Consider the following 57,671-nt stretch of genomic DNA (forward strand, 5'->3'; position numbering starts at 1 on the left):
CCCCGTGTATGCCGCCCACGTGCTGGCCCAATTTGCTGGCTGCCAGGGCTTCGCAGTCGGCGAGGTTCGGCGACCAGAGTGGAAACCGCTCGACGGATTCGAGGCTAAGGGCCTAGCCGCCGGGCGAACTCCGATCTATCTCGAGGCCCGCAGTCGGCCAGACCTCGGCGCGGTCAGTGGCGACGCGGGCGCATAACAACCAGCGCCAACCAGCCCAGGCCACCGAGAGCGACCGCCACGAACGTCTTCTTGAGCAGGTCCCAGTCGGCGTTGGCGCCGAAGAGGCCGCTGGTGATCGAGGCGACCTTCTCGGCGACACCCGGGGCCTCACCCGGCGGCGTCGTCGACGTCGCCACCGCACCGGCGCCGTCACTGGAGTCATCCGAGCTTTGACCCGGCCATTCGGGCGTCTCGGTCGCCGTCCAGTTGGGCAGCGCCGAACTGGAGCTGGTGTTCGGCGCGGTCGTGCTCGTCGGCCGAGACGTCGTGGTCGAGTTCGGCCGCGTCGTCGTGGTGTTCGGCCGCGTCGTCGTGGTGGGTGGCGGTGTGGTCGTGGTGGGTGGCGGAGTGGTCGTGGTGGGTGGATCGCTGGTGGTGGGTGGTTCCGACGTCGTCGGCGGTGACGAATAGGTCGGCGGTTCCGAGGTGGAGGGCGGTTCCGAGGTGGAGGGCGGCTCCGACGTCGATGGCGGCTCGGAGGTTGACGGCGGCTCGGAGGTGGACGGCGGCTCGGAGGTGGACGGCGGCTCCGACGTCGAGGGCGGTTCAGAGGTGGACGGCGGTTCAGAGGTGGACGGCGGCTCAGAGGTGGACGGCGGCTCCGAGGTGGACGGCGGCTCCGAGGTGGACGGCGGCTCCGACGTCGTATCCGTGCCCGGGGGGGAGGTGTAGGTCGTCGAGGAGTCCGTGCTGGACTCGGCGAAAGCGGCGGTCGCGGCGACACCAGATGTCGCTGCGGCACCCGCCGCGATGCTGGGCACGATCGCCCCGGCCGTCACGGCGCCCATGACGAGAAGCGGCAGGCCAGCACCGACAACGCGCCTGGAGCGAATTCCACGTTTCATGCGGGTGTCCTCGGATGGATGAGACGATCGGCGGAAAACACGGCAACCCGCCGGGCCAGCTGGTCCCCCGCCAGGAGTGTCACTCTACCAGGGGCGAGCCGAGGCCGACGGCGGGCTTGCGCGCCAACCTGTCGGGGTAGCCGGATTCGAACCGGCGGCCTTCCGCTCCCAAAGCGGACGCGCTACCAAGCTGCGCCATACCCCGTATGCCTGCCGTTCACGCCCCGGCGGCGATTTCGGAGCGGTCACGGCGGGCAGTAGGCTACCGCTTGCTCCACGCCGCTTTGGCACGGGAGTTTGCGGGTGTAGCTCAATGGTAGAGCCCCAGTCTTCCAAACTGGCTACGCGAGTTCGATTCTCGTCACCCGCTCTGTGTGTGCCCGTCCTGTCCCTATCCCGATTGTGGAGTGCCTGTTGTGAAGAGTGCCGTCGAGACCCTCGCCCCGACCCGAGTCAAGGTGACCGTCGAGGTTCCCTACGCGGAGCTCAAGCCGAGCGTAGACTCGGCGATCAAGGCCATCGGGTCACAGATCTCCGTCCCCGGCTTCCGCCACGGCAAGGTGCCGGCACGCATCATCGAGCAGCGGGTCGGCCGAGGCGCGGTGCTCCAGGAGGCGATCAACGAGGCCCTGCCCGGGTTCTTCGGCCAGGCCGTTGATGACAACAACTTGCGGCCGATCGGCCAGCCCGAGGTGGAGATCACCCAGGTGCCGATGGAGGACGACCAGGAGTTGGCCTTCACGGCCGAGGTCGACGTGCGGCCCGAGATCACGCTGCCGGACCTCGATGCGATCGCGGTCAGCGTGGACGACATCGAGGTCACCGAGGAGGACGTCCAGGAGCAGCTCGATACGCTTCGGGCCCGGTTCGGGACCCTCGTGACCGTCGAGCGCGAAGCGGCGATGGGGGACTTCGTCACGATTGACCTGTCTGCCACGATCGGCGAGGAGGAGATCGACTCGGTCACCGGTATCTCGTATGAGATCGGCTCGGGGAACATGCTCCCCGGGATGGACGACGCCCTGATCGGGCTCGCCGCCGGCTCGTCGACGACCTTCACTGCCCCGCTGGCCGGCGGTGACCACCAGGGTGAGGACGCCGAGTGCACGGTGACCGTGCAGGCGGTCAAGGAGCGCGAGCTGCCGGAACTCGACGACGACTTCGCCGCGCTCGCCTCGGAGTTTGACACGCTGGCGGAGCTGCGCGCCAACGTGACCCACGGGGTCGAGCAAGGCAAGCGCTTCGCGCAGGGCGTTCAGGCCCGCGACCGCATCCTTGATCACCTGCTCGAGTCGCTCGACGTGCCGCTGCCGGAAGGCATCATCGACGCCGAGGTCAACAGCCACCTCGAGGGCGAAGACCGGCTCGAGGACGACGAGCACCGCGCCGAGGTAGACGCCAACACCCGGCGCTCGCTCAAAACGCAGTTCATCCTCGATGCCCTGGTCGAGCAGGAAGAGGTCGACGTCAGCCAGGAGGAGTTCGTCGAATACCTGATGATGCAGGCTCAGCAGTTCCGGATGGATCCGGGCGAACTGGCGAAGGCGTTGGACTCCAACGGGCAGGTCCCTGCCATGGTGGTGGAGGTGGCCCGCCGCAAGGCGCTGGCCGCGGTCTTGGATCGGGCGACGATCACCGATGCCTCCGGCAATGCCGTCGACCTCAATCTCCTCGTCGAGGAGGAGGGCGACGGCGACGAGGAGGCCGCGAGCGCCGAGGATTCCACCGCGCAAGAGCCAATCGAGCAGGCCGCCGTGGCGGAGGACTCCGGCGAGGAGGCCCCAGTGGCAGAGGACTCCGCCGCCGAGGTGCGTGCCGAGCCGACCGCCTGACGCCCAGGGGGGTACTGGCCGACATTTCCGCGGGCGCTAGCGCACCCGCGTGGCGGGTGAGCGGCATACAGTCGCGGGGTGACTTCGATCTCGGATCAGGACAAGGACATTATCCGTCGCGCCACCTTTGGTGCCATCGCGCTCGTGTCGAAGGCCGACCCGGGCTTCTTCGCGACCTTCAAGGAATCCATGGCGGGCTCCAAGGCGCTGGCCGCGGCGCCGCAGAACATCCGGGAGTTGCTCAAGGGCGGGCTGGTGGCCCCGCCGAGCGGCGGGGAAGGCGGCATCGAGCAGGCGATCCTTGCCGACATCAGGGCCGCCAAGTCGGCGCTAGCGAGCGACCCGGCGGCGTTGCAGGGCTGGATCGGCGTCGTCGAATCGGCGATGCAGCAGGTCGCCGAGGCGTCCAAGGGCGTCGCCCCCGCCGAGCAACAGATGATCGATATGATCCGGGCCGCGCTCGCCTAGCCCGGCGCGGCGGCGGCCCCGACCGCTCCGGCGCCCAGTCCGCAGGACAGCTAAGCCACAAGAGGCGTCCTTCGCCGACAATCCCGGGGTGGATCGCGCTCGACTGCACACCGCTCGCAATGGTGTGTATGCCGTATTCACGCTCACCGGAGTCGCCTTCGCGTCCTGGGCCAGCCGCATACCCGACATCAAGGCCGAGCTTGACCTGAGCGCCGGGGAACTCGGGCTGACGCTCCTGGTCGGCTCGCTCGGCTCGATGCTCGGGATGCCGGTCGCCGGTCGGCTGGCCCACCGCTTCGGCGCCGCGCGCACGTGCGCGGTCACGCTGCTCGTCATCGCGTGCGGCCTGGTCATAGCCGGTTTGGGCACCGACGTGGCGGGGGCCGCTGGGGTGGTTGGATTCGGCCTGTTCGTGCTCACCTTCGGTCTGGGCGTGTGCGATGTCGCGATGAACCTCGAGGGCGCCAGCGTTGAGCGACTCCTCGGCCACTCGATCATGCCCCGGTTCCACGCGGCATTCAGCGGGGGAACCGTGGCGGCCGCGCTGGTCGGGGCCGGCATGGCTGCGGTGAACGTGCCGGTTTGGGCGCACCTGCTCGGCACCGCGGCACTCATCGTGGCCAGCGCGTGGCCGGCGACGCGGGCCTACCTCCCGCGCACGATCCAGGACGCCGAGCCGTCCGGCGAGCCGCGGGTGAGCGCGCCCGGCCGATCCGCGTGGACCGAGCCGCGGACGCTGCTCATCGGCTTGGTGACCTTGGTTGCCGCCTTCACCGAGGGCACGGCCAACGACTGGATGAGCGTCGCCTTCGTCGAGGGGCACGAGCTGCCGCGCTGGGCCGGCGTGCTGGGCTTCGCCGCCTTCCTCGCCGCGATGACCATCGGCCGGATCTTCGGCACCCGGCTACTCGATACTTACGGTCGCGTTCCGGTGCTGCGCGTGCTCTTTGTCCTCGCCGGAGTCGGCAGTCTGCTCGTGGTCTTTGGCAACCCGGCTGCCGCCTATGCCGGGACCGCGCTGTGGGGGCTGGGCGCCTCGCTGGGCTTTCCCACCGGGATGAGCGCCGCAGCCGACGAATCAGGCCGGGCGCATGCGAGGGTCTCGGTCGTCGCGACGATCGGCTATCTCGCCTTCCTCGTCGGGCCGCCGGTGCTCGGCTTCCTCGGCGACCACGTCGGGGTGTTGCGGGCAATGCTCGCCGTGGGCGCGATGCTTGTTCCGGCATTGCTCGCGCTGCCGGCCATGCGAGAGCCGCGCCTTGCGCTCACGGCGAACAACGACGAAACCGGGGACTACCCTCATGAGGCCGGGCGTTAGGGTCACCATGACCACCCCGCACAAGAGCAGTGTCAGGACGGAGAACGGCGTGACCACCAGCCCCACCGCGGCTTCCCAAACTGGGCAGTTCGGGCTCGACGACCACATCTATCAGCGGCTGCTCAAGGAACGCATCATCTTCCTCGGCTCCGATGTGCGCGACGACAACGCCAACGCCATCTGCGCTCAGATGCTGCTCCTGGCCGCCGAGGATCCCAAGTCCGATATTTGGCTCTACATCAACAGTCCCGGTGGCTCGGTGACCGCCGGCATGGCGATCTTCGACACGATGAACTGGATCCCCAACGACGTTGCGACCGTCGCCATGGGCATGGCCGCCTCGATGGGCCAGTTCCTCTTGTCTGCCGGCACCAAGGGCAAGCGTTATGCCACGCCCCACGCCCGCGTGATGATGCACCAGCCCTCCGGCGGCATCGGCGGCACCGCCTCCGACATCAAGATCCAGGCCGAGCAGATGCTGTTCATCAAGAAGCAGATGGCCGAACTCATCGCCCAGCACACCGGCCAGAGCCTGGAGCAGATCGAGAAGGACTCCGACCGCGACCGGTGGTTCACCGCCGAGGAGGCCAAGGAATACGGCTTCGTCGACCACGTCTTCACCCGGGCCGAGGACGCCGGCGCCGACGACAACCCGGTCACCGACTGAACGCGGCATACGGAGAATCGAGAACAGACATGAACAACGTTGGTATGACCGCGGGTGGCTTTCACGTGCCCGGCCCCAGCTCGCGATACATCCTCCCGCAATTCGAGGAGCGCACCTCCTATGGGATGAAGCGCCTCGACCCCTACACCAAGCTCTTCGAGGACCGCATCATCTTCCTCGGGGTGCAGGTCGACGACGCTTCCGCCGACGACATCATCGCCCAGCTGATCGTGCTCGAGTCCCAGGACCCCGACCGCGACATCCTGATGTACATCAACAGCCCCGGTGGCTCGTTCACGGCGATGACGGCGATCTACGACACGATGCAATACATCCGCCCGGATGTGCAGACCTTCGTGATCGGCCAGGCCGCCTCCGCTGCCGCGGTGCTGCTCTCGGCCGGTGCGCCCGGCAAGCGGTTTGCCCTGCCGAACGCGCGGGTGCTCATCCACCAGCCGGCGCTCATGGGCGGCGACTACGGCCAGGCCTCCGACCTGGAGATCCAGGCTAACGAGGTGCTGCGGATGCGCGAATGGCTCGAGGAGACCTGGGCCAAGCACTCCGGCCGCACCGTCGACCAGGTCCGCAGCGACATCGAGCGCGACAAGATCCTGTCCGCCTCGGAGGCCAAGGAATACGGTCTGATCGACGAGGTTCTCGCCTCCCGCAAGGCCTCGTTCGAAGACTGAGCCTGCTGTCGACGGTTGAGATCAGGCCTCGCCCGAGGGCGGCCCGCCGTCCACAACCGAAGCCGGGTGCCAGCTGACCGGCTCACCGGGCGCCAGGGTCACGCGCAGGGCCGCGGTGCGCTCGTAGGCGATAGCGATATCCACCTCGTAGGTGCCCGGGTCGACCCGGCGTTCGAGGGCGTGCTCGCCATCGGCGTCGATGACGTCCCGCTCGGTGAACAGCGCCGGGCAGTCGGCCCTGGCGTCGCTGGCCGATAACGGCCGCAGCGCAGCGTCGGGACGAGCGCGGGCAACGAGATTGTCGATTTTGTCCTTGGCGCAGAATGGATTCGAGGGATTCTCGCAGTATTCACCGATCCGCCGAATTCGCCAGTCGTCACCGAGCCGGACGAGTTCATATTCGCGGAACTTCGGCCCGACGCTGGCCTTGACCGTGGTCTGGACGAGGACGCCGTCCTCCTCCTCGAGGACCGCGGTCAGGCTCTCCCGGCCCGGGTCGTAGTCCGGCTCCCCGCCTGGAAAGCGCGGACCCGGCCCTCGGGTGTCGATTCGGTCATGCCCCGAGAGTAATGTCAATGGCCAGATCCCTAGGCCAGCGGCGTCGGCACGCGATCGCCCACGGCCCGGGCGAGGAAGGTCATCCACATCCGGTAGGGCCGCCACGCGTCCGCCCGCGCAGTGAACGCGTCATCGCTCATCGGTTCTGTTGCGCCGCAAAGGCGTTCCAGCGCGCTGCGGCTACGTGGCTCGATCAGGGCAAGGACATTGGGGAGGCCGAGGGAGCGATAGGCGATGAGGGCGCTGTAGAACGGCCCGATCCCCGGCAGCCGCTGCACCTCCTCGCGGATCTCCTCCGTCTCCATCGCCAACAGCCGGGCCGGGTTGAGGAGTCCGTCCAGCGCGGCCGCGGCGATCGCGTGCAGCCGCGGAATCGACGCGTCCGGGAGGCTTTGCAGTTCCGTCACTGTCGCCAGCTTGCTCGGTGTTGGGAATGCCCAGACCTGCTTGCCCGCGAGGTCGTATGCGGTGCCCACCCGCTCCGAGAGTCGTTGCCGCAGAACGCGTCCCTGGGCTGCGGAGCGTCGGGCGCTGAGAATCGACCAGGCTGCTGCCTCGTAGGGGGAGTAGAACTGCGGCGGGCGCAGGCCGGCGGCGGCGGCATGCAGTGCTCCCGCCACGGGGTCGCGCTCGGCCAGCTCGGCGAATCCGACGCCGTCGACGTGCACGGACAGGACGCGCGCGGTCTGGGCCGCCACGGCCTCGTGGTCGGCCGCGCTGGTGATCGTCAGCCGGAGGATCTCGCCCTCCTGGCGGACCTCGACTCCGGCTGTGTGCTCGTGAGTGCCGTCGACGGTGAACGCCAGGCGCATGACATCGTCCCAGTCCTTTTCGGCCCGGTGGCCGAAACCGACCAGTGCCGTGCGGCGCAGCGAAAACGGTCCCTGGGTCGACAGGATGAGCGTGGATGTGGTCTCGGCGGAGGTGGGGCAACGTGGCGTGCCGGTGGTGATCGTGGTCATGCAACCAGTCTCCGGTCTAAAGTGATCATGCACTGATCACTTTCGCTGAGAGAATGTGCCATGCGCGCTGACCGTCTCGTTGCTGCCCTCCTGGTCCTGCAGGCGCGCGGACGGGTGACCGCTGCCGAACTTGCCGACGAGCTCGAGGTGTCGGTGGCCACCGCCCGTCGCGACCTGGAGGCGCTGTCGATGGCCGGCATACCGGTCTATCCGCAGTCTGGACGTGGGGGCGGGTGGCAGCTCGTCGGTGGCGCTCGCACCGACTTGAGTGGGTTGAATGCGGATGAGGCGCAGGCTCTTTTCCTCCTTCTCGGCCCGACCCGAGGCGCGCATCCCCAGGTTCGGTCGGCGCTGCGGAAGCTGCTGCGGGCGCTGCCGGAGAGCTTCCGCAATCAGGCCGAGGCAGCCGCCGACGCGGTGGTCGTCGACCCGGCGGGGTGGGGCGATCGGAGCCGGCCGGCCACGGCATACCTCGCTGCGTTGCAGAAGGCCGTGGTCGGTCGGCACCGGGTCGAGCTGACCTATGCCGGGCGCGGCGGCATGCCCTCGACGCGGCGGATCGACCCCTGGGGACTGGTCGTCAAGAACGATGCGTGGTATCTCGTCGCCGGGACCGATGCCGGGCGCCGCACCTTCCGGCTGGACCGGATCGGTGGCGCGGTTTTGCTCGACGAGCCGGCCGAGCGCCCCGCGGACCTCGATTTGGAGCAGGTCTGGGCCGAGGTCGTCGGGGAGGTCGAAGAGCGCCGCGGCGATCTGGTCGCCGAACTCCAGGTCCGGGCGGGGGGCGTCGGTATGCTGCGCCGCACGTTCGGTCGGCACGCCGAGATCGGCGACCCGGTCGACACGGAGTGGGTCGGCGCGCGCGTCGCCGGAGCCAATGCCGATGTGCTCGCTCGGCGGTTAGCGTCCTTTGGCGGCGCGGTGCGGGTGATCGCGCCGCCCACGGTTCGGGCGCGGTTGGCCGAGATCGGGGCCGAGATCCTTGCCGTGCACACCGTCGAGGCCAGCGACCGAGCGGATCGGTGACGTCCCATTCTGCGGACTCTCGGGTTGCGAGTGCCGAGGCGACTGGCAAGACTGCGGCGTGAACCCGCGCCGGCAGGGGCCGCGGGCCGGCAGCAGAGGGGCTCGCCGTGAGCACAGACGCTCGTCGTTTCGTGGTTGGTGGGGCCGCCGTCGTCTATGGCCTGGGAGTGGCCTTCGGCGGCAGCCTAGGTGGTGAAGAGAGCGGCTTCTGGAAGGCCTGGCTGATGGTCGGCGCATTCGTCATTCTCGCGCTCTGGCTGGTGCTCATGGTCATTCCGTGGGTAGCTGCTCGCGCTGCGCGCTGACTCCTCGGCGATGGTGTCCGGTCAGCTCCCGCATCCGCTGACCGGGCAGCTGTTCGCCTCGCCGGTTCCGCCGGGCACGGGCTGGCCGGGGGATCTCGCGACCGCGTCGACCCCGGTCGCCCGGACGCCCGCCGAGGTCGGCGCGCGCGTGGAGTCGGCCGCCGGTCTGGACGCTCTCGATGCACTGGTTTCGGTATGCCGCGCCTGTCCTCGCTTGGTCGCCTGGCGGGAGCAGGTCGCCCGGACCGGCAAACGGGCGGCCTTCGCCGGTGAACCCTATTGGGGCCGGCCGGCACCGAGCTTCGGTGATCCCGACCCGGCCGTCGTCATCGTCGGCCTGGCTCCGGCCGCGCACGGCGCCAACCGGACCGGGCGGGTCTTCACCGGGGATCGCAGTGGCGATTGGCTGTATGCCGCGCTGCACCGCGTCGGCCTCGCCTCCCAGGCCGATAGCCGCGGCGCGGGTGACGGGCTGGTGCTGCGCGGGGTGCGGATCACCGCGGCGGTGCATTGCGCCCCGCCGGCCAACAAGCCGACCCCGGCCGAGCGGCATACCTGCGCTCCGTGGCTGGATCGAGAACTGCAGCTGGTCACCGACGTGCGCGTGCTGCTCGCGCTCGGCTCGATCGGCTGGGAGGCCGCGCTCGCGGCGGCGAGGCGGCTCGGCTGGGGCGTGCCACGGCCCAAGCCCCGTTTCGGGCACGGCGCCGAGGCTATCCTCGAGCGCCCGAGCGGTCACGTGGTTTTGCTCGGGTGCTATCACGTCAGCCAACAAAACACCTTTACCGGCAAGCTCACCGCGGCCATGCTCGATGACGTGCTCCGCCGCGCGGCGAGCCTCGGTTAGTCGTCGTGCGGCTCAGTCGGGTTCGAGGAGGGCCCGGATGTCGTCGGCGGTGATCTGTCCGGACATCGATCCGCCCTCGTCGACGACTCGCTGGAAGAGGTCGCGCTTGCGCTGCTGCAGGGCGACGACCTTCTCCTCGATCGTGTCCGCCGAGATCAGCCGATAGACCATGACCATCTTGTCCTGGCCGATGCGGTGGGCCCGGTCGATGGCCTGAGCCTCCGCGGCGGGGTTCCACCACGGATCGAGGACATAGACATAGTCCGCCTCGGTCAAGGTCAGCCCGACGCCACCGGCCTTGAGGCTGATCAGGAAGGCGGTGGCGTCGCCTTCCTTGAAGGCCGAGATGACGCTGGCCCGGTTGCGGGTGGCGCCGTCGAGGTATTCGGTGGTGATGCCGGCCTCGGTCAGGTGATCCTGGACGATCTTGAGGAAGGACGTGAACTGGCTGAAGACCAACGCCCGGTGCCCCTCGGCCCGCAGCTCGCCGAGGTGCTCGATCAACGTCTCCACCTTGGCCGGCACCTGATTTCCGGGCCGGTCGGGATCGACCAGTCGCGGGTCGAGGGCAAGCTGTCGCAACCGGGTCAGTGAGGCCAGGATCGCCACCCGGTTGGCGACCGGGTCGTCGAGCAGACCGAGCACGCGCTGGCGCTCACGCTGCAGGTGCTGGTCATAGAGGCGGCGGTGCGGCGCGGACAACTCGACCGCAAGGCTCTGCTCCTGCTTCTCTGGCAGATCGGTGGCGACCATCGCCTTCGTCCGGCGCAGCATCAGCGGCTTGATCCGGCGACGCAGCCGCTCCAAGGTCTCGGGGGACTCGCCGGACTCGATCGGGCGGCGATAGAACTCGGTGAACTTGTCGGCCCGCGGATAGAGGCCCGGCGCGACGAGTGCCAGCAACGACCACAGGTCCATCAGGGAGTTCTCGAGCGGGGTGCCGGTCATCGCCAGGCGGAAGGGGGCCCGGATGCGGCGCAGGACGTGGTGGGTTTTGGCGTTGTGGTTCTTGACGAACTGGGCTTCGTCGACGATCAGCCCACGCCAGTCGACCAGCTCGAAATCGTCGCCGTCGATGCGGGCGACGGCAAAGGAGGTGACGACGAGGTGGGCGCCGGCGACGACCTCGTCCAGGGGTATGCCGCGGCGGCGGCCGGTCTCGCCAAGGACGACGACGCGCAGTTCGGGGGCGAACCGGGCGGCCTCGCTGGCCCACACACCGAGCATGCTGGTCGGGGCCACGACGAGCACGGGATCGGTGAGTTCGCCTGCGGCCCGGGCCTGTTCGAGCAGGGCGAGGGTTTGCACGGTCTTGCCGAGACCCATGTCGTCGGCGAGGATCCCGCCGAGGTCGGCACTCCACAGCGAGCTGAGCCAGTGGAATCCTTCGCGCTGATACGGGCGCAGCGTGGCGTGTAGTCCCTCGGGATCGGGCGGTGGTGCGGCATCGGCGAGCCGGCGCAGATGCTCAACGCTGCGGGTCCAGGCGGCGCTGTCGATCGTGGCGACGCCGAGGTCGGCGAGCTCGTCCCAAAGGCTGAGGTGATAGCGGGACAACCGCATCGGTCCACCCGGCTCGGCGAGCTCGCGGGCTTCGGCGATCAGCTGACGCAGGCTGTCCAGGGCGGGATCGTCGAGGCGGAACCACACCCCAGAGTCGAGGATCATCGCATCGTCGCCCGCCGCGAGCGCGCGAAAGAGCGGCTCGAAGGGCACCTCCTCGCCGCCGACGCTGATCGTGATCGCCAGGTCGAACCAGTCGGTGTGGCCCTCGCGGGAGTCGGTCAGGCCGACGTCGACCAGTGGCGTGTCAAGGGCCTGCTCGTAGGTGATCAGCTCGTCGTCGAAGGTGATGTGGATGTCGGCCTCGAGTTCGAGATCGGGAAGCACTTCATCGACGAAGCGGACCGCGCTCATCCCGGACAGGACGACCCGCGCCGCTAGGCTCCAGAAGGGCGCGTATCCGGTGCCCTGTCGGGTGCGGGCGCCGGGCAGACCGTCGAGGACGTCGAGGCTGGCGAGCAGGGACTGCTCGGCGGCGCGGCTGCGGGGGAGGGGACCGGACTCTTGGGTCAGCAACGCGCCGGAGGGGGCGGCATACGCAAAATCGAGGTGCGCCTCGATCAGGGTGGGCGCGGGTTGGGTCAGCCGGATCCGCAACACCGGCCTCGGCTGCTCGGGGATGCTGACGCTGCCGTCGCGCGAGGTCACCCGGGCGACGTCGCGCAGGCGCGGCAGATAGAGGTTGACGAAGCGGTCGGCATCGGCGGCGGGCACCCGCAGCTGACGCTCGTTGGTGAGCAGCTCGGTCAGGCGGGGATCGAGTTCCTTATCGAGCGGAACGAGCAGCAGCCCGCCGCCGGTGTTGACGGCGAAGCCGTGGGGCGGATCGCCGAGGACGCTCATACCGTGAACGGGGCCGAGGTCGGTGTCGGCGTCAAGGCCGCAGACGAGCAGGATGTCCTGGTTCTCGTAGGTGACATCGAGGACCACCTGGACCGGGTCGTCGGACAGGCGCACCTCGCCGTGGAGGTTGGGTCCCGGCAGGAGCTCGACGCCGGCGTCGACGGCCTGGCGCAAGAGCGGCCACACGCGGGAGCCGAGGGCTCCGAGATAGACGTCGGTCGCGGTATAGAAGTAGCCGTCGCGCCCGCCGGTGATGCGGTGCAGGTCGTGAATGGCGCGCATCGCCGCCAGCTGGCGTTTGTGGAGCGGGACGCGCGGGGTGGCCATTTCGCTCCACGTGAAGTTGCGCGCCCACCCGTTCTTGGTGCGTCGAGTCGGGCGCACGGCGATGCGCGGGGGCCCCATCAGCGTGCGGTAGTTGGCCGCAACCGGCAGCGGATCGATGACCAGCCCGAGCCCGGGGGCGTTGTCGACCGGCTCGGGGGCATCGGCGATCAGCGGCGCCAGCGTGCGCTCCCAATCGGCGATGCCGGATCGGGCGCCGACCATGGCGCGGAAGTCGGCGCGGGCGCGCAGCAGCACGGCGACGGTGTGCTTGCAGTCGACCTGCATGGGGCAGCTGCAGCGGGACGTCCACTTCGGCGGCGCGCTGCCGCGCGGGTTGGTGAGCGTGATGAGCGTCTGATAGGGGCGGGCGGCATTGCCCTCCACCTCGGCGAGCAACATCCGTCCCTGATCGGCCGTCGTCAAGGAGCGCACCATCCCCGCCTCGGCGTATGCCCGCCCACGCGCCCACGTCGGCCCGCCGACGTGCTGCTGGATGTGCTCATCGCTCAGCTCACCCAGCCAGCTGGCCGAGGTGAGCGGGCTGTTCATCCGCCCAACGTATCCCGCCGCGCCGACAACCCGGAAACCGTGCTGTTGATCCTCGCCGCGGCGGCCTGCGCCCGATGGTTTCGGTGGCTCAAAATGGGGGTTGGTCGTTATCGAGGTCGTCATCGAGGGCCGCTTCGGGTTTGGGCTCATCGGCGCCGGGTGCCGCGGTGAACTCCAGCGGGCGGCCCGTCGTTTGGCCGTCCGCGTGGTCGTTCGCGGGGCTGCCCGCCGGGCCGTTCGCGGGGTCCATCGGGAGCTGGCTCGGTCCGGTCCGTGGGTGGCTTCGGTCGTCGTTTGTCGGGTCGCGTCGGTCATCGTTTGTCGGGTCGCGTCGGTCGTCGCTCGTCGGGTCGCGTCGGTGGTCGCGGCCTCGCTCACGGTGTTGGTGTCGGCATTGTTCGGCCCGTTTGAAGTCGTCGGGGCTGGCGACGGGAAGGACGAGTCGAGTAAGCCGGTCGATGGGAGCGCTGGTGCGGGTGGTGCCGGTGGGGTCGGTCCAAGACATGGTGGCGTCGAAGTGGAGGGTCGTGTGCCAGCCGGGGAGTTGTTTGATCCGGTGGTGGCGTCGGCACAGGCAGGCGAGATTGCCAGCGGCGGTGGGGCCGTTGGGCCAGGGGAGGGTGTGGTCGAGATCGCCGTAGCGGGCGCTGATCGAGCAGCCCGGGAAGCGGCAGCGGCCGTCTCGGGCGATGATGTGGTCGGTCAGCGCCCGGCCGGGCCGGTAGCCGGCGCGCGCGAGGCTGTCGTTGAGGTCGAGTAAGGCTCCGGTGTCAGGGTGGCAGGCCTGATGAACGGGTTCGCCGCCGGCGGCGCGGACGCGGGCGAGGAGGTCATCGAGCCAGGCCCGACTGGCCAGCCAGGGGGTGGTGATGCCGCTGCTGGTGACCTCGATCAGGTCTTCTGGCGACGCCAAGGGTGAGGACTGGGCCGTGCTGGCGCTCTGGCTGACCGGTGCGGTCCGCTTCGTTGATGTGGTCGGCGCGGTGCCAAGTGGCGAGTGGGCAGAACTCTCGGCCGCCGGGGGTGCTGGGGCTGCGGGGGTATCAGGCTCGCGACCGGCTGGTCTCGATTGCTGGGGCTTGGGCGGCGCCGCGTCGCTCGCGGGATCGCCTCCGCCGCCGGCACCGGTGTCGCCGTCGCTTTCGTTGCCTGCGTGGCCGCTGTCGCCGTCTCCGTTGCTGTCGCCGTCGCCGTTGCTGTCGCCGTCTCCCTCCCCGTGGCTGTCGTCGCCGTCTCCGTTGCTGTCGCCGTCGCCGTTGCTGTCGCCGTCTCCCTCCCCGTGGCTGTCGTCGCCGTCTCCGTAGCTGTCGCCGTCGCCGTGGCTGTCGTCGCCGTTGCTGTCGCCGTCGCCGTCTCCGTTGCTGCCGCCGTCTCCGCCGTCTCCGGCCGAGTCGGTGTCGGTGGTGAGGGCGTCGTGGGGGACAGTGATCGTCATGGTGGCGGTGATGGTGGCATTGCCGGTGATCAGGTCGAGGAGGGCTTTGCCGCGGGCATGGGTGATCGTGGGGCAATCGTCGTCCTCGGCCAGGTATTGGCGAGCCAGGGCGTCAATCGCGGCCCAGGCGGTGACGGCGTCTTCGCACGGGAAGCGGCCGTGCCATTCCTCGATTCCGGGCTCGACGCTCCCCCACCGTTCCAGCCCGGTGCGGGCGCGGGCCCGCTCGGCCCGTTGGCGCAGGCCCTCGGGGTGGATCAAGGCGAGCAGGTGGCGGGTGCGTCGCCGCAGTTGCGGACCGGTCTCGGTGTCCAGGTAGCCCTCCAGGGCGGCGATCACGGTCGCGGCGATCTCGGCCGGGGTCTCGGATAGCTCGAAAATGATCACCCGCGCCTTGTAGTCATCGATCCGCCCGTCGGCCATCGCGGCGTGCAGGGCGCCGTATCCGCCGCGGCCACCTGACCGGTCCTCGTCCTCGGTGTCGGCGGCGTCGGTCTCGGTGCACAGGTCGAGGGCCTGGTCGAGTCGAGTGGAGGCGTGGCGGGAACCGATGCGGAGCCGCTGCATCAAGAAGGAGGATGCGGCCAGGTCCTCAAACCCGAGGCGATGTGCGACCTCGATCACGCTGCCATCGCGGCTTGCGACCAGCTCGATCGCGGCCATCCGGGTGATCGCCGCGTTCTGTGCGGCGGTCACGATATTGAGGATCTCCTGACACCCCGCGACCAGCTCGGCCCACTCGGCCTGCGACAACAGCCCCGCAGGACGCTGCGCAGCCAGGACCAGGTCATCGGCGCGAGCCCGCGTGGCGGCAGCGGCCACTGTCGCCGATGGTGTCGCGCCCCCATGCATCTGCTTCTTCTCCTGGGTCAAACAACAACTCTGACCCTCCCCCCAATAGACACAATAACAGAACAGGAATCGGACCACAAGTCATGCAGTCAAATTTCTTAATCCTTTGCGGTCGCCTACTCGAAGAGTCGTGAGGTAGGCGTTAGTACTACAGCCGCATTTATTTGTGGTTGACCGGCGTGTCGTGGATGTCAGACTGATGACTGGGGCCATGGTGCTTATGTGATCAGTGAGGTTTGTGTGGCGGAAGTGGAGTTGTGGGCGGAGGGGCTGGCGGCCGTGCATGCCCGGATCGCGTCGCGGTTCGCGCGGTCTGAGCCGCGGGAGCGGGCGCTGGAGTACGTGCGCGGGTTGCTCTCGCCGGTGGAGCGCAAGAACGGGTGGACGCTGTCGGAGCGGGCCGGAGCGGCGAACCCGGATGGGATGCAACGCCTTCTCGCGGCGGCGGATTGGGACGTGGACCTGGTTCGTGACGACGTGCGTGGGTACGTGGTCGAGCACTTGGGCGACCCGGCCGGGGTGCTGGTCGTGGACGAGACGGGGTTCCTCAAGAAGGGCACGAAGTCGGCCGGGGTGGCCCGGCAGTACTCCGGCACCGCGGGGCGGATCGAGAACAGTCAGATCGGGGTGTTCCTGGCATACGCGACGCCCGTCGCCCGCACGTTCCTGGACCGGGAGCTGTATCTGCCAAAGGCGTGGACCGAGGACCGGGACCGCTGCCGAGAGGCCGGGATCGGCGACGAGGTGGCCTTCGCGACCAAACCGGAGCTAGCGATCGCGATGATCGGTCGGGCATTGGATGCGGGGGTGCCGGCCGGATGGGTCACCGGCGACGAGGTATACGGCCAGCACGGCGGGCTGCGCGCCACCTTGGAGAGTCGTGGCATGCCGTACGTGCTCGCGGTGCCGGTCAACCAGCGCGTCATCGCCCGTGTCGAGACGGACACCGGCGACCGGGTCGCCAAGCTGCGTGCGGACGAACTCGCGAGATCGCTTCCAGCGCAGGCGTTCAAGAAAATCTCCGCAGGCAACGGCGCCAAGGGTCCCCGGCTCTATCACTGGGCCCGCGCCCAGATCCGTCCGCTGGAATCTGCCGATGGCTACTGGCTGCTGGTGCGCCGTTCGATCAGCGACCCCACCGACCTGGCTTACTACCTGTGCTGCGGGCCCGAGGACACGCCGCTGCGCGAGCTTGTCCGTGTCGCCGGGGCCCGCTGGGCCATCGAGGAGACCTTCCAGAGCGCCAAGGGACAGGTCGGCCTGGACCAGTACCAGGTCCGCCGATACGAATCCTGGTACCGGCACATCACCCTGGCCATGCTCGCCCACGCCTTCCTGACCATCACCACCGCGGCCACGGCAACCCCCAAAAAGGGGGCCATCGAGCCAACCCCACGGACCTGATCCCGCTCACCGTCCCCGAGGTCAAACACCTTCTGGCGCAACTGATCTGGAAACACAACCCAGACCCGGCCGAAGTTCTTCACTGGTCATCCTGGCGTCGCCGGCACCAAGCCCGAGCCCGCCGATGTCATTACGCCAGCCGTGGCGCATTCCCATAAATGCGGCTGTAGGCGTGGAGGCGGGCAATCATCGGCTCGGCCGGGTCGAGAGGAGCGTGTCGGTCGTTTTGTGGCGCCAGAACCGTGCCGACCGGGTCCTCTCGACTTGGCGGGCCTGGTCAGCGACGCGGCTGCCGTTGGCCCAGGCACAGCGTCGGGGCCGCGTACGGCGAGCCGAGCACGCCCGCGGACATTAATGGCGAACAGAGGCCCCCCTTTCCCAACGCGACGGTGGTCGCTCGTCGGCGGCCGGGTCACCGAACGTGGAGCCCGTGAGTGACGCGCTGGCTGAACGGCAAGTCGCGCCCTTTGCAGCCAGTCGCGCACGGGTAACTGCGCTACTCGCGGCGGACCAGGACGGCGCCGGCCTGCGCCACCCCTGAGTCGAAGGCGGCCCCGCTGTTGCGCGACTCGCCGACCGCGTCCCTGCGATCCGCCAGCTCGGACGAGTTGCCGATCCCAATCGACCGGTCGAAAAGCATTGTCCCCCCAGCCACTAGCAACTAACCCAACGGGTCGGCGGCCCGTTCTCGGGCCGCTGCGGCGGGCCGGGTTCCGGGAGCATGCACCAGCCGGTGCCGCAGCCCGGAGGCGCGCTGGATCGGCCGCTCAATGCCGGCGGCCACGGCCTCCGGGGTCCCGATGATCGTCAGCTCGCGCTGCGCCCGCGTCACCGCCGTATAGATCAGCTCGCGGGTGAGTAGCGGCGAGTCCAGCTCGGGCAGAACGACGGTCACCGATTCGGCCTGGCTGCCCTGACTCTTGTGAATCGTCGCAGCGTGCATGGTCTCGACTTCGCTCAACCGGGACGCGGCGACCTCTCGCACGCTCGCTCCGGCGTCGAAAACCGCAACCAACCGCGCGCCGCGCCTCATCACGACCCCGGTATAGCCGTTGTAGAGGTCCATCGCGTAGTCGTTGGCGGTGACGAGCAGGGGGCGGCCGGCATACATCGGGGTCCAGAAGTTCTCGCCAGTCTCTTCGCTCACCCACTGCTCGACCTGGCGATTCCATCGCGAGACCCCGGACGGCCCGGTGCGGTGCGCGCACAACAGCCGGTGCCGAGCCAGGGTTGCCAACGCTCGACGTGCCCGATCGTCATCGTCGCCTGCGGCCCGAGCCAGCTCGCGAAGCACCAGCGCGCACTCCACGATCAGCGGCTTGCGCTCGTCGACGTCGGCGAAGAGGCGGATCTCGTCGCCGCCGCCGTGGAGCAAGCTCACTGCCCCGGCGGCGTCGCCGTTGCGAATAGCGTGCGCGAGTTCGCCGATGGCTCCACCGAAGCGATAGGTGCGCCCCAGACGGGCAACCGCTCCCAGCTCGTATGCCGCTCCCAACGGTTCGCCTGCCGCCCCCTCGGGTTCGGCTGTCGCCCCCAACCTGCCGCCGGTTGCCGTGGGCTCGCCTAAGCCGTGTCCGCCCATCCCGGCCACCAGATCGGCGAGGACCGCGCCAGCTTCAACCGAGGCGAGTTGGTCGGGGTCGCCGGCGATGATCAATCGCGAGGTCGGCCGCAATGCCTCCAGCAGGCGGGACATCAAGGTGAGGGAAACCATGGACGCTTCGTCGAGCACGACGACGTCATGGGGGAGGCGGTTGTCGCGGTCGTGCTTGAACCGGCTGCGAGACTCCGGAATCCAGCCGAGCAACCGGTGCAGCGTGGTCGCGGACAACGATGGGATCCGCGCCCGGTCGGCGGCGGGCAGCTGAGCTGCCGCGCCGTGGAAGGCCTCGGTCAGCCGGGCCGCCGCCTTGGCTGTCGGCGCTGCCAGAGCGATGCGCAAGGGACGCCGCGCACGCCCGTCCCCTGGGCGCTCTGGGCCGCACGCTGGGTCGCCGGCCGCCTGCTCGGCAAGCAGCGCCACGATCTTGGCGATTGTCGTCGTTTTGCCCGTGCCCGGCCCGCCCGTGACGATCACCGTACGATGCCGAACCGCGCTCTCGCCGGCCGCGCGCTGGTCGCCGTCGCCAGCATCGGGGAAGAGTCGGCTCAACCCGGTCGTGAGCACGGACTCCTCCACCGACACCGCGCCCAGCCCGGCCCGCTCATGCAGGACGTCCGCGACGAGCACCTCCTGCTCCCAGTAGCGCTCGAGATAGATCAGGCCGAACTCCAGCCGCAGCACCCGTTGTGCCACGAGCGGACTGTTCGCGACCAGCGAGCGCCAGGCCGTGGCATCGGGTTCCGCGGCGAATGGCCACAGGAATTCCGGATCGAGCGCGCTGGCCTCCTCGAGGTCGCAGGCCACCGACCCGGTCCGGACGGCACGCACGGCCAGCGCCAAAGCCAAGCGCACCCGGTCGTCGGCCTCGCCGACGAGTTCACCGAGGCGAACGGCGACGTGCACATCGGCGGCGTCGAGCAGGCCGGAGGCATTGGCCACCCCGAGCAGGCCCTCGGCCCGCTCAGCGAGCCGTCGGTCGTGCGGCGGTGGCGCCACGAGTTCGTTCATCGAACCGGCCGTTCGCGGGAACGCTCTGGTTGGCGGCAGGGGCCGGTGGCCTTCGATAGCGTTCCCAGGTGCTCTTCGAGACCACCACCGAGCGGCTGCTGCTGCGCCGGCCCACGGCCGCCGACCGGGACTTCTATCTGCGCCTGCACGGCGATGAGCGGTTGTATCGACATGCCCCCTATGCCCGCGTCGACGCCGACACTGGTGCGGCCCAGTTCGCGAAGCTCCTGGAGTGTTGGGAGGACAACGGCTTCGGCTACTGGATCGCCTGTGACACATCCACGGGTATGCCGCTCGGCTGGGCCGGCGTCCGCCCCGCCACCTCCGGGGCGCTCAACCTCTACTACCGGTTCGCCGCCGAGGCTCACGGACAAGGCCTGGCGCGCGAGGCCGCCCGTGCCGCGGTGACGACGGCCACCGAATGGCTTCCCGGTCGGCGCATTGAGGCCGTGGCCAAAGTCCATAACGACGCCTCGATCCGCACCGCCCGCAGCGCCGGGCTGCTGCCCGTCGGCACGCGTCAACTGGAGATCGACCCCCCTGGCAGCGGCGCCTCGATGATTCTCGTTGCGCCGCAAGTCGTTCGCGTGGATGTCATCACCGAATCGGACAGGGAGGCGCTCATCGCCCTGTGGATGCGGGTCAACGACTCCGGCGGATCGGTGGGCTTCTTGCCGGGCGCGCCCCGGGCGCGGGTCGAGGGGGCCCTGGTCGAGCACGGGGCCCAGATGGCGGCGGGACGCGCTTTCGGCGTCGCCCTGCGAGATCCCGACGGGACCCTCGCGGGTTGGGCATGGTGGGTCAAGACGACTAATCCGCTTCTGGCGCATGTCCGTTGGCTCTACCGATTGATGGTTTCCCCGGAACGACAGGGACGCAACCTCGGCTCTATCCTGATGGCCGGCCTGATCGGCTGCGCCCGCGCCGATCGCGGCGAATTGCTTCGCCTGGACTATCGCAGCGGCGGCGGGCTGGGCGATTTCTATGCGCGGTTCGGGTTCACCGAGGTGGGTCGTGTGGGCGGGGGCATCCGGGTGGCGCCGGGAGACGAGCGCGACGAGGTGTCGATGGCGCGCCGGACCGATGGCGCGCCCCTGACCCTCGAGGGCCGCACCTGACCTCATTCCGGCGATCATCCTCTGCCGTCCAAGAGGTCGGAGAGAGCGAGGACCAGGGCCGCTGGCGGGCGCCACGAGAAGACTCCGGCGGGATGCCCGTCGACCGCTGGGGTGTCGGGGCCGCACATTCCGCGCAGATAGAGATAGAGCACGCCTCCCAGGTGGCTCTCCGGGTCGTATGCCGGCACCCGCCAGCGCAGGAATCGATGCAGGACAACGGCATACAGCAATGCTTGGAGGGGGTATGACGAGTGCTGCATTGCCGCCGAGAGTGCCTCGGGCGCGTAGTGCGCGGCCGTCAACGGAGCATCCGCCGGCCCGAGCCAGTTGGTCTTGTAGTCGGCGACGAGATAGCGATCACCGACGCGGAACACGAGGTCGAGGGACCCGGTCAAATAGCCGCGCAGCGGCTGCTCGCCGAGCTCGGGGCGGGCGAGGTCCTCGGCATACGGGAGCAGCGGATCGTCCGGCCCGAGGTGAGCGCGCAGCAGCGGCGCGAGGCTGGCCAACCGGACCTGCGGAGCCCCCCGAGTGGAGATGAGGTCGCCGCCCCCCAGCGGGAGCTCGAACTCCAACTCGCACAACCGATCACGCGCCGGAATGTCGGCGAGGGTGACGCCTGGCGCAAGCGGCCCGAGGGGCGTGCGGGACACGTGGACCAGGGCCTCGGCGAGCGCTTCCCGGTCCACATCGACGGGCCAACGCAGCACCTGCTCGCCGATGCGGGCGGTGAACTCCGCGGTGGCGTCGGCGGGCTGCGGGTCGGCGGTCTCAAGCACCGCGTGGACCAGCGAGCCGAAGGTCGCCCCGACGGGCATGCCGGCCATCGGTGAGGCCAGACCACGCGCCGCTTCGAGACGCGGATCAGACTCTGCGCGAACGGACTCGGGAAGCACCTGTGCGCCGGGTGCCTCATCGTCACGAGCCGGGAACTCGGGCTCGGGTTGCCCCGGCCCAGTCAGGGCGAGCCCGGACTCCGCCGCCCTGGTCAACGCGGTGTATGAGGTGCGCCGCCAATCCGCGTCGATCGGCCGGAGCAGGGAGCGCACCGACAACTCCCCGTCGACGGCTGCCCGCAGCGTGCCGGCCGGTGCCTCCCCGCCGAACCACTCGGGCGACGGCCCACCGGCGCTCAGCCACAGACCCAACTGACTGACGACGGGAGCGTCGGTGGAGGGGACCGGAACCTCCGGCTCGGGCTGGCCCACGCCACCGGGATCGCGGCCGAACAGCGCCCGATGCAGGGGGGAGGAGCGGGTTGTCGTCATCGGGGTCCACCAGGTGACCAACTGGCTTTGCGCGCGGGTCAGCGCGACATACAGCAGCCGCAGGCTCTCGCCGTCGTCCTCGGCCCGACACCGTTGCAGGACATCGTCATCAGGGTCGCCGCCCACGTCGAGGCAGCGTCGGCCGTCAGCGTCGTGATAGCGCGGGAAGTCGGGTGCGTCGGGGGTGCGGCGGTCGCTGAGGAAGGGGGCATAGACGATCGGGAACTGCAACCCCTTGCTGCCGTGAATCGTGGCGAGTTGCACGGCAGCGGCGTCGCTGTCGAGGCGTCGGCTGCGCAGCGAGGCCCCGCGGGTGGTCGGAGCGGCACGTTGGGCGCGCAGCCAGGCCGTCAACGCGACCAGGCCGAGCCGTTGCCGCAGGCTCTCGGCGTGCAACAACTCGGCCGTATGCCGCATATCGGTCAGCTCGCGCTCGCCGCCCAGGTGCCGCAGGAGCCGCTCCTGCACGCCCCCGATTGCGGCCGCCTCCAACACGGCCGGTATGCCGCGCACCGCGAACAGCTCGGCCCAGTGCCGCATTGTCTCGGCGACCTCCTCGGTAGCCGCCTCGCCCCTTGCGTCCAGGTCGGCCGCGGTCACGCCGAGCATGGGGGTCAGCGCGGCCGCACGCACTCGCGCCGAGCGATTGGGCGACTCCATCGCTTCGAGGACCGTCAGCCAGTCGAGCGCGGCGGGGGACTGCAGGACGCTGTCGTCGGCGCTCATCACCGCAGGAACCCCGATGTTGCGCAGGCTGTCTCGCACCAGGGCCAGCTGGTGGCCGGTCGAGCACAGCACCGCGATATCGCGCGGCTGCAACGGCCGGCCGTCGAACCGGGCGCCCGAGAGAAGCAGCCGTTTGATGTCGGCGGCGGCGTCGCGGGCGATGCGCGGGCGCGCGACACCGACCGTGGGCAGGCCGCTGTCGCGGTCGGGGTCGAGATCGCTGCGGCGGGCCACCCGTAGCCGCCACGGCTGCGGGTGGGGCAGGCCGGTCAGGCGCCACTGCTCACGGTGGGCCTCCACCCGGTGGACGACGATCGCGGGGTCCCCGAGCGCCATCCCCTCCAGGGCCGCACCGACCGCGTCGACAAGCGGTCGGTCGGATCGCCGGTTGGTCGCCAGCGTCTGGTGGGTCGTTGCGATTTGGCGGGCGCGCAGGTAGGTGTCGATGTCGCCGCCCCGGAAGGCATAGATCGCCTGCTTGGGGTCACCGATGAGCACCATCGTGCTGTGCCCGTGGAAGGCGCGTTCGAAGACCTGCCATTGGACCGGGTCGGTGTCCTGGAACTCGTCGACGAGCACGACGCGCCACCGCTCGCGCATGCGGGTGCGCGCGGGGGCAGCTGGCGGTTCGAGGGCGGCAGCCAGGTCGGCGAGCAGGTCGTCGTAGCTCAGCACGCCGAGCCGGCGCTTGCGCTCGTCGAGTTCGGCGCGCACCTGCAGAGCAAAGGCGACCCGTTGTCCGCCAATCGAATCGAGGGAGGCGGCGCGAGGTTCAGTCGCTGCGGCCGGATCGGCGACGACCTCGGCGGCGATCCGGCGCGCCGTCTCGAGGCCGAAGGGTGGCTCCTGGAGCCGGGCGAAGCTGTGCAGATAGCTGTCCGCGACAACGTCGGCGAGCAGGTCATCGAGGCTCTCGACCAGCGTTGCCCCGCTGTCGGTATCTCCGGCCACGCCAAGGCTGCGCAGCACGAGCTGGCAGAACTGGTGGATGGTCGCGATCGTCGCGTCGTCGAAGGCGCCGAGAGCTTCGCGGATCCGGCGGTGCCGCAGCGCGATTTCTTGGGGTGAGCAATCATCGGTGAGGGTGTGCTCCAGCCGGTTGCTGGCCGGGTGCGCCACCGGGTCGGCCAGGTGTTGCTCGACGCGGGTCAGCTGGTCGCGCACGCGTTCGCGCAGTTCTTGGCTCGCCGCCCGTCCGAACGTGACGACAAGCAGTTGGTCCAGCGGCGTCCCCTCGGCGACATAGCGGGCGACCAGCGCCGAAATCGTCCACGTCTTGCCCGTCCCGGCGCTCGCCTCGAGGATCGTCGTCCCCGTAGGCAGCGGCGCGATGATGTCGAAGGGATCGGGCGCGAAGTCGACGCCGAGGGTGGTCACCCGCGCCACACCTCCGCGGCCAGCGCCGGACCCCACACCCGCATCGCATAGTGCCCGAGGCGGGTCGCGATCGCCGACTCGTATGCCGCTCCGCCGGCCCACCGCTCCTCGGCTGCGGCCGCGCCACACAGGACGTCGAGCGGCGGGTGCGGCCCGTAGAGGGTGCCCACGGCGGCGTCGGCGTTTTCGCCGGGGTAGTCGCCGCCGACCCACTGGGCCCGGGCGCGCACGAGGGCGGGAGCCTCGCGCTTGTGGGTGGCGTGCCACATCACCTCGGCGTAGGCGTAGCTTGTCTTGGGGGAGAAGGGGATCGGCTCGCGCAGGCCCCGGTCATAGATGGCGGCCAAATCGCGCAGGACCGTCGCTGCGAGGTCTGCCGGGACGGGACCGATCTGCACGTGGGTCACCGCCCCGCGCGAACCGCGCCCGATCGCATGGGCCGTCCATCCGGCGTTGCTCTCGGCTGTGCCCGCCGACAGTGCGAGCAGCGCCAGCCAGATCCGCAGCCGATGCCGGGCGGAGATGCGCGAATAGGTGGTCAGCGCGAACGCGCGGCCGGCCACCTGCCCGACCGTGCCAGTTAGCAGCCGTCCCCCGAGGTCGAGCGTGATGTCGACCGCGCCCCTCGGGTCGATCGACCCGGACGCGCCCCCCGGACGCACGCGGGCCGCCTGCTCGGCGATCCGATCGACAGTTGGGCCAAGTTCCCGCAACAGCCGGTCGCCGAGAGCGGCCGGCGGGAGCTGGCCGCGCATCCGCTCGGCGCGCTGGACCTCGGCGACAGTCGTGCCCGTCAGCCGGTCGTGCAGGAGCCGCTCGCCCAGCTCCCACTTCTCGAGGTCGCCAAGTTCGATCGGGATCGCCGCCAGCGCCTCCGTCGCGTCCAGGGCAGTGGCGACGTCGAGGCGGGAGCGCAGGAATGCCCGTGCCGGATTGGCCAAGAAGCGCTCCAGGTCGTCCAGGACGAGGTCGCCGGCCGGGGCAGCGGGCAGCGGCCCGGACAACACGAGCCGCCGGCCGGGGCCCGGCCGGGCACCTCGGGCAGCCTGCGCCGAGGAGAGTGCGTGCGGGTCGAAAGAGAACGGTGGCTGGCCGCTACCACCCAACGCGCTCGGGTCGAAGGGCTGCAGCGGGTGGCGGTGCACGGGCAGGACGGCGCCGGCACCCGCGGCGCCGTCGGGGTCGGGATCCGCGGGATCGTCGGGGTCGTCGGGATCGGCGGGGTCGGCGGGGTCGGCGGGGTCGGGATCGGCGGGATCGGCGGGATCGGCGGGGTCGGCGGAGCCGTCCGGGCTGGCCAGCCCGACCGCCGCTCGAGCAGCGTCGATCAGCTCCCCGAGGGGCACGGCAGGAGGCCGCGGCGCGCCGGTGTTGGCGTCGGCGCCGGTATAAGTGACGACGAGCCTCTCGCGGGCCGCGCAGATCGCGTCGAGCAGCAGCTGCCGGTCCTCGCTGCGCGGATCTCGCTCGCCGGTGAGCGGCCGGCGAGCCAGCACGTCATCGCCGTCGATCGCGTTGCCGCGCGGGAAGATCCCGTCGTCCAGGCCGAGCAGCGCGACCACCCGGTGGGGCACCGACCGCATCGGGACCATCGTGCACACGGTCAGGCTGCCGGTGCGGAAGTTGGCCCGGGTCGGGCGGCCCCCGAGCCGCTGCGCCCAGAGGGCGCGCACATCGGTCAACTGCAGCGGCAGGCTCTCGCCGGCGGCCGTGGCGACCGATGCCAACTCCCGCTCCAGCTCGGCGCGCTGCCAGGCCTCGGTGTAGGTGACGTCGGTAAGGCCAGCGACGCCGTCACCGAGGGCGGTCATCCACTCCGCTGCGCCGCGCGCCGCGAGCAGCCGCCCGCGCACCGCATCGACCCGGTCGACGAATTCGACGACGCGCCCGACGAGGTCGATCGCGCCGCTGTCGACGTCGTCGACTGGCAGCACCCCCGCGCTCCAATGACCCGGCCCCTCGGCGCGGGCGACGCCGAGCAAGAGCCGGTCCAGTCCAGCCCGCCAGGTGTTGGCCGCCAACCCGCCCAGCGCGTATGCCGCCCGATGCTCACCGTCGATGCCCCACCGCACACCGGCCTGCTCGACCCAGCGCGCGAACTGCTCCAGATCGTCCCCATCGAAGCCGAACCGGCGGCGCACGGGCTCGGCCGCGGCAAGGTCGAGCAACTCGCCGGCCGTGATCCGGCCGCCGGCCAACTCGATCACCCTCGTGGCCACCGCGGCCAGCGGGTTGGTGCTCGTCAACGCCCGGTCGGCGAGCTGGACCCGCAGGGTGTGCGCGGGGTGACTCCCGGCCAGCCGCGCATCGGCGAGCCCGAAGGCCGCCTGGATCAACGGCGCGTAGGCCTCGATATCGGGGCACATGACGAGGATGTCGCGGGGCTCGAGACTCGGATCGTCGGCGAGCAAGCCGAGCAGGACTTCGCGCAGCACCTCGACCTGGCGGGTAGGCCCGTGGCAGGCATGCACCGAGATGGTGCCGTCGCCGACCACGCCCGCGCGGGCGGCGATCACCTCGGGCGTGGCCGGGCGGTCGGCGCGCAGGTCGGCCTGGAGGTGGCCGAGCCAGGTCGTGGGGGCCGGCTCGGCGACGGTCACCGGTTCCGACCGGCCGAGAGCCGGGGTCAGCCCGCGCTGCAGCTCGCGCAGGTCGCGCCCGAGCGAGGCGAGCAGGGGATGGTCGACGAGGGTGACGCTCGGATCGTCCTCCCTGGGCACGGGCCCGGCGACGGTGACGGTGATGAGCTTGTCCCACAACGCCGGCGACGGGTGCGGCAGCCACAGGTGCACCTCGCGCCGTCCACCGAGCGCGCCGAGCAACTCGACCTCGGTTTGGGCGAGCCGGGTGTGACCAAAGAGGGAGAGCCGCTCGGGCAGATCGAGCCCCGGATCGCCGGCGCGCAGCCGCGCGATCGTTTCCGTATGCCGCCGGGAGGGCGTCGCGCCCCCGATTCGGTCGGTCAACGCCCGCCACAGCAGCGGCTGCCACGTCAGGTCCTCATCGAGCCTCCCGCCGGCGCCGTCCGACCAGTCCCCGCCCTCGGGCACCCCCGCCTCCCAGGAGGCGAGCAGCGCGGGCCGCTGCACGGCATACGAATGAAAGAGGCCGGCCAGGCGACGGGCGAGAGAGTAGCGGCGACCGGCGCGCAACCGGCCCCGGGCGCTGGAATCGCCGTGGCCGAGGTGACGGGCCAGCTGGGCGGCCCACGGCTGGTCGAGCTGGTCGTCGATGGTGGCCAGGAGCGGCCAGACCAGCTGGTCGGGCAGCCAGGGGTCGTCCCGGTCGGTGCCGAGCAGAAGGGTCACCAGCGAGCTCGGGGAGAGGAACCGCACGGCGGCGCACACACCGTCATCGCCGCCGGATCCGGCGCCGAGCCGGTGGGAGAGCCGCTGGGTCAACCAGCGCTCGACGCCACGCGCGGGCACGACGACGAGGTCACTCGCGAACGGGTCGGTCGGCGGCACGGCGAGCAGCGCCGCCAACCCCTCGGCGAGCAGGTCGGTCCGCGGCTCACGGTGCAGGTGCACGGCCACTCGGTCACCCTAGAACGCCGCGGTGACAACGCCTCGCGCGCGTGATCCAGGGATCCAGGGGGTGGTGTGCGGCAGCTGGCAAGGTTCGCCGTCCTGCAGGAGGTGCCGTATACCTCACCTTTTGCAGGACACCCTGTCGCTGGCGAGCCCGCGCCAGGGCGCGGTCAGTAGCTCGTCCGCGGCGGCTCGATATCGGCCTGCGCGGGCAGCTGCGCGACCCCGGTCGGGCAGGTCAGGCCATTGGGGCCGTGGTTGCAATAGCCGCCCGGGTTCTTGTGGAGGTACTGCTGGTGGTAGTCCTCGGCATACCAGAACGGCCCGGCCTGCTCGGCCCCGGCCAGCTCGGTGCTGATTGTGCCGTAGCCGTGGCGGTCGAGTTCGCGCTGGAAGGCCACGGCCGTGGCGCGCGTCGCCTGCTCCTGCTCGGGCGTCGTCCAATAGATCGCCGAGCGGTATTGGGTGCCGACGTCATTGCCCTGCCGGTTGGCGGTGGTCGGGTCGTGGTTCTCCCAGAACGCCTTGAGGATCGCCTCGGGCCCGGTGACCGCAGGGTCGTAGGCGACGAGCACCGCTTCGGTGTGCCCGGTCCGGCCGGTGCAGGTCTCCTCATACGTCGGGTTAGGGGTGAACCCGCCGAGGTAGCCGGCCGCGGTCGTGACGACACCGGGCAGGCGCCACATGATCCGCTCGGCCCCCCAAAAGCAGCCCATCGCGACATAGATGACCTCGGTGCCGTCCGGCCACGGCCCCTCCAACGGCGTGCCAAGCACCTCGTGCCGGGCGGGCACGGCGAAGACCCGGTGGTCGCGCCCGGGAAGGGCGTTCTCGGCGGTGGGCATGGGCGCTGCGGCGCGGAAACCGAACATGCCCAGGATCAACAACCACGCGCCCCCCACGGATTCCCAGCGACGAGATTCCCGGGGGCCGACGTCAGCGCAACCCCTCAGCGCAACCCGTCTAGCGCAACCCGGGGAAGGCGCCCGGGTCGGTGCCGGAGTCCGCGGCGAGGCCGGCGGCGCGCGCGAGCCAGTCCGACCCGAGGGCCACCAGGGCCCGGTCAGGCTGGCGGCCATCGGTCGCGCGTGCGGCGGCGCCGATCGCGTCGCCGTAGGCGCCGGGGAGGGCAGCGAGCAGATACTGCGCGAGCCGGTCGGCGCCGTCCGCCTCGTCGGGGCTCAGCGGCAGCTCGTATGCCGAGGCGGCCGGCGGCGCGCTCGCCCCCGCGGCCTGCTCCTGGGCGAGCGCGAGCGCACGCACCTGCGCCAGCCACGCTCGAGTGCGGTCGCGGCGCGCGCCACTCGCCCGGGCCGCGACCACCTCCAGCCCGTATGCCGCTTCCCGGCTCGCCGTGAGAAAGGGCACCACGCGCTCGGGTTCCGGCGCGTCCGCGCCGGCGACGCCCGCAGTCGGCGGGCCAGGATCGCGGCCGAGGATGCGGCAGGCGAGCAGCCGGGAGGCACGCATCGAGGAGAGCATGGTCAACAGCCCGGGGTCGGCGATGCCGAGCAGAGTGCCGACCGCCGCGACGGCGTCCTGCTCGGCTCGCACCAGAGCGGCCGTGCCGGCCGGGGCCGGCGTCGAGCTAGCGGACCCCGTCGTCGACCCGGCTGATCCCGTCGTCGAGCCGGTGGATCCCGTCGTCGAGCCGGTGGATCCGCTCGGGGTGGGCGCGGGGTCGATGGCGTCCGCGGGAACCCCGGCGCGGCGCAGGGCCGCGTCGAGGACGACCGCCTGCCGGTCGTGCCAGCCGGCGAGTTCAGCCGCCTGGTCGACGCCGGCGCCGCGCAGCCAGCCGGCGAGTTCAGCCGCCTGGTCGACGCCGGCGCCGCGCAGCCGCCCGGCGAGATCGCGCGTGCCCCGGAGCAGGGCGAGCAGGTCGGCCTCGCCCGGGATCGGGGTGCGCGTAGGCACGAGCGGCACGTGCGGCGCGTCGTCCTCCAACCGGATGCCGCACCCGCCGAGCCCGAGCGTCATCCCCGCCACCAAGGCCAGGCGCCGGGTCGGTCTGCCGCTGTCCTGCACGTCGCCGATGATGGCACGGCCGGTCGCGGGAACACGCCACCGCCACCGAACGCTTAGAGTGGACGGACACGTCAAGACAGACTCGGGGGCCACCATGAGCACGCACGAGCAGGTGGCGGCGCTGATCGCTCCGCTCGTCAGCGCGCACGGCCTGGTGCTGGACGACGTCTCGGTGACCCCGGCCGGCAAGCGGCGGGTGCTGCGGGTCAGCCTCGACGTCGCGCCGATCCTGCAGGCCGACGGATGGATCGACCAGCCCACGGCGCCGGTCAGCCTCGATGACGTCGCCGCCGTCAGCCGCCGCATCGACGCCGCGCTCGACGGCTGCGACGTTCTCGGCGACGCCCCCTACGTTCTCGAGGTCAGTTCGCCCGGACTCGGTCGCCGCCTGACCGTGCCGCGCCACTTCCAGCGCAATGTCGGCCGGCTGATCTCGATCCGCTCCGCGAGCGCGGAGGTGACCGGCCGGATCGTCCGTGCCGGGGCCGACGAGGTCGTGCTGAGCCTGCATGCCGGCGACGGCCAGGAGGGCGAAACCCACCAGACCATCCCGTATGCCGTGATCGAGCGCGCCGTCGTCGTCGTCGAGTTCGGCGACCGAGCAGACAGGAGTTGACGCATGGACATCGACCCGGCCCAACTGCGAGCCCTTGAACATGAGCGCGGCATCTCTCTCGACGTTCTCGTGCCGGCGATCGAGAAGGCGCTGCTCAGCGCCTACGAGCGCACCGATGGCCACTACAAGCACGCCCGCGCCGAGCTGGATCGCAAGAGCGGTCGGGTGACGATCTGGGCGCGCGAGGCCGTCGAGGTGGAGGCCCCCGCCGACGAGAGCGAGACCGACGCGAGCGCCGACACGGACGCCGCCGGCGCAGACGCCGCTGGCGCGCACGTTACTGGCGCGGACATCGAGGCCTCGCCGGAGGGGCCGGAGCGGGTGCGGCGGGTGATCGAGTTCGGTCCGGAGTTCGACCACACCCCGGCCGATTTCGGCCGGGTCGCTGCGGCGACGGCTCGCCAGGTCATCGTGGGCCGGCTGCGGGAGATCGAGGACGAGCAGATCCTCGGCGAGTTCAAGGGCCGCGAGGGTGACATTGTCGCCGGCGTCATCCAGCAAAGCGCCAGCCCGCGCTTCGTCACGGTGAGCTTCGGCTCGGTCGAGGGCATCTTGCCGCTCGCCGAGCAGGTGCCCGGCGAGAAGTATCGCCACGGAGACCGCATCCGGTGTTATGTCGTGGCCACCAAACGCGGCCCGCGCGGCCCCCAAATCGACCTGTCCCGCACCCACCCCAACCTCGTCAAGAAGCTGTTTGCCCTCGAGGTTCCCGAGGTCGCCAGCGGAGCCGTCGAAATTGCCTCCCTCGCACGCGAGGCCGGTCACCGGACCAAGATCGCCGTGCATACCAAGGTGGCCGGGCTCAATGCCAAGGGGGCCTGCATCGGCCCCATGGGCGCGCGGGTGCGGGCCGTGATGAGCGCTCTGGGCGGCGAAAAGATCGACATCGTTGACTACTCCGAGGACCCGGCGCAGTTCATCGCCGCCGCCCTGTCCCCGGCGCGGGTGCAATCGGTCGAGATCGTCAGCACCAAGGACCGCAGCGCGCGCGTGGTTGTTCCGGACTATCAGCTCTCGCTCGCCATCGGCCGGGAGGGGCAGAACGCCCGGCTGGCGGCCAAGCTGACCGGGTGGCGGATCGATATCCGGCCCGATATCGAGAGCCCGGCCGCCGGTGGCGGCACCCGTCCGTCGCACGGCGCGCAACCCCCGCACCGCCCGGCCGGCCCCGCGACCCGCTAGAATGGCTGACGCCGACCGGACTGGACTCCGGGGTGATCAGCCGATTCGCACGTGTATCGGCTGCCGCGCACCGGATAGCCGGTCGGTCCTTTTGCGAGTGGTGGCGGGCACCGGGCCCGAGGGGATCATCCCCCTTCTGCCCGATGTTCGGCGGCGCCTGCCGGGGCGTGGCGCATGGCTGCACCCGGCGCGTGACTGCCTCGACACCGCGATCCGGCGCCGAGCGTTCGGGCGGGCCTTGCGAGTCGACGGCCCGGTCGATCCGGCCTTGGTCGTGGGACACATCGAGGCACTGCTGGCACAAGGCTGACCTGACCGCACGTGCCCTTCGAGATCCGAAAGCGGGTTTCCGCGATGAGCATCCGATGAGTACTCAGCAATGAGTTCCCCCCAGCTGTAAGAGCGGTCCGCGCCTGTCCCGGCACGGACCGAGACAGGAGAAAAGTGTCCAAAGTCCGTGTCAGTGCGCTCGCCAAGGAAGTAGGAGTCCCGAGCAAGGTTCTCCTCGAGCGCCTCAACGAGATGGGCGAATACGTCAAGAGCGCCAGCTCGACCATCGAAGCGCCGGTTGTCCGGCGCTACAAGGAGCGGTATGCCGCCTCCGGTGGCGACGCCGCTGGCGCGCCAGCTCCGACTCCGGCTCGTCCGGGCACGCCCGGGCCCGGCAGTGCCCGCCCGGCGGCGCCGAGTCCCAGCGGGTCCGGACCGCGCTCCGGCGGGCCAGTTCCCGGACCCCGGCCCGGTCCCGCGCGCCCCGACGCCCCGGCAAGTCCGGTAACCCCGGCGACCGCGACCGCGGCCGGGTCCCGCTCAGCACCTGCGGCGGCGCCATCGGCTCCGGCAGCCGGGCCATCCGCTCCGGCCGCTGCACGCTCGGCGCCACCCACGGGGCCGTCGGCTCCGGCGACGTCGGCGCCGGTTGCGGCCGAGTCCGCTCCGGCCGCCGCGCCGCCGCAGCCCGCGGCCGGCCCAGCGGCGCCGGCGCCCGCCCCGGCGTCGATGCCGGCGCCCGCGCCTCGTAGCCACCCCGCAACGCCGGCCGCTCCGGCTCCCGGCGCACCGGGGCCGCGTCCGTCCGGCCCGACCCCACAGGCCCCGGCGGCGCGCACGCCGCAGGCTCCCGGGGCTCGTCCCTCCCAGGCGCCCGGCGGTCGTGGCGGCCAGGCGCCGTCGGGCCGAGGCGCGCCGCGCCCCGGCGACGCGGGGCGTCCCGCACCAGGCCCGCGGGCCACACCGGGCAGCGTGCCCGGCGCCCCGCGCCCCGCGGCGCCCCGCCCGGGCAACAACCCGTTCTCCCAGAACCAGGGCATGCGTCAAGGTGGGGCCCCGCGCCCGGGCAACAACCCGTTCGCGCCCAGCCAGGGCATGCCGCGACCGCAGGGCCGCGGCGGGCCTCGGCCCGGCGCGCCGGCCGGTCCCGGCGGCCCGCGCCCGGGCGGCCCGCGCCCGTCGCCGGGGATGATGCCCGACCGCAGCGCGGTCGCCCGCCCCGGCGAGCGCCCGGCGCGCGGCGGTGCTCCCGGTCGCCCCGGTGCCCCCGGGCGTCCCGGCACCGGCGGTGGCGGCGGCGGCTTCGGCGGCCGCGGACCCGGCGGCGGTGGCGGCTTCGGCGGCCGTCCCGGCGGCGGTCCCGGTGGCCGCGGCGGCACCCAGGGCGCCTTCGGCCGCGGCGGCGGACGCAGCAAGCAGCGCAAGTCCAAGCGGGCCAAGCGCCAAGAGTTCGAGCAGATGGATGCGCCCACGATCGGCGGCGTGACCGTCCCCCGCGGGGACGGCTCGACGGTGGTGCGGATTCGCCAGGGCGCTTCGCTGACCGACTTCGCCGAGCGGATCAACGCCAACCCGGCCTCGCTGGTCACCGTGCTCTTCCATCTCGGCGAGATGGCCACGGCCACGCAGAGCCTCGATGAGGACACCTTCAAGGTCCTCGGTGAGGAACTCGGTTACGTCATCCAAATCGTCTCCCCGGAGGACGAGGAGCGCGAGCTGTTCGAGTCCTTCGACATCGACCTCGACTTCGGGATCGACGCCGAGGAGGCCGAGGACCTAGAGCCTCGCCCACCGGTCGTGACCGTCATGGGCCACGTCGACCACGGCAAGACCAAGCTGCTCGACGCCATCCGCAACGCCAATGTCGTCGCCGGCGAGCACGGCGGCATCACCCAGCACATCGGCGCCTACCAGATCCACAAGGAGCACGAGGGCGTCGACCGGGCGATCACCTTCATCGACACCCCGGGTCACGAGGCGTTCACCGCGATGCGTGCCCGTGGTGCCAAGGTCACCGACATCGCGATCCTCGTCGTCGCCGCCGACGACGGCGTGATGCCGCAGACCATCGAGGCGCTCAACCACGCCCAGGCAGCCGACGTGCCGATCGTCGTCGCGGTCAACAAGATCGACGTCGACGGCGCCAACCCGAGCAAGGTCCGCCAGCAGCTAACCGAATACAACCTCGTCGCCGAGGAATACGGCGGCGAAACGATGTTCGTCGACGTCTCCGCCAAGCAGCGCCTCGGCATCGAGGACCTCCTCGAAGCCGTGCTGCTGACCGCGGACGCCGCGCTCGACCTGCGGGCCAACCCCGACCGGGACGCCCGCGGCGTCGCGATCGAGGCCAACCTCGACCGCGGCCGCGGCGCGACCGCGACCGTGCTCGTCCAGACCGGCACGCTGCGGGTCGGCGACGCGATCGTCACCGGCTCGGCCCACGGGCGGGTGCGTGCGCTGCTCGACGAGCAGGGCAAGCAGCTGGCCGAGGCGACGCCGTCCCGGCCGGTGCAGGTGCTCGGCCTGTCCTCGGTGCCGCGTGCGGGCGACACCTTCGTGGTGGCTCCGGACGATCGCACCGCCCGGCAGATCGCCGAGCGGCGCGAGGCCGCCGACCGGCAGGCCAGCCTGGCCAAGGCCCGCAAGCGGATCTCCCTGGAGAACCTCGACGCGGCGCTCGCGGCCGGCAAGATCGACACCCTCAACCTCATCCTCAAGGGTGACGTGTCGGGTTCGGTCGAGGCGCTCGAGGACGCCTTGCTGCAGATCGACGTCGGCGACGAGGTCGACCTGCGGATCATCGACCGCGGCGTCGGCGCGATCACGATGAACAACATCAACCTCGCGATGGCCTCCAACGCGATCATCATCGGCTTCAACGTCCGCGCCGAGGGCCAGAACGCCGAGTATGCCGAACGCGAAGGGGTGGAGATCCGCTATTACACGGTGATCTACCAGGCCATCGAAGAGGTCGAAGCGGCCCTGAAGGGCATGCTCAAGCCGGAGTTCGAGGAAGTCGAGCTCGGCACCGCGGAGATCCGTGAGATCTTCCGGTCGAGCAAATTCGGCAATATCGCCGGGTCGATCGTGCGCAGCGGCGAGATCCGCCGCGGCGCCAAGGCGCGGATCACCCGGCGGGGCGTTGTTGTTGCGGAGAACGTCGAGGTCGCCGGTCTGCGACGGTTCAAGGACGATGTCACCGAGGTCCGGGAGGGCTACGAGTGCGGCATCAACCTCGGGTCGTTCAACGACCTGCAGCTCGAGGACCTGATCACGACCTACGAGTTGCGGGAAAAGCCGCGCGCCTGATCCGTCCGGGCCGCGCCCGCTTCGCCTAGCTAGGCGAGGAGGGCGCGGCCCAGGTGCTCGTCGGCGCCGATGCCCGGCAGGATCGCAAAGACCGCCGACCCGATCGGGGTAGTCCACAGGTTGAGCAGGTCGGCCTCGGCCAGCCGGGTCTGGATCGGGTCGAACTGCGCCAGCGGGTCGACCTGATAGGCGGCGAACAGCAGGCCGGCGTCGGCGCCGGGGGCCTGGCCCTCGGCATACGAATAGGGGCGGCGCAGGATCTGCTCGCTCGGCGCGCTGGAGTGGGCGCGCCGCACATGCGCGGCGTCGTCGACGACGTGGAAGCCGAGGGCGTCTATGGCGTCGAAGTCGGGCAGGTCGAGTTCGGCGCCGCCGGTGATCGGGGCGCCGTCGCTGAGGCGGCGTCCGATCGCGTTTTCGCGGGCGACCCGGTCGGCCTGCTCCCACTTGTCCAGGTCCATCCGGATGCGGCGCAGCACGAGTGAGGAGCCGTCGACCAGCCAGTCCGGCGCGCCGGCACCGGCAAAGACGAGGCTGTCATCCTGCGGGTTGATCGAGCCGTCGACCTGGCCGAACAGATTGCGCATCCCCACCAACCCCTCGCCGGTGTTCAGCGGCTCCCGGAAGCCGCGCTGCGTCCAGCGCACCTCCGCCAGATCCCGCACGCCGATGCTCAACCGGCGGGCGGCGTGATACACCGTCGTCGGCGAGTCGGCGCACACCTGCAGCAGCAGATCGCCTCCGCACCACCGCTCCTGGAGCCGGTCGATCGAGTATGCCGGCAGCGGCCCGAGCCACTCCGGAACGGCTCCGGCGCCCCGGGCTAGCGACACCGGCCGCGGCCCGACCCCGACGGTCACCGTCAGCCCGGCCGTATGCCGCGCCACTTCCGGTTCCGGGTCGGTCAACGGCGCCCGGCCGGACATCAGGCGCTCGATGTCGTCGCTCCAGATGGCGAGCAGCCGGCGCAGCTCGGTGCGGCCGGCGCCGCGAGCCAGATCGAGGGCGACGAACGCGGCATACGGCTGAACCCGCCCGCGGATTCCCGGCTGTCGTGCGGCCCGGAAGGCGCCACCCTGCCCCGCCCGCTCACCGGACGGAGGGGCCGACGCGGCGGCGGGCGCACTGCCCGCCGCCGCGTCCGACGCTGAGTCGGTGCAACCCGCGAGAGCCCCGGCACCGGCGCCGCCGAGCGCGGCGAGCAGCATCGCCCGCCGCCGCGGCCCCGGCTGGACCCCGGGCGCGGGGCACCGGGAGGTCATGAGTGATCCATCGACGGGGCGTAGCTCTCGTTGGCCCCGTCGAACCGGCGGACCGGGATGGTCAGCGGCACCTGACCCAGGCTGGTTTGGAGGGTCACGGTCACCGATTCGCCGTTCACGAGCGGTGCGGACATGTCCATGAACATCAGGTGGAAGCCGCCGGGCTCGAGAACCAAGTTCGCCCCGGGCGCGATCGTGAACCCATCGGCGACCGGGCGCATGACCATCGCGCCGGCGTCGTTCTTGGCGACTTCGTGCAGCTCCATCCGACCGAGTGGGCTCGTTGCGCCGGTGATGTGCACCGTCTGGTCGGAGTTGTTGACGAGCGTCCCGAAGGCGCCGCTCATCGGGCCCTCGCTGGCCTTGGCCCAGCCGTCGGTGATCGTGACCGGGGTGATCCGGTCCGGGGTGCTAGCGGTGGCCGAGCCGGTCGAGGATGAGGCCGCGGATGCAGATGGGGCAGCGGATGCGGATGAGGCCGCGGTCGAGGACGTCGAGCTCGGGTCGGAGCCGTCGGAGCCGCAGCCCGTCAAAGGAGGCAACAGCAGGATGAGCGCGACAGCGAGCGAGGCCCGCCGCGCGCGGGTGGGCAGGGACATGAGGAGGATGCCTTTCAGAAGCTGAGGAAGTTCTGCTAGCAGCAGTTGCACGATGAGCACTAGCGTGCTGCTTATGGGGAGGTCGAGGAACTTCCGCTAAGTGGTGGTGCTGGCGACGTCCCTCGAGTGGCCACAGTGCCGCGGGAGGCGGCTGGCGCTGTCGTTAGTGGGCGGCGGGCGCCGGTGGGCCACGGGTCAGCCGCGAGGAGGAGAAGCGTCCTGAACGCAGCGGCGCGAGCAGCCACATCGGGGTGCGCGGCACTCCCGGGACCAGCAACACCGGCCGGGACCACAGGCGCGGGCGCCACCGTTCCCAGGCGCGCCACAGGGCCGCCTCGGCCCGGGCGGCGAGCACCGCCAACACGAGCGTGGCGAGGGTATGCGCGATCAGCATCCGCGCGTCGAGGCCGAGCACCGGCCCGGTTGCCGCATGGTCCATCGAGCCCATGCCCATCGACCCCGGGCCCATCGAGCCCATGCCCATCGACCCCGGGCCCATCGAGCCCGGGCCCATCGACCCCGGGCTTATCGAGCCGCCGGGCAGCTGCCCGGCTCCCAGCGTGGTGCGCGCGCCCTCGGACACGACGAACGCGGTGTGCGCGAGGAGCTGCCCCCCACCCAAGGCCGCAGTCAGCCCGACGGCGCCCAGCCGCCGGCCGGTGACTGCCCACGCGAGCGGGCCGCTCACCGCGAGCGCGAGGAGCAGCGCGGACGCCGGGAGCGGCATACCGCCGAGCCGGTGACCGAGGGCCGCGAGCAGCGTGGCGAGCCCGGCCAGCGACGCGGCGCGCAGCGCGCGCGGCATGCCGGAACCGGGCGGGAACATGCCCCCCAGGGTAGGCGAGCGCAATTCGGCGCGCGTCGCCGGGAGGCCTGGTTAAGGTGTAGGTCCCCCGTCCCAACACCGAGTGAGGAGATGGCCGTGGTCGACCAAGCCCGTGCCCGTCGCGTCGCCGAGCGGATCAAGGATGTCGTGGCCGCCAACCTGGGGCAGGTCGTCAAGGACCCGACGCTCGGGTTCGTGACGATCACCGACGTCCGCGTGACCGGCGACCTGCAGCAGGCCTCCATCTTCTATACCGTCTTGGGCGACGCCGACCAGGCGGCCCACACCGCCAAGCTGCTCACCCACAACACGGGCAAGCTGCGCAGTCTTGTCGGCAAGCACCTCGGGATCCGGCTGACCCCGAGCCTGGAGTTCGTCGCGGATGCCCTGCCCGACGCCGCGGCCCACATCGAGGAGCTGCTCCAGGCCGCACGCGAGAAGGACGCCCAAGTCGCCGCAAGCGCCGAGGGCGCGGCCTATGCCGGCGACGCCGACCCCTATAAGCACCCGGACGAGGCGGAGGAGGCGGAGTCGACGCCGGTCGGCCTGACCCAACGTGCCGACGCCTGACCCAACGTGCCGACGCCCGACCCAACGTGCCGACGCCTGAGCCAGCCCGCGACGGCCTGCTGCTGATCGACAAACCCCCGGGGTGGACCAGCCACGACGTCGTCGCCAAGGCCCGCGGACTCGCCGGCACGCGTCGCGTCGGCCACGCCGGGACGCTCGACCCGATGGCCACCGGCGTGCTCGTCCTCGGGATCGGCCGGGCAACCAAGCTGCTCACCTTCCTCGTCGGCTGCGCCAAGTCGTATGCCGCGACCATCCGGCTCGGCGCCACCACGGTCACCGACGACGCCGAGGGCGAGCTCACCGCGAGGACACCGGTCGCGCTTGCCCCCGGCGCGCTCGCCGCCGCCGTCGCAGCCCTGACCGGCGACATTGAGCAGGTGCCGAGCGCGGTCAGCGCGATCAAGATCGACGGGCAGCGCGCCTATGCCCGCGTCCGCGGCGGCGAAGCGGTCGCGCTCGCAGCCCGTCCGGTGACGATCTCCCGGTTTGCCGTCCTCGCCGAGCGTGCCGCCGACCTGGACGGTACGCCGGTGCTCGACATCGACGTCGAGGTGGACGTTTCGTCCGGGACCTACGTCCGGGCTCTGGCGCGTGATCTCGGCGCCGCTCTCGGCGTCGGCGGTCACCTGACTGCGTTGCGCCGCACCCACGTCGGGCGCTTCGGTCTGGACCAGTGCGCGCCGCTCGATGACCTGGTCGCCGGGCGGGCCACCGGACGGTCGTTGCCGGTCCTCGGTCTCGACGCGGCCGCCCACGCGCTGGCCGTGCGCGAGCTGAGCGCCGCCGAGGCGCGAGAGCTGACCTTCGGTCGCCGCATCCCGTCCGCCGAGCCGGGGCGCACCGAACCGGTGGCGGCGCTCGACCCCGCGGGGCGGCTGGTTGCCGTGCTCGACGAGAGCCGGCCCCAGGCCCGCTCCCGGGTCGTTTTCGTGGCCGCGAATTCATAGCCGGCCCCGGGCTTCGTAGAGTGTGCTCGTGCTCCGTTGGACCGACCCCGGGCAGACCCCGCCGCCGCTGCGCCCGTGCGTGGCGACCTTCGGCAACTTCGACGGCGTCCACCGCGGCCACCAGGCGCTGATCGCCGTCCTTCGCGAGGAAGCGCGCCGCCGCGGGCTGCCGGCGGTCGCGCTGACGTTTGAACCGCACCCGGTCCAGGTGCTCCATCCGGAGCGGGCGCCCGAGCTGATCAGCCCGGGCCGGCTGCACGAGGATCTGCTCACCGACACCGGCATCGACGGACTCGTCGTTGTGCCCTTCACGCGGGAGTATGCCCAGCAGCGCGCCGAGGACTTCATCGTGCGCACGTTCGTCGAGGGACTGCAGGCCCAGGCGCTCGTCGTCGGGCAGGACACCAAGGGTTTCGGCGTCGGCTATACCGGTGACGTCGACCTCATTCGCGAGCTCGGCCGCACGCACGGCTTCGACGTCGTCGTCCTGAACGATCTCGGCGACGACGTGCGCTGGTCGTCCAGCGCGGTCCGCGAGCACCTGCGCGCCGGCGAGGTGGAGGCGGCCGCGGCCATCCTCGGCCGGCCCCACCGGGTCGTCGGCATCGTCGTTCACGGCTTTCACCGCGGCCGCGCTCTCGGCTATCCCACGGCCAACCTCGAGCGCCGCTCGCGCGGAGTCGTCCCCGCCGACGGTGTGTATGCCGGCTGGCTCACCCGCCTGGAGCGGCCGCCCGGCAGCGTCGACCAGCGCCTGCCGGCCGCCATCTCGGTGGGCACCAACCCCACCTTCGACGGGACCGACCGCACGGTCGAGGCCTATTGCCTCGACCGCACCGACCTCGATCTGTATGACGAGGAGGTCGCCATCGATTTCGTCACCCGGATCCGGCCGACGCTGAAGTTCGACTCGATCGAGGACCTCCTCCTGGCCATGGCCGGCGATGTCGAGGCGACCCGGGCGGCGTTGTTCGGGAGTCCGGTCGCTGGCGGCACGACGTGAGCCGAGCCAAGCGGCATACCGGCGATCGTGGCGTGTCTCACCGGACGCACACGTGATTTCGCGCACGTAGTCATGGCACGATCGGCGCAACCCGCCGACCGAGGTCGCGCCAACCGATACTGCGAAAGGGTGGCCACCGATGCCCGCCACGATTCACAGCCCGACCGACGAAGACATCGATACCGCGGCCTTGGCCGATTGCGCGGTCAGCGTCGGACACCTTTTCCGCGAACGCGTCGCCAAGAGCGCCGACAAACACGCCTACTCCTATCCGCAGGGCGACGACTACGCCAAGGTGACCTGGAGTGAGGTCAAGGAACGGGTCTACGACCTGGCTGCGGGCCTGGTCAGCCTGGATGTCGAGCCCGAGGACCGGGTCGCGATCGCGTCCGGCACCCGCTATGAATGGGCGCTGGCCGACCTGGCCAACATGTGCGCGGCCGCCGCGACAACGACGATCTATCCGAGCAGCATCGCCGACGACGTCGCCTATATCCTCGCCGACTCCGGCAGCGTCGTGGTCTTCGCCGAAGATGACGCCCAGGTCGAAAAGCTGCGCGGCATCCGCGAGCACATCCCCGAGGTGCGCGCGGTGGTGGTCTTCGACGGGGAAGGCGACGGCGACTGGGTGCTCACGCTGACCGAGCTCGCCGAGCGTGGACAGGAGCTGCTCGCGCGGGCACCGGGCACGGTCGACGCCCGGATCGACGGCATCACGTCCGACCAATTGGCAACGATCATCTACACCTCGGGCACCACCGGTCGCCCCAAGGGGGTGCGCCTGCTGCACGAGGCGTGGATCTTCGAGGGGGCCTCGATTCAGTCGATCAGGATCCTGTCCGAGAAGGATCTGCAGTATCTCTGGCTCCCGTTGGCCCACGTCTTCGGCAAGCTGCTGCTGACCATGCCCATGCAGATCGGCTTCCCCACGGTCATCGACGGCCGGATCGACAAGATCGTCGAGAACCTCCCCAAGGTGCAACCGACGTTCATGGCCGCGGTGCCGCGGATCTTCGAGAAGGTCCACGGCCGGATCTCGCTGATGATGGAGGAGGAGGGCGGGGTCAAGAAGGCGCTCTTCGACTGGGCGACCGGAGTCGGATCCCGGGTCGCCGACGCGAAGCTGGCGGGAAAGAGCCCCGGACTGCTGCTCTCGGCGCAACACGCCGTGGCCGACCGGCTGGTGCTGTCCACGGTCCGGGGCCGCTTCGGCGGCAAGATGCGCTTCTTCATCTCCGGCTCGGCGGCACTCAACCCCGACGTCGCCAAATGGTTCTACAGCGTCGGCCTGCTCATCGCCGAGGGTTATGGCCTCACCGAGACCAGCGCGGCGTCCTATGTCAACCGTCCGGTCGCCCACCGGATCGGGACCGTGGGCTGGGCGCTGCCGGGGATGGAGACCAAGATCGCCGATGACGGCGAGGTGCTGCTGCGCGGCCCGGGCGTCATGGCCGGCTACCACAACAACCCCGAGGCGACCAGCGAGGTGATCGACGCGGAGGGCTGGTTCCACACCGGCGATATCGGCGAACTCGACGATCGGGGCTTCCTGAAGATCACCGACCGCAAGAAGGACCTGTTCAAGACCTCCAACGGCAAGTATGTTGCTCCCTCGCTGGTCGAGTCCCACTTCAAGGGCCTGTGCCCGTATGTCAGTCAGATCCTGGTGCACGGCAATGACCGCAAGTTCGTCAGCGCGTTGATCACCCTCGACCCCGAAGGAATCACCGGGTGGGCCGAGCACAACGACCTCGGTGGCAAGTCCTATGCGGAGGTCGTCTCCTCACCGCAGGCACACGACATGGTCCAGGGCTACGTCGACCAGCTCAACGCCGGGCTGAACAGCTGGGAGCAGGTTAAGAAGTTCGTCATCCTGGGCGCCGACCTGACGGTCGAGAGCGGGGAGCTGACCCCGAGCCTGAAGCTGAAGCGCAAGGTCGTCACCGATCACTACAAGAGCGACCTCGACGCGCTCTACTCGTGAGGCGTTAGGGCATCGCGGTCTGGGTGCCGAATGAGGTGAGCACCTCAATGTACTGGCTGCGCTCGAACGCCGAGGGGTCCTCGACGTTGACCGCCGACAGCGATCCCCGGGCCTGGTCGACGCCGGTGTAGTCTCGCTCGGCCAGCCAGCTGCGGACGCCGGCCAGCATCGCGGTGATTGCCTGGGGCCCGTCCTGCAGCACCGCCGAGGCGGTGCAGGCGACATTCGCGCCGACCAGGATGGCCTTGATGACGTCATCCGGCCCGTGCACACCCGACGTCGCCGCCAGGGACACCTGCGGCAGTTGCCCCCGCAAGATCGCCAGCCAGCGCAGCGGCAGCCGCAGGGCCACCGACGATGACAAGGTTGCGCTGGGCTCGACGTGCAGCGACTCCAGGTCGATGTCGGGGGCATAGAAGCGGTTGAAGACGACCAGCCCGTCGACCCCGGCAGCGGCGACTTGCCCCGCGAAGTGAGCGAGCGAGGAGAAGTATGGGGACAGTTTCACCGCCAGCGGCACCGACACGTTCTCGCGGACTTCGCCGATGACGTCGAGGTAGCGAGTTTCCACGTCGGCGGCGCTTTCTGCCGGGTTGGCGGCCACGGCATACAGGTTGAGTTCCAGCGCGTCGGCGCCGGCGTCGACGAACAGCTGCGCATAGCGCTGCCAGGACCCGGTGTGCACGGCGTTCAGGCTGGCGATGACCGGCACCGACAACGCCTGCTTGGCCTGCTCCAGACGGCGCAGGTGCCGTTCCGAGCCGAGGTCGGGCAACGTCATCTCGGGCATCATGTCGGTGAACTCGGCATCGAATCCCGCGGTCTGCTCGACCGACTCGTGGAAGGCCATCTCCTCGGCGATCACCTCTTCTTCGAACATCGAGGGCAGCACCACCGCGGCGGCGCCGGCCCGCTCCAACTCCTTGAGGGTCTCGATCTCGCGGGTCAGCGGGCTGGACGAGGCGATGACCGGCCCGGTGAGCGGCAACCCGAGGTAGGTGGTGGCCAGCACCGGGCCCTCACCGCCGCCGGCGCTCATCAGCGTTCCCCACCGGTCGTGGCGCCGGACGGTGCCGACCCCTGGTCGTCCGGATCGCTCTCATCGGGCGCCGGCGGATGCGCCACCGACCGTTCGACGCCGGCAGCCTGCTCGTAGAAGTGCCAGCGTTCGTCGGCGTCGGCCTGGGCCATGGCCATCAGGTGGGCCGCGCGATCGGGGTGGGAACGGGTCAGCATCGAGAAGCGGGTTTCGGCCATCATGAAGTCCTTGACCTTGGTCGTCGGGGCCTTGCTGTCCAGGTGGAGCGGGTGGGCATGTTCGTCCTCGCTCGGTCGATACCGATAGAGCGGCCAGTAGCCGCTGGAGACCGCCGCCTTTTGATGGGTCATCGACGTGGACATCTCGATTCCGTGGGCGATACACGTCGAATAGGCGATCAGGATGGACGGGCCGTCCCAGGCCTGGGCTTCCAGCATCGCCCGAATGGCCTGCTGCTCGTTGGCGCCGATCGCCAGCTGGCCGACATAGACGTTGCCGTAGGCCTGGGCGAGCAAGCCGAGATCCTTCTTGGGGCCGCCCTTACCGGACATCGCGAACTTCGCCGATGCCCCGCGTGGCGTGGCCTTGGACGCCTGACCGCCGGTGTTGGAATAGGCCTCGGTGTCCAAGACCAGGATGTTGACATTGCGGCCCGAAGCCAACACGTGGTCAAGGCCGCCGTAGCCGATGTCGTAGGCCCAGCCATCGCCGCCGATGATCCAGATGCTCTTGTCCACGAGTTCGTCCGCGAGGACGGTGAGCTGGTTGACCCGGGCGTCAGCCTCTGCCAGCCCGCGCAGGACACCTTTCAACTGTTCGACCCGGGCGCGCTGCTCGGCGATGCCGGTTTCGGTGCTCATGTCCGCCGTCAACAGCGCGTCGGCCAGCTCGCCGCCGATCTCGTCGCGCAGCTCGGTGAGATAGCGACGCGCCTCGCCGTTCTGCGCCTCCCACGCCAGCCGCATCCCGAGCCCGAACTCGGCGTTGTCCTCGAACAGGGAGTTCGACCAGGCCGGCCCGCGCCCGTCCGGGTTGACCGCGTACGGCGTCGTCGGCAGGTTGCCGCCGTAGATCGACGAGCAGCCGGTCGCGTTGGCGATCACCATCCGATCGCCGAACAACGCGGTCAGCGTCTTGATGTAGGGGGTTTCCCCGCACCCGGAGCACGCCCCGGAGAACTCGAACAGCGGCTGCAGCTGCGCAACGCCCTTGACCTGGTCGTGCCGGACCGCGTCCCTGGGCACCTCGGGTATGCCGAGGAAGAAGCCGAAGCGCTCTCGCTCGACGTCACGGTGATCTTGGACCGGCTCCATGTTGATCGACTTGTGCTTGAACTCCTCCTTGCTGCGAGCCGGGCAGACGTCGACGCAGATGCCGCATCCGGTGCAGTCGTCGGGTGCCACTTGCACGGTCAGCCGGTGGCCCTTGAGCCGGCGGTCGTTGTAGTTCTTGTGTTTGAACCCGTCGGGCGCCCCGGCCAGGTCGGATTCGGGGAAGACCTTGATCCGGATCGCCGCGTGCGGGCAGGTGATCGCGCATTTGCCGCAGTCGATGCAGATGCTCTCGTCCCAGATCGGGATCTCCGCGGCGATCTCGCGTTTCTCCCACGTGGTCGTGCCGGTGGGGAAGGTGCCGTCGACGGGCAGCGCGCTGACCGGCAGCAGCTCGCCTTCGCCGCGCATCATCGTGGCCGTCACCCGGGCGACGAAGTCGGGAGCCGTCTTTGGCAGCGGCGGCATCCGGTGCGCCGCGCCGTCGGCCTGGGCAGGCACCGGTAGTTCGGCCAACTGGGCTACGGCGGCATCGATGGCCGTGAAGTTGCGTTCGACCACCACCCGGCCACGCTTGCCATAGCTGCTCTCGACCGACTTCTTGATCTTGTCGACCGCTTCGGCCTGGGGCACCACGCCGGAGAGATAGAAGAAGCACGGCTGCATCACGGTGTTGATCCGGTTGCCCAGGCCGGCGTCCCGGGCGACCGCGGCCGCATCGATGACGAAGGTGCGCAGTTGCTTGTCGATGATCTCCTGCTGGACCTCCCGAGGCAGGTGCTCCCAGACCCGGTCGGGCGGATAGGGCGCGTTGAGCAGGAGGGTGGAGCCGGGCTTGGCAGCGTCCAGTACCCGCATCTGGGTCAGGATGTGGAATTGGTGGACGGCCGTGAAGTCGGCCTGTTGGACGAGATAGCTGGACGTGATCGGGTCGTCGCCGAAGCGCAGGTGCGAGACGGTGATCGCGCCGGACTTCTTGGAGTCGTAGACGAAGTAGCCCTGGGCGTAGCGTCCTTCATCGCCGATGATTTTGACCGAGGACTTGTTCGCGCCCACGGTGCCGTCGGCGCCCAAGCCATAGAACACCGCGGTGAGCGCCTGCGTGGGCACCATGTAGGCAGGGTCGTAGTCGAGCGAGAGGTGGGTGACGTCGTCGGTGATGCCGACCGTGAACCGGGGCCGGGGCGCGTCCTTGGCCAGTTCATCCAGCACGCCTTTGGCCATCGCCGGGGTGAACTCCTTGCTGGAGAGCCCATAGCGGCCGCCGATCACCCGCACCTGGCCGCCGAACCGGGCCGGGCCGTGCTCCATGACCGCGGTCATCACGTCCAGGTGCAGCGGCTCGGCCGGAGCGCCGGGCTCCTTGGTGCGATCGAGGACCGCGATCGCGGTGACCGTCCGGGAAGGGCGGCGATCAGCTCGCGGGCGGGGAAGGGGCGGTAGAGCCGCACGGTCAACACGCCGACCTTCTCACCCTCGCCGACCTGCTGCGCGACGGTCTGCTGCATCGCGCCGACGCCCGAGCCCATCATGATCACGACCCGCTCGGCGTCCTCCGCTCCCTGATAGGCGACCACGTCATAGGCGCGTCCGGTGAGCTGCTCGACCTCGCGCATGACGTCGGCGACGATCCCTGGGACGGCGTCGTAGAACGGATTGCACGCCTCGCGCGCCTGGAAGAACACGTCGGGGTTTTGGGCCGACCCGCGCAGCGAGGGCGCATCCGGGGTCAGGCCCCGGGCCCGGTGGGCGAGCACGTCGTCTTCCCGGATCAGGGCGCGGATGTCGGCGTCGCTGAGCGTCGCGATCTTGTTGACCTCGTGGCTGGTGCGGAAGCCGTCGAAGAAGTGCAGGAAGGGGACCCGGGATCGCAGTGTGGCCGCGTGCGCGACCAGCGCGAAGTCCTGAGCCTCCTGCACGCTGGCCGAGCACAACATCGCCCAGCCGGTCATCCGCGCACTCATGACGTCCTGGTGATCGCCGAAAATGCTCAACGCGTGTGTGGCCAGAGTGCGGGCCGCGACGTGCAGCACGGTGGGGGTGAGTTCGCCGGCGATCTTGTACATGTTCGGCAGCATCAACAACAGACCTTGGGAGGCCGTGAACGTGCAGCCGAGGGCGCCCTTGGTGACGGCGCCGTGCAGCGCGCCGGCGGCGCCGCCCTCGGATTGCATCTCGATCACCTCCGGGACGGCGCCCCAAATGTTGCGGCGCCCGATGGCCGACCAGGCATCGGCGAATTCGCCCATCGGGGATGCCGGGGTGATCGGATAGATCGCGATGACTTCGCTGACTGCGTGGGCGACGCGTGCCGCCGCTTCGTTGCCGTCGACGACGGCCCAGCTGTGTTCCATGAGTGGTCCTCCGCGAATCGTGCTCGGACACTGACTGTGGAAATGTGCTGGGACCATCCAACTCCCTCCCCGCCGCCTCGTGTCAACGCCTTGGGCACCGGATAGTTCGCGGAGCGCGCCGAGACACCGAGGTGCTGTCTGCCGCTACCGGCGGACGAGCCTCGTGCGCCCATCCGCGAGGAGGAGTTCATAAGTGTTCATTCCTGGATCGACGCCGGGGTCGGCCGGCCACCAGGCGATGAACTTGTGGCCGACCATCAGGGCGGGGTGACGGCCGTCGGAGGTGCGGACCGCCACCGCACGAGCGTCGGCGTCGGCGAAGCCCTCGACCGCTCGGACCTGCCAGGTGGTCTTGCCAGCACCGGTCGTGTCGTCGCCATACACGCCACCGGAGACCTCGCCGATGTCGTCCGCGGCGACGGCCTCATCGTCCCGCGGGACCGTCCCGAGGGGCCCCCAGGCGGCGGCGGCTCGGTCATCGAGCAGCGCCGCGTCCGAGAAGACGCAGAACCCGGCCCGGTCGACCTCGCCCACGAGGACGAAGATGAGCTCGGCGCGCTTCTCGACGGCGATCGCCGGGGCGGGCGGGGATCGGGGGCTCCTCCCGGCTCGTGGCGAACCGGGTCGTGCAGGCTGCCCGGCTGTTTTCCGCGGCCGCGCCGGTCAGCACGTGCGGATCGAAACCCGGCGGATAAGTCCCCGACGTCGACTTCGGAGCAAACAGATATGGGCGGGCGTGCGTCGTCCGAGCACCGTCGGCCCGCGTAACGCTCAAGGTCACCGGGCCATCCAACTCGGCGCGGGTGCCGTCGACAAGCCAAGCGAACAAGCGCTGCCCCAGCAGCATGGCGGGCAGTCGCCGCCCGGTTGCGGTTGTGACCGTCACCGCGCGCACATCGGCGCTGACGACCCCATCCAGCTCGACGATGGCAGCGACGGCTGAGCCGGGCGTGCGGGGCAGGGGCGAATCGGTCATCGCGAAGAGGCTACTGCCTGCCGGGGGCCGATCGGCAGCCGCCAATCGGTGGCCAGATCGATCGATCGCACCGCCATCGGTCCGTGCGGATCGGTCAGGCTCGACTCGGCCAGGACACACCGCCCGGTCACGCCGAGGTCGCTCCTCACGAGTGCCCAAATCCAGCCACCCTGCCGTTGTCCGGCGAGGAATTCCGGCGGCGTCGTCGGCCGCGGGCATCGCCGCGCAGGATGTTGCGGGCCACACCGAAGAGCCATGGCCGGGGGTCGTCGGCCGGGATGTCCCGCAGCCGGCGCCAGGCAACGGCATAGACCTCCGCGGCGATATCGTGCCCGTCGTGATCGCCGACGCGCCGCCTCGCGAAGGCGAGCACGTCGGCGTAGGTCGCCGCATAGAGCGTGCGGAAACGCTCCTCGGCGGTCGGCTCCATACCCCCAACTGTCCGGCATGGCCCGGGACATAACGCTTTCGGTGATTTCGGCTGCGGCAACTATCCTTGGCCGATGCCCGGAGAGTCCCTGTTCGCCGACCTCGAGCCGCTGCTGGAGCGGGTGCGCAAACCGATCCAGTATGTCGGCGGCGAACTCAACTCCACCGTCAAGGACTGGGACTGCGCCGGTCGGGGGCCGCAGGGAGAGGAGCTGACCGTCCGGTGGGCGCTGATGTATCCCGACGCCTACGAGATCGGGCTACCCAACCAGGGCGTGATGATCCTCTACGAGGTGATCAACGAGCGGGACGACGCGCTCGCCGAGCGGACGTATGCCGTGTGGCCGGACCTGGAGGAGCAACTGCGCGCGGCCGGCATGCCGCAGTTCACCGTCGACGGCCATCGCGCGATCGGTGACTTCGACGTCTTCGGCATCTCCTTCTCCACCGAGCTCGGCTACACCAACTTCCTCAACGCTCTCGACCTGGCCCGGATCCCGGTGCACGCCACCGATCGCGGCGAGGACGACCCGATCGTGCTGGTCGGCGGGCACGCCGCCTTCAACCCCGAGCCGATCGCCGACTTCGTCGACGCGGCCGTCGTCGGCGACGGCGAGCAGGCGGTCGTGATGATCACCGACGAGATCGCCGAGTGGAAGGCCACGGGACGTCCGGGTGGCCGCCTGGAGCTGCTGCGCCGTCTCGCCGAGACCGGCTCGGTCTATGTCCCTTCGTTCTATGCCGTCACCTACCTGCCCGACGGCCGCATCCAACGGGTCGCCCCGAACGATCAGGCCGCCCCCTGGCGGGTCACCAAGCACACCGTCATGGACCTCGACGCGTGGCCCTATCCCAAAGCGCCGCTGGTCCCCACCGCCGAGGCGGTCCACGAGCGGATGAGCGTGGAGATCTTCCGCGGCTGCACCCGCGGCTGCCGCTTCTGCCAGGCCGGGATGATCACCCGACCGGTCCGCGAACGGTCGATCACCGGCATCGGCGAGATGGTCGAACGCGGTTTGGCCGCAACGGGATTCGAGGAGGTGGGTCTGCTCTCCCTGAGCTCCGCCGATCACTCCGAGATCGCGCCGCTCACCAAGGGCCTCGCGGATCGGTATGCCGCACAACAAGTCGGCCTGTCCCTCCCGAGCACGCGGGTGGACGCCTTCAATATCGATCTCGCCAATGAGCTGACCCGCAACGGCCGCCGCTCCGGCCTGACCTTCGCGCCCGAGGGGGGCAGCGAGCGGATGCGCCGGGTGATCAACAAGATGGTCACCGAGCAGGATCTCATCGACACCGTGGCCGCGGCATACGGAGCCGGGTGGCGGCAGGTCAAGCTCTATTTCATGTGCGGCCTGCCCACCGAGACCGACGAGGACGTCCTCCAGATCGCCGACCTCGCCAAGAAGGTGATCGAGACCGGTCGGAAGGCCAGTGGGCGCAAGGACATTCGCTGCACGGTGAGCATCGGCGGGTTTGTGCCGAAGCCGCATACGCCCTTCCAGTGGGCCGCCCAACTCGGCGCCGAGGAGACCGACGCGCGCCTCGCGAAGCTGCGCGAGGCGATCCGCGCCGACCGCCGCTTCGCGAGCAGCATCGGGTTCCGCTATCACGACGGGCAGCCCGGGATCATCGAGGGCCTCCTCAGCCGCGGCGACCGCCGCGTCGGTGGTGTCATCGAGAAGGTCTGGCGCGACGGCGGCCGCTTCGACGGCTGGCGCGAGTACTTCTCGTATGACGCCTGGGTCGCCGCCTGCGCGGACGTGTTGCCGCAGTTCGGGGTCGATCTGGACTGGTACACCACGCGCGAGCGTGGTCAGGCCGAAGTCCTCCCGTGGGATCACATCGACTCCGGCCTGGACAAGGACTGGCTGTGGTCCGACTGGCAGGACGCCCTGTCCGAGCACGAACAGGACGACTGCCGTTGGACCCCCTGCTTCGACTGTGGCGTCTGCCCGCAGCTCGGCACCCACATCCAGATCGGCCCGACCGGCACGCAGCTCCTCCCGCTGACCGTCGTCTGACCCGCAGCCGGCGCCGCCATGCTCGGGGGCCCTGTCGACGCTGGTCACCGCGTGGGAGGATGCGCCCGTGACACGGCCGTCAGAGAGCTATCGGCGCCGCATGCTGCTCTCCGGGGTCCCGGAGGGAGCGGATGCCCTTCGGCGGCTCGTGATCGCGGTGATCGGACTGCTCGGCGTCACCGTCTTTGGGACGGTCGGCTACATGCTGATCGCGGGCCTCAACTTCGTCGAGGCGCTGTACCAAACCGTGTTCACCGTTGCGACCGTGGGCTATTCGGAGCTCTACGAGCGCACTGCTCCGGTCGAGGTCTTCACGATCCTATTGATCGTGCTCGGCGTGGGAACGGTGCTCTACAACCTCGGAGTCCTCGTCGAGGCGGTCACCGAAGGACACCTGCGCGAATACTTGTGGAGGCGCAAGATGGACCAGTCGATCGCCGAGTTCACGGACCACATCATCATCTGCGGTCATGGCCGGGTCGGGAAGGCCGCGATCGAGAACCTGCTCGACCTGGGCCACCAGGTCGTCGTCATCGACAGCGACATGGTGCATCTCGAGGATGCCGTCGTGCCGTTTCTCGTCGGAGATGCGTCGGACGATGAGGTGCTGCGGGCGGCGGGCATCGAGCGGGCTCGGGCGCTGATCTGCGCCCTGGACACCGACGCGGCGACAACCTACGCGACCTTGTCTGCGCGTGCTCTGCGACCGGACCTGGTGATCATCAGCCGGGCCCGGACCATCGACAGCAAGACGAAACTCGTTCTCGCGGGCGCGACTCGCGCGGTCAATCCCCAACTCATCGGCGGCCGCCGGATGGCCAGTTTTGCCCTGTATGCCGATGTTGCCGAGTTCCTCGATGAGGTCATGCACGACGATGACCTCGAACACCGCATTGAGGGCGTCCGGTTGCCGACCCATTCCCCACTGGTCGGATGGACCGTCGGCCAGGTCGACGTCTCAGAGGTGAGTGGCGCAACGCTGCTCGCGGTGCGCAAGCCGCGCAAGGGTGAGTTCATTCCCACCCCCCGGCCCGACCTCCGGCTCGACCCCGGCGCTACCTTGATCGTGTTCGGAACCCCGGAGCAGGTGGATCGGCTGCGCGAGGCGGCCGGGGTCGTCCCGCACTGACCTGACGCTCCCGGTGCAAGGATGAGCGGATGACGAGCGTTCCCGGTGCCGGTATCCACGAGGCGATCACCCTACGCTTCCTCGCTGCCCCGACCGACGCCGGTCAGTCTGGATCGGTCTCCGCGGGAAGGGTTTTGGAGTGGATCGACAAGGCCGGGTATGCCGCTGCGGCGCGCTGGAGCGGCACCTACTCCGTGACCGCATACGTCGGCAATGTGCGCTTCAGCCGCCCGGTTGAAGTGGGTGATCTCGTTGAGGTGACCGCGCGGGTGGTGCGCACCGGCCGCTCCTCGATGGACATCATGGTCGAGGCGTTCAGCGGGCCGCCGTCGAGCGGTGATCTCGCGGCAGCGACGCATTGCCTCATGGTCTTCGTCTCGGTCGACGGCTCTGGCCGCTCCCAACCGGTTGCGAGCCTGCGGCCCAACGGCGAGGCGGCCAGGTTGTTGGCGGATTGGGCCAACCAGCGCGCGGAGGTGCGCCGCGATGTCGAGGAGGCGATGAAGAGCACGGTCTTCAGCGAGGCGGGGACCGCCCCGCGGATCACCATGCGCTTCCTCGCCGCCCCGACCGACGTGAACTGGGGCGGCAAGGTCCACGGGGGGATCGTGATGCGCTGGATCGACGAGGCCGCCCATGTGCTGGCCACCTCGTGGACGTCGGACGCCCACAATGTCGCGATCTTCACCGGCGGGGTCCGCTTCTACCGCCCGCTGCGGATCGGGCATCTCGTCGAGGTCGAGGCGCGGCTGCTGCATACGGGGCGAACCTCGATGCACATCGGCGTCCACGTCCGATCCGGCGACCCCGCGACCGGTGAGCTGGAGCTGACGACCTACTGCCGCACTGTCTTTGTGACCATCGACGCGGATCGCAAGGCCGTGCCGGTCACCCCGTGGGTTCCGGTCACGGACGAGGATCGTGCCCTCGACGCGCACGCGGTCGAACTCGTGGAGATCCGAGCCCGCCACGGCAACTGATCGGCACGTGCCGACCGGCTCCTCCCGAGGCGGGCTCGGGTCTTCGCGCGACTCGTCACGGCCTCTGCGCCGCCGCGGACGAGGGGCTAGGGTCCGGCTGCGACGGGCGACCGCCGATGAAGTCGGCCCACCACAGGTGCAGCGGGCCCCACCGCTCGTCGAACTTGGTCTCGCGGGCTGCGGCCCGCGCGATCTTGGCGCTCGAATAGAAGCGTCGCGCCCACGGTGAACGCGGCCGCGCCAGGCGGACTGCACCGGCCCAGGCCAGCGGGCTGAGGAAGATGCCGAGCAGGGCCGTCGGGTACTTGCCCTTGAGCGCCGTCACCGCCACGAAGCCCAAATGAGCACCCAGCACGAGCGTCACACGGCCACGCGCAGACGTCGCCACAGCCGGATCCCAGGGCGCTGCGTCGGGGGAGATCCCGACGATGGCCAGCCCGAGACAGGCTGCGCACAGCGTGACGACATAGACCGACAGCTGCCCCTCTTGGGACCAGTAGACATCTTGGAGGTGGAAGATCATCGCGAACTCGTCGAGCACTAGCGAGGCCCCGATCCCGACCAGCGCCGCTCCGATGTAGTTGACCGGCAACCGCCCGTCGGCGCCCACGGCGCAAAAGGCCCCCGTCACGAGCAAGACGATACCCGGGGTCGAGTGGTGCAGGTGCACGCCGCCACTGCTGACGTTGTGGAAGGGGCCCCGTCCGGCCCGGATCAGCCGAGTGACGGTCCGGGTCGTCACGAAGGTAACGACGAAGGCGATGAGCGCCAGGAGGAGCGGCCCCTTCGCGCCGTGCACGATCTCGGTCTGCCACCACCGGTGAAGCCAGCCCACGGCGGCAGGCTAGCTCCCCTGGTGGGGCGGCGCGACTTCGCGGGGACCCCGACCATAAGCAGACAGACCCCTAGGCACGCAGGGCAGCGACGGCCTCACGGAAGGCTTCGGTATGCCGTGCCACATCGGCCGCGGACGTCGCCGGGCACATCAGCGCCATGTTGTGGAATGGCGTCATCAGGATGCCGCGACTGCACATCGCCAGGTGCAGGTAAGCGTCCAACTCCTCGTCGGCCGCGGCAGCCGACTCCTCGCCGCTGCGCGGGGCCGGGGCGGTGAAGCGATACTCGGCGCGAGCGCCCAATTGCGCAATGCTCCAAGGCAATTCGTGCTCATCGATCGCCGCTTGCGCACCCGCAGTGAAGGCCGACGCCAGGGCGATCATGTGGGCGAACGCGTCCTTGGTCAGCACCTCGCCGAGGGTGGCGCGCATCGCCGCGAGTGACAACGCGTTCCCCGCCAACGTCCCGCCGACGCCGCCCACGTCGACGATATCGGCCACACCTGATTCCGTATGCCGCGTAACGGCGTTCGCTACGGCCTCACTCAACCCATAGGCACCGCAAGCAATCCCACCGCCGATCGACTTGCCGATGACGACGATGTCCGGGCGCAGCCCCCACTCCGTTGTGGCGCCGCCCCACCCTGCGGAAAACGTGTGCGTCTCGTCGATCATCAGCAATGCGCCATACCGACTGGCCAGCTCGCGCAGACCGTCGAGGAAGCCAGGCTCCGGGAGGACGATGCCGATGTTGGTCAACGCCGGCTCGGTCAGGATGGCGGCGATGTCCCCGTGCCGGAGGGCGGCCTCGACCGACGCCAGGTCATTCCACCTCGCCGCCCGCGTGGTCAGGTCCAACGGCACCGGGGGAGCGACATTTCCGGGCCGAGACTCGGTTCCTCCGTGGATCGGATTGGCGAGGGCAAAGGTCTCGTCCACGCTGCCGTGATAGCAGTAGCCGAAGACGAGGACCTTGCCGCGTCCGGTCGCCAGCCGGGCCAGCCGGATCGCCCAGCGGTTGGCGTCGGTGGCCGAGAGCGTGAAGCTCCACAGCGGCATACCGAATCGGGCGGTCAGCTCCTCGCCCACCCACTGCGCGTCGTCGGTGGGGAGCATGGTCGTCGCCCCGCCGAGATCGGCAAACCGACGGGTGACCGCCTTGATCGTCGGCTCGGGGGAGTGGCCGGCCATGGCTCCGGTGTCGCCCAGGGCGAAGTCGACATAGGTGCGGCCATCGACGTCGGTGATCCGGGCGCCGCGCGCGTGGTCCAGATGGAGGGGGAATCCGCCGGCCCACATGTTCATCCAGGTCATCGGGACGCGGCCTAAGAGATTGCTCGCTCCCGCATAGAGTTCGCGGGAGCGGGGGTGGGTCGCGGCATACCTCTCCTGCTCGGTCCTGAGAAGGGCAGCCAGTCGGGAGCGATCCACGGCGATCATGGCTGTGAAGGATAGGGCGAGCGCCGTCGAGCCGGGAAAGGAGGAGGCCGTGCCGAATCCTCGCTCGACGAGCGTGCAGGCTGCCTACCCACCCCTGGCCATGGCCCTGCTCGCGATTGTGGCCGTCGCCCTCACGCTGCGTGGCCCGATCGTGGCGATCACCCCGGTCCTGGGTCAGGTTGCCGCCGACCTCGGTCTCGGCGCCGGTGCCGCCGGGCTGCTCGGAACGCTTCCGGTGCTGGCGTTTGCGGTGTGCTCTCCGCCCGCGGCCGTGGTTATCCGCAAGGTGGGGCCCGAGGTCGCCGTCGTGCTGACCCTCACGGGGATCTTCGTCAGCCAACTCGTGCGCGCAATCCCCACGCCGACGACGGTCTTTGCTGGCACGATGGCACTCGGCGTGGCGATCACCCTCGGGAACATCGTGGTCCCCGTGCTGATCCATCGCGACGTCGCTCCCCCTCGGGTCGCCATGGTGACCGGGCTCTATGCGGCTGTGCTCAACGTCGGATCCTTGGCGACCGTGCTGGCCACGGCCCCGCTCGCGAACGCGTTGGGGTGGCCTTGGGCGTTGGCGTCGTGGTCGGCCCTGGCCGCGGCGGCGGGCGTCATCTGCGTCCTGGTGCAACGGCGCCCGGCCACGCCCGCCCACCCGCGGGCGTCACGCACCGAGTCAACCCACCCGGATGGCCCGACTGCCGCGCCGGCGGAGGTGAGGGCATCCCCATCGCGACCGGCGCTGCGAATCCGGGCAACCTGGCTGCTCTCGCTGGCTTTCACCGTGCAGGCTTTCTCCTATTTCGGGTTCACGACGTGGCTGCCCACCTATTTGAGCGACGCCACGGGGTCCGCGCCGGCGGCGGCGGGGGCCCTCGCGGCCAGCTTCCAGGCGTGGGGGATCGCCGGAGGGTTCTTGGTGCCCGCCTTGATCCGCACGATCGGCCTGCGCGGCGCCGCACTGAGCGTCGGGCTGATGTGGACGAGTCTGTCGGTGGGGACGCTCGGCGCCCCGGGCCTCATCGGCATGTGGCTCGTGCTTGGTGGGATGGCGCAATCCGGAGGATTCATCGTCATCTTCAGCGCCGTCGCGGTAGCGGCGCGGGATTCGCGGGAGGCCGCGGGCATGTCGGCGATCGTGCAGGCGTGCGGCTACGTGGTCGCCACCTTGTCGGGGCCGGTGATCGGTGCGCTGCGCGAACTCTCGGGCGGGTGGCAGCTGCCGATGACGACCCTGATTGGCGCGACCGTGCTGTTCACGCTGCTAGCGACGATGGCAACGACCCATGTGCATCGAGCGGCCGACTATCCTGCCTGACGATGGCTGGCCCACGAACCTCCGGACCCCCTCCCGCGCCGCCGGTACAGCGGTTGCGGATCCGCTACGCCCGCCGTGGCCGGATGCGGTTCTCGTCCACGAGGGATTTCGCGCGCGCCCTCGAGCGCGCACTGCGGCGCGCGCAGGTGCCGATGGCGTTCAGCGCGGGCTTTCACCCGCATCCGCGGGTCTCGTATGCCGGGGGCGCGCCCACCGGAATGGCCTCCGAAGCCGAATACCTGGAAGTCGCGCTGACCCGTGAGTGCGACCCGGACCAGGTCCGAGTCGACCTCGACGCGGCCTTGCCAGACGGGCTCGACGTGCTGGACGTCGTGGTGGCCGGGCCGAGCAGCCTGAACGAGCTGCTCCAGGCGAGCGTCTGGGAGGTCGCGTTCGCCGGACTCGATGCCGCCGTCCTCACCGCCGCCCTCGAACGACTGCGCTCCCAGCCCGAGGCGCTGGTGACCCGGATGTTCAAGTCGGGCGAAAAGACCTTCGACGTGCTGCCGGCGCTGTTGCGCGCCGACATGGTTCCCGGGCCGGGGTGTGCGATACTTCAGCTGGTCGTGCGGCACACCACGCCTGCCGTACGCCCCGACGACGTCTTGTCAGCGTTGCACGCGGTGGCCGCTCTACCGGCCACGAGCCCTCCGAGGGTGACTCGGCTGGCCCAGGGACCCTGGGACGCCGACACCGCCCGGGTGGCCGACCCGCTGGCCACGGACGCCGCCGCCGCGAGCGGTGCCGCGCCTTAGCGCGAGCCGGTCCGCGGAGCCTCAAGCTTCCGTGGTCGCCTGTGACCACGACCCGCACCGTGCGGCACGCGGCAGGTCGGGCCCCCTCTCCGGGGCTGGCGCGGCGGCACGCCGGGTGCCCAGGAAGGCCCGTCAATGCCCGATCGTTCCGACTCCGGCTCCACTGAAACACCCGGCGCTGAAACACCCGGCGCTGAAACACCCGGCGCAGAGCCCGGCCACGAGGACGCCGAACACGACGACGCCGGGCAGCCCAGCGAGCAGGCGTCCGGCCGGCCGGACCGTCCGGCCAAGCGGAAGCCGCGGACGGCCCGAGTCACGACCCCCAAGCGCCGCCGGTCCGTGCACTCGTCGGCCGCGGACGCGGGGACGGACCTGGCGCTCTTCACCCCGGAGGAGTCCGGGACAGACCAGGGCGACGCCGCGGCGGGCGATAGCGAGGGCGCACCGGAGCAGACCAGTGCCGACTCGCTCGACCGCGCACCGCGTGACGACTCCACCGCCGAGGCAACCGAGGACGGCGACGAGGACGGTGACGCCGACTCCGTGGACCAGGACGACCCAGCGGCGCCGGCGCCCTTCGCCGCTGCGTTCGGGTTGCTCTTCCAAGCGCCGCAGGCGCCGACGCGGCGGGCCTCGCGCCCGGCGCGTGCGCCCGAGATTTCTCACGAGGAGGGCGAGGGCGTCCCCGACGAGATCGATGATCGGGCGAGCGCGCAACCGCCGAAGGAGGCGGCGACCGAGGACGGCCAGCCCGACGACAGCGATGCGACCACCGGCCGAACCCGCCGCCGCCGCGGCGGGCGCGGACGACGTGCCCGCACCGAGGGCGAGGACGCGCCGTCGGAGCCGGACGCGGATACCGTCGCTGACGAGGCGGCGCCCGAGCCGGTGGAGGGGGCCGAGAGCCCCGAGCCGGAGGATTCTTCGACCGGGGCCCGTCGTCGTCGCCGCCGGCGCCGCTCGGGAGCCGCGGGCGAGGAAGACGACCCGCCGGGAACCGTCACCAAGGTCCGCGAGTCGCGCCGGGATCGCGACGAGCCGCAGTCGATCAAGGGGTCGACCCGGCTGGAGGCCAAGAAGCTGCGCCGCCGGGAGGGGCGCGAGGCCGGTCGGCGCCGCACGATCATCACCGAGAAGGAGTTCCTCGCCCGCCGCGAAAGCGTCGAACGCACCATGGTCGTG

General features: G+C 70.4%; 46 protein-coding genes, 2 tRNA genes and 1 pseudogene (2 of these 49 only partly in view). 28 read left to right on the top strand and 21 right to left on the bottom strand.

Features of this window, described 5'->3' with window-relative positions; translation table 11 throughout:
- Positions 1-196: the end of a tRNA (guanine(46)-N(7))-methyltransferase TrmB gene (trmB, locus tag V9G19_RS17490; RefSeq protein ID WP_462286700.1), read on the top strand. It extends 518 nt beyond the left edge of the window; 196 of the gene's 714 nt are visible here — the last part of the coding sequence; its start codon lies off the left edge, out of view; its stop codon occupies positions 194-196.
- Here the strand turns inward: trmB and V9G19_RS17495 are convergent.
- Positions 174-356, bottom strand: coding sequence for a hypothetical protein (locus V9G19_RS17495; protein WP_462286701.1), 183 nt, complete (start codon positions 354-356; stop codon positions 174-176). The genes trmB and V9G19_RS17495 overlap by 23 nt on opposite strands.
- 70 nt (positions 357-426) lie before the next feature.
- Between V9G19_RS17495 and V9G19_RS17500 the strand changes: the two genes are divergently transcribed.
- Together V9G19_RS17500 and V9G19_RS17505 are read left to right on the top strand one after the other, a co-directional pair.
- Positions 427-630, top strand: coding sequence for a hypothetical protein (locus V9G19_RS17500; protein ID WP_462286702.1), 204 nt, complete (start codon positions 427-429; stop codon positions 628-630).
- 15 nt (positions 631-645) lie between these two features.
- Positions 646-891: a hypothetical protein gene (locus tag V9G19_RS17505; protein ID WP_462286703.1), complete on the top strand. Its 246-nt coding sequence runs from the start codon at positions 646-648 to the stop codon at positions 889-891.
- 304 nt (positions 892-1,195) lie between these two features.
- Here the strand turns inward: V9G19_RS17505 and V9G19_RS17510 are convergent.
- Positions 1,196-1,269, bottom strand: a tRNA-Pro gene (locus tag V9G19_RS17510).
- Positions 1,270-1,363: 94 nt separating this feature from the next.
- Here V9G19_RS17510 and V9G19_RS17515 point away from each other — a divergent pair.
- The 6 genes and pseudogenes from V9G19_RS17515 (at position 1,364) to V9G19_RS17540 (ending at position 6,038) form a co-directional block, all read left to right on the top strand.
- Positions 1,364-1,434 (top strand) — tRNA-Gly (locus tag V9G19_RS17515).
- A gap of 46 nt (positions 1,435-1,480) precedes the next feature.
- On the top strand, positions 1,481-2,896 hold the full coding sequence (tig, locus tag V9G19_RS17520; RefSeq protein ID WP_462286704.1) for a trigger factor: 1,416 nt from the start codon (positions 1,481-1,483) through the stop codon (positions 2,894-2,896).
- Between the two features lie 78 nt (positions 2,897-2,974).
- Positions 2,975-3,364 carry a hypothetical protein gene (locus V9G19_RS17525; RefSeq protein WP_462286705.1) on the top strand — a complete coding sequence of 130 codons (390 nt, stop codon included), beginning with the start codon at positions 2,975-2,977 and terminating at the stop codon, positions 3,362-3,364.
- Positions 3,365-3,410: 46 nt separating this feature from the next.
- Positions 3,411-4,682, top strand: a pseudogene (locus V9G19_RS17530) (MFS transporter); the annotation flags it as partial.
- A 49-nt stretch (positions 4,683-4,731) separates the two neighbouring features.
- The gene (locus tag V9G19_RS17535) at positions 4,732-5,349 is read left to right on the top strand and encodes an ATP-dependent Clp protease proteolytic subunit (protein ID WP_462286706.1); all 618 of its coding nucleotides are present in this window, start codon (positions 4,732-4,734) and stop codon (positions 5,347-5,349) included.
- A 29-nt stretch (positions 5,350-5,378) separates the two neighbouring features.
- Positions 5,379-6,038: an ATP-dependent Clp protease proteolytic subunit gene (locus V9G19_RS17540; RefSeq protein ID WP_462286707.1), complete on the top strand. Its 660-nt coding sequence runs from the start codon at positions 5,379-5,381 to the stop codon at positions 6,036-6,038.
- Positions 6,039-6,059: 21 nt separating this feature from the next.
- On the opposite strand, the gene V9G19_RS17545 is transcribed toward V9G19_RS17540, so the two are convergent.
- Positions 6,060-6,614: a hypothetical protein gene (locus V9G19_RS17545; RefSeq protein ID WP_462286708.1), complete on the bottom strand. Its 555-nt coding sequence runs from the start codon at positions 6,612-6,614 to the stop codon at positions 6,060-6,062.
- Positions 6,615-6,625: 11 nt separating this feature from the next.
- On the bottom strand, positions 6,626-7,558 hold the full coding sequence (locus V9G19_RS17550) for a DNA-3-methyladenine glycosylase family protein (RefSeq protein ID WP_462286709.1): 933 nt from the start codon (positions 7,556-7,558) through the stop codon (positions 6,626-6,628).
- Positions 7,559-7,618: 60 nt separating this feature from the next.
- On the opposite strand from V9G19_RS17550, the gene V9G19_RS17555 reads away from it, so the two are divergent.
- The 3 genes from V9G19_RS17555 to V9G19_RS17565 all read left to right on the top strand — a co-directional run bounded on the left by V9G19_RS17555 (position 7,619) and on the right by V9G19_RS17565 (position 9,739).
- Positions 7,619-8,587: a helix-turn-helix transcriptional regulator gene (locus tag V9G19_RS17555; protein WP_462286710.1), complete on the top strand. Its 969-nt coding sequence runs from the start codon at positions 7,619-7,621 to the stop codon at positions 8,585-8,587.
- Between the two features lie 107 nt (positions 8,588-8,694).
- Complete coding sequence (locus V9G19_RS17560) at positions 8,695-8,892, top strand: hypothetical protein (protein ID WP_462286711.1); 198 nt, start codon at positions 8,695-8,697, stop codon at positions 8,890-8,892.
- A 10-nt stretch (positions 8,893-8,902) separates the two neighbouring features.
- Complete coding sequence (locus V9G19_RS17565; RefSeq protein ID WP_462286712.1) at positions 8,903-9,739, top strand: uracil-DNA glycosylase; 837 nt, start codon at positions 8,903-8,905, stop codon at positions 9,737-9,739.
- A 12-nt stretch (positions 9,740-9,751) separates the two neighbouring features.
- On the opposite strand, the gene V9G19_RS17570 is transcribed toward V9G19_RS17565, so the two are convergent.
- Positions 9,752-13,021 (bottom strand): DEAD/DEAH box helicase, encoded by a 3,270-nt coding sequence (locus V9G19_RS17570; protein WP_462286713.1) that lies wholly within the window; start codon positions 13,019-13,021, stop codon positions 9,752-9,754.
- Positions 13,022-13,109: 88 nt separating this feature from the next.
- Positions 13,110-15,329, bottom strand: a complete 2,220-nt coding sequence (locus V9G19_RS17575) for an HNH endonuclease signature motif containing protein (RefSeq protein WP_462286714.1) — start codon at positions 15,327-15,329, stop codon at positions 13,110-13,112.
- Positions 15,330-15,548: 219 nt separating this feature from the next.
- Between V9G19_RS17575 and V9G19_RS17580 the strand changes: the two genes are divergently transcribed.
- A complete protein-coding gene (locus V9G19_RS17580; RefSeq protein ID WP_462283989.1) occupies positions 15,549-16,712 on the top strand; it encodes an IS701 family transposase in 1,164 nt (387 codons plus the stop codon).
- Between the two features lie 661 nt (positions 16,713-17,373).
- On the opposite strand, the gene recD is transcribed toward V9G19_RS17580, so the two are convergent.
- Positions 17,374-19,323 carry an exodeoxyribonuclease V subunit alpha gene (recD, locus tag V9G19_RS17585; protein ID WP_462286715.1) on the bottom strand — a complete coding sequence of 650 codons (1,950 nt, stop codon included), beginning with the start codon at positions 19,321-19,323 and terminating at the stop codon, positions 17,374-17,376.
- A 68-nt stretch (positions 19,324-19,391) separates the two neighbouring features.
- Between recD and V9G19_RS17590 the strand changes: the two genes are divergently transcribed.
- Positions 19,392-20,441, top strand: a complete 1,050-nt coding sequence (locus V9G19_RS17590) for a GNAT family N-acetyltransferase (protein WP_462286716.1) — start codon at positions 19,392-19,394, stop codon at positions 20,439-20,441.
- A gap of 14 nt (positions 20,442-20,455) precedes the next feature.
- On the opposite strand, the gene V9G19_RS17595 is transcribed toward V9G19_RS17590, so the two are convergent.
- The 4 genes from V9G19_RS17595 to V9G19_RS17610 form a co-directional block, all read right to left on the bottom strand.
- Positions 20,456-23,812: a UvrD-helicase domain-containing protein gene (locus V9G19_RS17595; RefSeq protein ID WP_462286717.1), complete on the bottom strand. Its 3,357-nt coding sequence runs from the start codon at positions 23,810-23,812 to the stop codon at positions 20,456-20,458.
- Positions 23,809-27,348: an exodeoxyribonuclease V subunit gamma gene (gene recC, locus V9G19_RS17600; RefSeq protein ID WP_462286718.1), complete on the bottom strand. Its 3,540-nt coding sequence runs from the start codon at positions 27,346-27,348 to the stop codon at positions 23,809-23,811. The genes V9G19_RS17595 and recC overlap by 4 nt, the downstream gene beginning before the upstream one ends.
- A gap of 164 nt (positions 27,349-27,512) precedes the next feature.
- The gene (gene msrA / locus V9G19_RS17605) at positions 27,513-28,214 is read right to left on the bottom strand and encodes a peptide-methionine (S)-S-oxide reductase MsrA (RefSeq protein ID WP_462286719.1); all 702 of its coding nucleotides are present in this window, start codon (positions 28,212-28,214) and stop codon (positions 27,513-27,515) included.
- 91 nt (positions 28,215-28,305) lie between these two features.
- The gene (locus V9G19_RS17610; protein ID WP_462286720.1) at positions 28,306-29,370 is read right to left on the bottom strand and encodes a DUF4439 domain-containing protein; all 1,065 of its coding nucleotides are present in this window, start codon (positions 29,368-29,370) and stop codon (positions 28,306-28,308) included.
- A 94-nt stretch (positions 29,371-29,464) separates the two neighbouring features.
- On the opposite strand from V9G19_RS17610, the gene V9G19_RS17615 reads away from it, so the two are divergent.
- The 4 genes from V9G19_RS17615 to infB all read left to right on the top strand — a co-directional run bounded on the left by V9G19_RS17615 (position 29,465) and on the right by infB (position 34,747).
- Complete coding sequence (locus V9G19_RS17615) at positions 29,465-29,986, top strand: ribosome maturation factor RimP (RefSeq protein WP_462286721.1); 522 nt, start codon at positions 29,465-29,467, stop codon at positions 29,984-29,986.
- 3 nt (positions 29,987-29,989) lie between these two features.
- Entirely contained in the window at positions 29,990-31,168 is a 1,179-nt protein-coding gene (gene nusA / locus V9G19_RS17620; RefSeq protein WP_462286722.1) for a transcription termination factor NusA, read from the top strand.
- Position 31,169: 1 nt separating this feature from the next.
- Entirely contained in the window at positions 31,170-31,478 is a 309-nt protein-coding gene (locus V9G19_RS17625; protein ID WP_462286723.1) for a YlxR family protein, read from the top strand.
- Between the two features lie 134 nt (positions 31,479-31,612).
- Positions 31,613-34,747: a translation initiation factor IF-2 gene (infB, locus tag V9G19_RS17630; RefSeq protein ID WP_462286724.1), complete on the top strand. Its 3,135-nt coding sequence runs from the start codon at positions 31,613-31,615 to the stop codon at positions 34,745-34,747.
- A gap of 29 nt (positions 34,748-34,776) precedes the next feature.
- Here infB and V9G19_RS17635 read toward each other — a convergent pair whose 3' ends face one another.
- The 3 genes from V9G19_RS17635 to V9G19_RS17645 form a co-directional block, all read right to left on the bottom strand.
- Positions 34,777-36,009: a Dyp-type peroxidase gene (locus V9G19_RS17635; protein ID WP_462286725.1), complete on the bottom strand. Its 1,233-nt coding sequence runs from the start codon at positions 36,007-36,009 to the stop codon at positions 34,777-34,779.
- The gene (locus tag V9G19_RS17640; RefSeq protein WP_462286726.1) at positions 36,006-36,608 is read right to left on the bottom strand and encodes a copper chaperone PCu(A)C; all 603 of its coding nucleotides are present in this window, start codon (positions 36,606-36,608) and stop codon (positions 36,006-36,008) included. Before V9G19_RS17640 ends, V9G19_RS17635 begins: the two co-directional genes overlap by 4 nt.
- A 163-nt stretch (positions 36,609-36,771) precedes the next feature.
- Positions 36,772-37,434 (bottom strand): hypothetical protein, encoded by a 663-nt coding sequence (locus V9G19_RS17645; protein ID WP_462286727.1) that lies wholly within the window; start codon positions 37,432-37,434, stop codon positions 36,772-36,774.
- 96 nt (positions 37,435-37,530) lie between these two features.
- Between V9G19_RS17645 and rbfA the strand changes: the two genes are divergently transcribed.
- The 4 genes from rbfA (at position 37,531) to V9G19_RS17665 (ending at position 41,941) form a co-directional block, all read left to right on the top strand.
- Complete coding sequence (gene rbfA, locus V9G19_RS17650; RefSeq protein WP_462286728.1) at positions 37,531-38,004, top strand: 30S ribosome-binding factor RbfA; 474 nt, start codon at positions 37,531-37,533, stop codon at positions 38,002-38,004.
- A gap of 26 nt (positions 38,005-38,030) precedes the next feature.
- The gene (truB, locus tag V9G19_RS17655; RefSeq protein ID WP_462286729.1) at positions 38,031-38,954 is read left to right on the top strand and encodes a tRNA pseudouridine(55) synthase TruB; all 924 of its coding nucleotides are present in this window, start codon (positions 38,031-38,033) and stop codon (positions 38,952-38,954) included.
- 28 nt (positions 38,955-38,982) lie between these two features.
- A complete protein-coding gene (locus V9G19_RS17660; RefSeq protein ID WP_462286730.1) occupies positions 38,983-39,957 on the top strand; it encodes a bifunctional riboflavin kinase/FAD synthetase in 975 nt (324 codons plus the stop codon).
- Positions 39,958-40,096: 139 nt separating this feature from the next.
- Complete coding sequence (locus V9G19_RS17665; protein ID WP_462286731.1) at positions 40,097-41,941, top strand: AMP-dependent synthetase/ligase; 1,845 nt, start codon at positions 40,097-40,099, stop codon at positions 41,939-41,941.
- Between the two features lie 4 nt (positions 41,942-41,945).
- Here V9G19_RS17665 and V9G19_RS17670 read toward each other — a convergent pair whose 3' ends face one another.
- From V9G19_RS17670 to V9G19_RS17690, 5 genes are all read right to left on the bottom strand, one after another.
- A complete protein-coding gene (locus tag V9G19_RS17670; RefSeq protein WP_462286732.1) occupies positions 41,946-42,980 on the bottom strand; it encodes a dihydroorotate dehydrogenase-like protein in 1,035 nt (344 codons plus the stop codon).
- Positions 42,980-45,637 carry a pyruvate:ferredoxin (flavodoxin) oxidoreductase gene (gene nifJ, locus V9G19_RS17675; protein ID WP_462286914.1) on the bottom strand — a complete coding sequence of 886 codons (2,658 nt, stop codon included), beginning with the start codon at positions 45,635-45,637 and terminating at the stop codon, positions 42,980-42,982. The genes V9G19_RS17670 and nifJ overlap by 1 nt, the downstream gene beginning before the upstream one ends.
- Positions 45,574-46,605 carry a hypothetical protein gene (locus V9G19_RS17680; protein ID WP_462286733.1) on the bottom strand — a complete coding sequence of 344 codons (1,032 nt, stop codon included), beginning with the start codon at positions 46,603-46,605 and terminating at the stop codon, positions 45,574-45,576. The genes nifJ and V9G19_RS17680 overlap by 64 nt, the downstream gene beginning before the upstream one ends.
- A gap of 144 nt (positions 46,606-46,749) precedes the next feature.
- Positions 46,750-47,139 carry a hypothetical protein gene (locus V9G19_RS17685; RefSeq protein WP_462286734.1) on the bottom strand — a complete coding sequence of 130 codons (390 nt, stop codon included), beginning with the start codon at positions 47,137-47,139 and terminating at the stop codon, positions 46,750-46,752.
- Between the two features lie 587 nt (positions 47,140-47,726).
- Positions 47,727-48,011, bottom strand: a complete 285-nt coding sequence (locus V9G19_RS17690; RefSeq protein ID WP_462286735.1) for an RNA polymerase sigma factor — start codon at positions 48,009-48,011, stop codon at positions 47,727-47,729.
- 73 nt (positions 48,012-48,084) lie between these two features.
- Here V9G19_RS17690 and V9G19_RS17695 point away from each other — a divergent pair, with 73 nt between their 5' ends.
- The 3 genes from V9G19_RS17695 (at position 48,085) to V9G19_RS17705 (ending at position 52,143) form a co-directional block, all read left to right on the top strand.
- Positions 48,085-50,034 (top strand): TIGR03960 family B12-binding radical SAM protein, encoded by a 1,950-nt coding sequence (locus V9G19_RS17695; protein WP_462286736.1) that lies wholly within the window; start codon positions 48,085-48,087, stop codon positions 50,032-50,034.
- Positions 50,035-50,101: 67 nt separating this feature from the next.
- Entirely contained in the window at positions 50,102-51,163 is a 1,062-nt protein-coding gene (locus tag V9G19_RS17700; RefSeq protein WP_462286737.1) for a potassium channel family protein, read from the top strand.
- Positions 51,164-51,192: 29 nt separating this feature from the next.
- On the top strand, positions 51,193-52,143 hold the full coding sequence (locus V9G19_RS17705) for an acyl-CoA thioesterase (protein ID WP_462286738.1): 951 nt from the start codon (positions 51,193-51,195) through the stop codon (positions 52,141-52,143).
- A 55-nt stretch (positions 52,144-52,198) separates the two neighbouring features.
- On the opposite strand, the gene V9G19_RS17710 is transcribed toward V9G19_RS17705, so the two are convergent.
- Together V9G19_RS17710 and V9G19_RS17715 are read right to left on the bottom strand one after the other, a co-directional pair.
- The gene (locus tag V9G19_RS17710; RefSeq protein WP_462286739.1) at positions 52,199-52,978 is read right to left on the bottom strand and encodes a hypothetical protein; all 780 of its coding nucleotides are present in this window, start codon (positions 52,976-52,978) and stop codon (positions 52,199-52,201) included.
- Between the two features lie 70 nt (positions 52,979-53,048).
- Positions 53,049-54,419: a transaminase gene (locus tag V9G19_RS17715; RefSeq protein ID WP_462286740.1), complete on the bottom strand. Its 1,371-nt coding sequence runs from the start codon at positions 54,417-54,419 to the stop codon at positions 53,049-53,051.
- Between the two features lie 49 nt (positions 54,420-54,468).
- Between V9G19_RS17715 and V9G19_RS17720 the strand changes: the two genes are divergently transcribed.
- The 3 genes from V9G19_RS17720 to V9G19_RS17730 form a co-directional block, all read left to right on the top strand.
- On the top strand, positions 54,469-55,731 hold the full coding sequence (locus V9G19_RS17720; protein WP_462286741.1) for an MFS transporter: 1,263 nt from the start codon (positions 54,469-54,471) through the stop codon (positions 55,729-55,731).
- Between the two features lie 2 nt (positions 55,732-55,733).
- Complete coding sequence (locus tag V9G19_RS17725; RefSeq protein ID WP_462286742.1) at positions 55,734-56,486, top strand: TIGR03936 family radical SAM-associated protein; 753 nt, start codon at positions 55,734-55,736, stop codon at positions 56,484-56,486.
- A 135-nt stretch (positions 56,487-56,621) separates the two neighbouring features.
- A protein-coding gene (locus tag V9G19_RS17730; RefSeq protein ID WP_462286743.1) for an Rne/Rng family ribonuclease crosses the window boundary here: on the top strand, positions 56,622-57,671 show its beginning. It continues 1,821 nt past the right edge of the window; 1,050 of the gene's 2,871 nt are visible here — the first part of the coding sequence; the start codon lies at positions 56,622-56,624; the stop codon falls past the right edge of the window.

The sequence above is a fragment of the Nostocoides sp. genome (assembly GCF_037045025.1).
Taxonomy (GTDB): domain Bacteria; phylum Actinomycetota; class Actinomycetes; order Actinomycetales; family Dermatophilaceae; genus Nostocoides_A.

What these genes read in the sequence shown, in the direction of transcription:
- V9G19_RS17540 (WP_462286707.1), top strand. Translation starts at nt 5,379, where the DNA reads ATGAACAACGTTGGTATGACCGCGGGTGGCTTTCACGTGCCCGGCCCC.
- V9G19_RS17550 (WP_462286709.1), bottom strand. Translation starts at nt 7,558, where the DNA reads ATGACCACGATCACCACCGGCACGCCACGTTGCCCCACCTCCGCCGAG.
- V9G19_RS17555 (WP_462286710.1), top strand. Translation starts at nt 7,619, where the DNA reads ATGCGCGCTGACCGTCTCGTTGCTGCCCTCCTGGTCCTGCAGGCGCGC.
- V9G19_RS17565 (WP_462286712.1), top strand. Translation starts at nt 8,903, where the DNA reads ATGGTGTCCGGTCAGCTCCCGCATCCGCTGACCGGGCAGCTGTTCGCC.
- V9G19_RS17570 (WP_462286713.1), bottom strand. Translation starts at nt 13,021, where the DNA reads ATGAACAGCCCGCTCACCTCGGCCAGCTGGCTGGGTGAGCTGAGCGAT.
- recD (WP_462286715.1), bottom strand. Translation starts at nt 19,323, where the DNA reads ATGAACGAACTCGTGGCGCCACCGCCGCACGACCGACGGCTCGCTGAG.
- msrA (WP_462286719.1), bottom strand. Translation starts at nt 28,214, where the DNA reads ATGTTCGGTTTCCGCGCCGCAGCGCCCATGCCCACCGCCGAGAACGCC.
- V9G19_RS17615 (WP_462286721.1), top strand. Translation starts at nt 29,465, where the DNA reads ATGAGCACGCACGAGCAGGTGGCGGCGCTGATCGCTCCGCTCGTCAGC.
- nusA (WP_462286722.1), top strand. Translation starts at nt 29,990, where the DNA reads ATGGACATCGACCCGGCCCAACTGCGAGCCCTTGAACATGAGCGCGGC.
- V9G19_RS17625 (WP_462286723.1), top strand. Translation starts at nt 31,170, where the DNA reads ATGGCTGACGCCGACCGGACTGGACTCCGGGGTGATCAGCCGATTCGC.
- V9G19_RS17635 (WP_462286725.1), bottom strand. Translation starts at nt 36,009, where the DNA reads ATGACCTCCCGGTGCCCCGCGCCCGGGGTCCAGCCGGGGCCGCGGCGG.
- V9G19_RS17640 (WP_462286726.1), bottom strand. Translation starts at nt 36,608, where the DNA reads ATGTCCCTGCCCACCCGCGCGCGGCGGGCCTCGCTCGCTGTCGCGCTC.
- V9G19_RS17645 (WP_462286727.1), bottom strand. Translation starts at nt 37,434, where the DNA reads ATGTTCCCGCCCGGTTCCGGCATGCCGCGCGCGCTGCGCGCCGCGTCG.
- V9G19_RS17665 (WP_462286731.1), top strand. Translation starts at nt 40,097, where the DNA reads ATGCCCGCCACGATTCACAGCCCGACCGACGAAGACATCGATACCGCG.
- V9G19_RS17670 (WP_462286732.1), bottom strand. Translation starts at nt 42,980, where the DNA reads ATGAGCGCCGGCGGCGGTGAGGGCCCGGTGCTGGCCACCACCTACCTC.
- V9G19_RS17680 (WP_462286733.1), bottom strand. Translation starts at nt 46,605, where the DNA reads ATGGAACACAGCTGGGCCGTCGTCGACGGCAACGAAGCGGCGGCACGC.
- V9G19_RS17690 (WP_462286735.1), bottom strand. Translation starts at nt 48,011, where the DNA reads ATGGAGCCGACCGCCGAGGAGCGTTTCCGCACGCTCTATGCGGCGACC.
- V9G19_RS17695 (WP_462286736.1), top strand. Translation starts at nt 48,085, where the DNA reads ATGCCCGGAGAGTCCCTGTTCGCCGACCTCGAGCCGCTGCTGGAGCGG.
- V9G19_RS17705 (WP_462286738.1), top strand. Translation starts at nt 51,193, where the DNA reads ATGACGAGCGTTCCCGGTGCCGGTATCCACGAGGCGATCACCCTACGC.
- V9G19_RS17715 (WP_462286740.1), bottom strand. Translation starts at nt 54,419, where the DNA reads ATGATCGCCGTGGATCGCTCCCGACTGGCTGCCCTTCTCAGGACCGAG.
- V9G19_RS17725 (WP_462286742.1), top strand. Translation starts at nt 55,734, where the DNA reads ATGGCTGGCCCACGAACCTCCGGACCCCCTCCCGCGCCGCCGGTACAG.